The sequence below is a fragment of the Microlunatus sp. GCM10028923 genome (genome assembly GCF_042666975.1).
GTDB lineage: Bacteria > Actinomycetota > Actinomycetes > Propionibacteriales > Propionibacteriaceae > Microlunatus.
Window position 1 is genome coordinate 1 of the sequence record NZ_JBHTFF010000024.1, and the last position, 55,403, is coordinate 55,403.

Below are 55,403 nucleotides of genomic sequence, written 5' to 3' on the forward strand. Positions count from 1 at the left end.
GTCCCCACACGGCGCGTCCCCCACACCGCGCGTCCCCACACCGCTCGTCCCCCACACTGCGCGTCCCACCCCCGCTCGTCCCCACCCCGCTTCGTCCCAACACCGGGGTTTGTCGACAACCGCACGCGTTGCGTCGAGGTCCGTGTCGGAGTGTTCGACAACCGCACGTCCCCTCCGCTCGCCCCCCCACCCCTCGCCCCCACACCCCTCCTCCTAACACCGCTCGTCCTAACACCGCTCGTCCTAACACCGCTCGTCCTAACACCGCTCGTCCTAACACCGCTCGCACCCACACCGCTCGTCCCAACGACCGCTCGTCCCAACACCGCGGGTTTGTCGACAACCGCACGCGTTGCGTCGGGTTCCGTGTCGGAATGTCGACAACCGCACTTCCCTCTGCTCGCCGCCGATTGGCGGATACTTGGCCGCGATGGTCGATCCCGCTGCCGGCGTTCGCCAGTTCATGATCATGATCGATCCGTTGATCGACTCGAGCCGCAACCTGGTCGCCGAAGATCAGCGCCCGCCCAACATCCCCGCGCTCGCGTTCGCGCCGACGTGAACGCCCGACCGTGCCGACCGGCCACCCCTCGCCCGGCACCCCCGCGGTCTCCCTCCAGCCAACCTCTCCCACCTCGCCAGACCGAGCCGGCCCACCAACCCCAGCCCGCCGTATGTCACGCCCGACCGCCCCGGCAACGCCCAACCCGGAGAGGGACGTGCGGTTGTCGACATTCCGACAACGGACCTCGACGCAACGCGTGCGGTTGTCGACAAACCCGCGGTGTTGGGACGAGCGGGGTGGGGACGAGCGGGGGTGGGGACGCGCGGTGTGGGGGACGCGCCGTGTGGGGACGAAGCGGGTGTTAGGAGGAGGGGTGTGGGGGGCGAGCGGAGGGACGTTGCGGTTGTCGACATTCCGACACGGACCGCTCGTCCCAACACCGCGGGCTTGTCGACAACCGCACGCCGTTGCGTCGAGGGTGTTGGGCGAGCGGGGTGGGGACTGGCGGGGGTGGGGACGCGTGGTTTGTGGGGACCGTCGGTGTTGGGACGAAGCGGTGTTGGGCGAGCGGGGGGGTGGGGACGAGCGGTGTTGGGGCGAGCGGGGTGGGAACGCCGCGGTGTTGGGCGAGTGGGCGGAGTCAGGGGGTGGGTGTGGGGACGAGTTGGTCGACCTTGGGGATCACGGCGCCGAGGTCGGCGTGGACGGCCAGGATGCGGCGGACCAGGTCGGCCTGGTCGCCGGTCAGGGCAGCGCCGGTGATCACGTCGATGATCATGGATTCGGGGTCGTGGTGTTCCAGGACCGACTCGTACCGGTCAGCTTGGCCGACGGCGGTGAGGACGGCCAGGATGGTCGCCTCGCGGGCGCCGAGGCGGAAGAAGTCCTCGCCCTGGGCGCGGGCCAGGTCGCGGGCCACGGGGACCTCGGGGCCGGGCTGGACGACGTGCCGGCCGAGGCCGCGGACGACGGCGACCGGTCGGCCGGTCAGCTTCTCCTTGGCCAGGTCGGCCGCCGCCGCGAGCTCGTCGGCGATCGCGGCCGCGCTGACCTTGAGGTCGTTGCCGTACGGATCCGTACGGCCGGCGTAGGAGTCGATCACCCGGACCCCGGCGGCACCGATCGCGAGGTCGGTCTGGCCGATCCGCCAGGCCCGGCCGGAGGTGTCGGAGATGATCACGCCGAGCCGGAGCCCGGTCCGGGCGACCAGGTCGTCGCGCAGCCGCGCGGCGCTGGCGTCCGGGTCGACCGGCAGCAGCAGGACGGTGCCCGGGTCGATGTTGGAGTTGTCGACGCCGGCGGCGGCCATGGTCAGCCCGCCGCGGGTGTGTACGATCCGGGACTCGCCGCGCCGGGCCACAGTGCCGACCGACTCCGCGGTGATCGCGGCCTGCCGGTCGTCGGCCCGCATGGTCCGGCCCTCGGCCTTGCTGATGATCTTGGACGTGACGACGACGATGTCGCCGTCCACCAGCGGACCGGCGTCGTCCGAGGCCATCGCCGCCAAGATCAACTCGGCCAGATCGGCACCTGCGGAGACCTCGCCGATCCCGGCCGGCGCGAAGATCGTGATCATGCGACACCGACCTCGGCCGCGGCCTTCCGGACGAACCGGGCGGTCGCCTCCGGGGTCGCCATGATCAGGTCGGCGCTGATCGCCGGCAGCCCGTCGGCCCGGAGCTGTTCGACCGACGTGGCGTCGGCGTCGTCCATCACCCACAGGTCGAGCACTCCGGCACCGGACCGGGGCCCGTAGTGCCGACCGACCGCGGCCGCGCTCACCTCGACCCCGATCATCGGTAGCAGCCGGTGCGCCATGCCGAGCACCGGCGCCCCGTCGAGGATCCCGGAGAAGCCGATCACCGGCGCCGAAGTGCTGCGCAGCCCGGCCGCGAGGCCCGGCACGGCGAGGATCGGGCCGATCGAGACCACCGGGTTGCTCGGGGCGATCAAGATCAGATCCGCCGACTCCAGCGCGGTCAGCACCCCGGCGGCGGGAGCGGCGTCGTCCATCCCGACCCGCACCATGTCGAGGGCTTCGGGTTCGGCGTGCTGGCGTACCCAGTATTCCTGGAAGTGCACCGCCCGGCGCCCGGACGGCGAGTCTGGATCGGCGATCACGATATGGGTTTCGACGCGGTCGTCGGTCATCGGCAGCAGCCGCAGCTTCGGGTCGTCGGCGAGCCAGCGGCTGCACAGGGCCGCGGTGACCTCGGACAGCGGGTAGCCCGCGTCGAGCAACTGGGTCCGGACCAGATGGGTGGCCAGGTCGAGATCGCCCAGGCCGAACCAGGACGGCTCGACGCCGTAGCGGGCCAGCTCCTCCTTGACCCGCCAGCTCTCGCCCTGCCGCCCCCAACCGCGCTGCGCGTCGTTGCCGCCGCCCAGCGTGTACATCATCGTGTCCAGGTCCGGACACACCCGCAGCCCGTGCAGGGTGATGTCGTCGGCGGTGTTCACGATCACGGAGAGTTCGGCGTCGGGATAGGCGTGTCGGACGCCGGCGGTGAACCTCGAACCACCGACCCCGCCGGCCAGGACTGCGATCTGCACGGCTTCAGTCTGTAACACCGGCCAACTGGGGGCCAGTCGAGGTCCCTCGGCGTGTGTGATGGCGGTACGGGAAGTGGCCGCCGGGGAAGGGCTAAGGTGACCTGAGCAAAGCTCGGGGCCACAGGTTCGCCGACCCGCGACTCGGCGGTCCGGTACGAGGTAGGGAGACCATGCTCGAGGAGCTGAAGAAGTACCGAGAACTCGTAGTCCTCATCCTGCTCGCGGCAGCGGGACTACGCCTGCTCGCCCAGCTGATCGGGGCGTTCTTCTACCCGGGCGTGGACGGACCTGGCTTCCTCTGGGGCGCCGGGGCGATCGGGCCCGACACCCTTGACGTTCTGGTGGCCGCGGCCCTGGTCGCGATGGTCGCCTGGTGCGCCCACGACAAGACGCAGAACGCCCGGCTGCTCGCCCTGATCGCCCTGATCGTGGTCGGTGTGGCGACGCTGGTCGGCTTCCTCTACAGCGTGCTCGGGCTCGCCGCCGGGAGGAGCAACCCGGTCTTCGGGTTCCTGACCCACCTGACCGAGCTGGTGATCCCGGTGCTGCTCGTCATCGCACTGTGGCGGATCTTCCAGTCGCTGCCCGCGCCGCAGCCGGCGCCCCGGCCGCAACCGGCCGCGCTCCCGCCCGGCTATCCGCAGGGTTACCAGCAGGGACCCCAATCCGGCCCTGGAATGCAGCAGCCCGGCCCTGGAATGCAGGCCGGACCCGGGATGCAGGCAGGACCCGGGATGCAGGCAGGACCTGGCATGCCGCCGGGACCCGGGATGCCGGGCAGTCCCCAGCACGGCCCGGGACCGCAGCAGGGACCCGGTCCGCAGCAAGGCCCCGGGGACCAGGGCTGGGGCGGTGCCTGGCAGGGCCAGCAGCCGTCCTCGCAGGCTTCGGCGCCGCCGGCCCAGCAACCGGCACCGCCGGCCGGCCCGGGGACGTGGCAGCCGCAGCATTCGCCGAACCAGCCCTATTCGCCGACCCAGCCGGCGCACCCCGGCCAGCATGATCAACATGGCGCCCCGGGCGGCTGGACGGCCCAGTCCGACGTGCAGACCGCGCGCTCCGCGGCCAGCGGGTACGAGTCCACCGGCCCGATCGGCCAGCCCGGCGCACCGGGCCAGCCCCAGCCGCACCAGAACGAACCCCAGCCCAACGGGTCAGCACAGCAGCAGCCACAGCAGCCGGACCCGCAGGCCCAGCCGAGCCCGCAATACCAGGCACCGCAGGGCCAGCCCGGACAGCCTGGACAGCCGGAGCAGCCGTCGCCGGTCGCTGGGCCGAACCCTGGCCAGCCCGGCTCCGCTCCGAGCGCGTACGAGCCCACGGGCCCGATCGGCCAGCCGCCGGCGTCGGCCGGGTCCGCCGTGAACCCGGGCCAGGGCTACCAGCAGGCCCAGCAGCCGGGCCAGCCCCAGCAGCCCGGCGACCAGCCGAGCGGATCCGACTCCCGGCAGGCCCAGCCGAACTGGTGGGATCGGCCGAACTGAGGCTTGATCAGGGGGAGTGCGTTCGGGTTGGCGTGTCGACCCGGCGCCCGCTACGCTCGCCCGGCGCACCCTGCGGAGGCGTCTGCCCACGGTGCCGGACGAGTGCGCATTATCAGGTCTGCACTTGACTTCTCGGTATTGACAGGCATGTAATTTCACATATGTTGTTCGGCGATGGGATCACGTTCCCCAAGCCCATCACCAAGCAACACCTGATCGCCTCCAACGGCCACCGCGAGCCGGAGGGATGCGGGCATCGGGCGACAACAGGTATCGGGTCGAGGAGGTGCAGCTAGATGCACGAGGAGCCGGAGTTCGACGACGACGAGTTCGGTGCACTGAGCTGGCAGGAACGGGCGCTCTGTGCGCAGACCGATCCCGAGGCGTTCTTCCCGGAGAAGGGTGGTTCGACCCGGGAGGCGAAGAAGGTCTGTCTTTCCTGCGAGGTGCGGACGGAGTGTCTGGAATATGCGCTGTCCAATGATGAGCGGTTCGGCATCTGGGGCGGCCTGAGCGAGCGAGAGCGGCGGAAGCTCAAGAAGCGCGCCGTCTGAGCCCTTCGATGGGCTCCCGGGCCGATCGGACCGGGGCCCTTCGACAGGCTCAGGACGCGACGATCAGGGTCTCCGGACCCGATCTCGGTGGGCTCGCGTGATCGTTCGGATGGAGTGTCGGGGGGAAGACGGCATAGAGTATGGGGCGCCCAACCAGGGCGCCCTTGATGTTTGTTCGGGCGACGTCGGCCGGGGGCCGGCCCTCGTCCCGATCCGCATCGGGGGACCGCCGTACCCAGTACCCTTCGCTCGACCCGCGTAGGCCGACGAGGAACCGGCCCAGTCGGTTGCTCGTTGGAACTGCTGGTCCGCGGGAGTTCCACGACTTGCAAAGGTTCCAACAATCCACATGGCCAGAGATATCGTTCCCGACGATGCTCTCGAGCCTCGACGCAGTCTCGGCCACCACCCGGCAGCGTCGTACGAACTCGACCTCGACCCGCTGATCGACACCGCCCAGCTTTCCGCGATCACCGTCGGCGACGACGGTGAGGTGGACCCCTGGGCCTGGGCCCGGGAGGAGGACGACTACAGCCGACCGGTCGACGTCTCGCGTTGCGAGGTCACCGCGGTGCTGGTCGCCTTCGACGCCGAGCGCTGGCTCTCCGCCACCCTCACCGGGCTGTCTCACCTCTCGGTCCGGCCGACCCGGCTGATCGCGATCGACAACGGCTCCACGGACGGCACCCTGGACCTGCTGCACGACGCGATGACGCGCGGCATCCTGGACGCCGTCTACCAGGGCAAGCGCGGCACCGGCTTCGGGGAGGCGGTCACCCGGGCCCTCGCCGCCGACTCCGCCGCGATCAACGAATCCGCCGACACCCGGCTCTTCTTCACCCGCGAGGAAGATCAGCGGGAGCCCTGGTACTGGCTGCTGCACGACGACGCCGTGCCGGCGCCGGACGCGCTGTACCAGCTGCTGGCCCACGTGGTCACCGATCCCGACATCGACATCACCGGCCCGAAGCTGCTGCTGCCCAAGCGGCGCCAGGCCACCCGGCGGCTCAGCGAGGTCGGCGTCTCGATCTCCGGTACGGGCAGCCGCGAACTCAGCCTCGACCCGGGCGAGATCGACCAGGGTCAGCACGACGAGCCGCGGCCGCGACTGGGCGTCTCCAGCTGCGGGATGCTGGTCCGGGCCAGCGCCTGGTCCGAACTGGGCGGCCTGGATCCGGCGGTGCCGGTGTTCCGGGACGGCGTCGAGTTCGGCTGGCGGGCCAACCTGCAGGGCTACCACGTCGTCACCTCGCCGGCTGCGGAGATGGTGCACCGCCAGGTCGGCCGGGCCGGCCTGCGCCGGCGCGGTATCGGCGGCCGCCGGCCGGGCAAGACGGACCGGCTGCTGGGCATGCTCGTCGTGGTCGGCCACGCCCCGGGCGCCCAGGTCATCTGGACCTGGCTCCGGCTGGTCTGGAGCTGCATCCTGCGCGCCATCGGCTACCTGGTTGGCAAGGCGCCCGGACGCTCCCTGGACGAACTGCTCGCGCTCGGTTCGTTCGTCGTCCACCCGAGCCGGATCAGCCGGATGCGGCGCCGGCTCGCCGCGATCGATCCGATCTCCGGCGCCGGTGACCGGGTCCGCGAACTGCGGCCGCCCTGGTGGGGCGGCTTCCGGCGGGCCGGCGAGGCGCTGACCGGAGCCGTCGCGGACCGCTACCAGTCGGTCGCCGGGGCCAGCGAGGTCGCGCTGCTGGACGACCTCACCGCCGACGACTACCTGACCGTCGGCCGGGACGAGCCGACGCGCAGCCCATGGCTGGCCCCGATCGTGATCGCCCTGGTGGTCGCGATCGCCGGCAGCGTGCTCGCCGCCCGGGACCTGCTCCGGCTCGGCTCGCTCTCCGGCCCGGCCCTGCTGCCGGCGCAGGAGTCCCTGGCCGCGGCCTGGAACGCCGCCCTGGCCCCGATCATCGGCGCGGCCAGCCAGTCCAGCCCGCCGTGGCTGGCCCTGGTCGCGCTCGGTTCGACGATCACCTTCGGGCAGCCGGAGTGGTTCGTCACGCTGCTGCTCTGCGGGGTCGTCCCGCTGTCCCTGCTGACCGGCTTCCTCGCGGTACGGCATCTCATCGTCGACCGCCGGCTCCGGATCTGGGTCGCCGGTACGTACGCGCTGCTGCCGGTGCTGCTCGGCGCCACCAACCAGGGCCGGCTCGGCCTGGCCGTGATCGCGGTCGCGCTGCCGTTCCTGTTCATCGCCGTGCGCGCCCTGGTGCTGCGCCGGCCGCGCAACCCGGAGGCCTGGCGCGGCGGCTGGGGCGCCGGCCTGGTCCTGGTCGTGCTGATCGCCTTCGAGCCGTCCCTGCTGCTGTTCGCGATCGTGCTCGGCATCGCCGGCGCGATCGTGCTCCGGCGGGTGCCGCGCAAGGCGGGCCGGATCCTGATCGCGCTCGGTGTCCCGCTGATCGCGCTGGCGCCGTGGTGGCCGAGCCTGATCACCAGTTGGGGCCGGGTGCTGGTCGGGCCCGACGCCGCGCTGACCGGGGTCGGCGACGCCACCCGGGTCTGGGAGCTGATGCTCGGCCGGCCCGGTGGCGAAGGGCTGCCGCCGGTCTGGATCAGCGCGATCGTGTTCGGCCTGATCTGGCTGCTCGCCGCCGTCGGCATCGCCCGGCGGCCGAAGTCGTACACGGTGGTCTCGGCGTGGGTCGCCGGCGGGCTCGCGCTCGCCATGGCGATCGTGGTGTCCCGGCTGGTGGTGAACCTGCCGCCGATCGGCGACCAGGCCCGGCCGTCGGCGGGCACCTACCTGCTGATCGCGTTCGCGGCGCTGCTGGTCGCCGCCGCCACCGGCCTGGACGGCTGGGCCACCGACCTCGGCGACCGCAGCTTCTCCTGGATCCAGCCCGCCTCGGTGCTCGCCGGCGTCCTGATCGGCGCCGTCACCCTCGGCGCCGGCGTCTGGTGGGCGATCGGCGGCGCGGCCGGCCCGATCACCCGGCAACCCCTCGACGCCCTGCCGCCGTACGTCGTCAACGCGATGGCCTCGGAGAACAAGGTCCGGGTGCTGGCGATCGACGCCGGCGGCGACGGACTGCGCTACTCGGTGGTCGACGAGAACCTGTCCCGGCTCGGCGACGCCGACCGTGGCTACGCGCTCGGCGGCTCGATGGAGGCCCGCAACCAGGCCACCGACCTGGTGCGGCGGCTGGTCGCCGGCACCGGCGACTCCGAGATCGCCCCGCAGCTGAGCCGGCTCGGCATCGGCTACGTCTGGGTGACCGGCGCCGACGAGGCCGAGCAGGCCCTGGTCGGCAACACGCCTGGCCTCGGTACGGCCAGCGGCAACTTCCGCGGCATGGTCTGGCAGGTGCAGCCGCCGCCCAGCCGCGCCGTCCTGGTGGACGGGAAGAAGCGGATCCCGATGCCGGCCGGCGGGACGACGATCGAGCCGGGCGGCGAGAACCGGCGGCTCGAGCTGGGTGAGCCGGCCGACTGGCGCTGGCAGGCCACGCTGGACGGCATTCCGCTGGCGGCGGCCGACGACGGCTGGCAGCAGGCGTTCCTGCTGCCGCCGCAGGGCGGCCGGCTGGAGTACCGGCTGCCGACCGCGAACTGGCTGCTCGTGTTGCAGGGGCTGGCTCTCGGCGTCGCCGCGATCCTGGCCGCCCCGGCGATCCGCCGCCCCGAGGTCCGGGACCCGGCGAAGTCTGCCCGGCGGGCCGCGGCCGGCGGGGCAGGGGAGGTCTGATGTCGGAACACCAGTACCCGGAGCAGCAGAACCCGGGCCGCGCCTACCAGGACGACGATCCCGAGGTCGTGGACTGGCAGCCGGTGTCGGAGCCGGGCGCCCAGCAGCGCGGCGCCGGCCTGCTGGCGGTCGTCGCCGGCATCGCGATCCTGCTCGGCGGCGGTTCGCTGCTGCAGCCGGCGCTCGCCGATCCGCCGCCGGCCCAGCAACCGGTGATCGGCCGGACCAACGTGGTCTGCCCGGCGGCGCCGACCGGCGACGACGTGCGCTCGGTGGTCCAGGCGGTTGCCAACAAGCAGAAGAACGACCAGCCGGGCACGCTGTCCGGCACCCCGGTCGGCGCGGACAAGCCGGCGTTCCAGGTGACCGACCCCGGCAAGGGCGTCACCAAGGCGGCGCCGAAGGACACCTTGATCGTCACCGGCGAGCGCGGCCTGGCCACGGCGAGTAGCGCCGGGACTCTGACCAACGGCAGCGCCGGGGTGAACTCGGGGCTGCTCGGCGCGTCCTGCAGCAAGCCGGCGGCCAGCCACTTCTTCGCCGGGATCGGCGCCGAGAAGGACTTCCGGACGGAGTTGGTGATCACCAACCCGGACGAGACCCCGGCCCAGGTGGACGTCACGTTCCTCGGCTCCAAGGGCTCGGTCCCGGTGCCCGGCGGCCCCGGCATCGAGATCCCCGGACTGCAGTCCCGGGTGATCGCGCTGGACACGATGGTGACCGTGAAGGGCGCGCTGTCGGCGCAACTGGTCGCCTCCCGCGGCCGGGTCGCGGTGATGGCCCGGGACTACCGGTCCAAGGGCGACGAGCCGCGCGGCGCCGACTGGCACGCCTCCTCGGCGGCGCCGGCCAACCAGGTGATCATTCCGGGCGTACCGGACGGGTCCGGCGGCCGGAAGCTCGTGGTGGCGAACCCCGGCACCGTGCCGGCCCACGTCGAGATCGCCGGGCTCGGCCTGCAGGGCGAGTTCGTGCCCGCCGGCGGCGACCAGATCGACGTGCCGGCGCAGAGCACGGCCCTGCTCGAACTCGGCCCGGGCCTGGTGGAGCAGGCCGGCGCGGTCAAGCTGACCAGCGACCAGCCGGTCACCGGGGCGATCCGGTCCGATGCGCCGAGCGCGGGCGAGACCGGCGACAAGCTGGTGCCCGACTTCGCGGTGCAGCCCGCGGCCCTGCCGCTGCGCGAGGTCGGCGTGCTGCCCTTCGTCGGCGAGTCCGGCATCGAGAGCCAGCTGGTCCTCAGCCATCTCGGCGAGGGCAAGGTGGACGTGATCATCGAGGTGGTCAGCATGGCCGGGGTGACGGTGAAGCTGGAGAAGGTCCAGGTCGCCGCCGCCAGCACACTGGTACGGCAGCTGAGCTCGCCGTTGCCGGCCTACGTCGTGATCCGTACCCCGGAGAACTCGGGCGTCTACGCCGGCCTGGTGCAACGCCGGACCAGCAACACTGACGTCTTCGGGATCACCACCCTCGCGGTGTCCTCACCGGACGTGGCCGACCGGGTCCAACCGGCCAGCTACGACCCGTGGACGGCGCGCTGACCGTGTCCAGTCGCCGCGACCGGCACCAGCGTGGCCTGCGCGGCCCGCTGGCGCTGCCGAACCAGCTGAGCCGGCACCCGGCCCGGCCGTTCCGGTCGCCGACGAAGGCCGACTTTTTCGCCGACGCGGTCGACGAGGCCGTCGAACGGATCGGCCACCACTGCCCGGACGCGCTGGTCGGGATCACCTTCGGCATCGAGGATGTCCCTTATCTGGAACGGGCCTGGACCGGAGCCGAGGTTCCGTTGGCCGCCGCGATCTCCGGCGACGCGGACCGACTCAGCCAGGTCGTCGTCTACCGGCGGCCGCTGGAACACCGCGCCGCGACCCGGTCCGGCCTGCGGATCCTGGTCTACCGGACCGTCGTCGAGCAGCTGTCCGCCCTGACCGGCCGAAGCGTCGCGGAGCTCGATCCGGACGGCGACGACGACGAGCTCTGACCACCGTTCGGGCACGAACTTGATCATGGCGGCGAGCCTCCCGGCGAAGCGTCCCGGCCGGAGGTAGCGTCGGTTCTTGTGACCTCCAGGCGCTGCTCCCGATCGGGATGCTCCGGCACGGCGGTGGCCACGCTCACGTACGTCTATCTCGACTCGACGGCCGTGCTCGGGCCGCTGGCAACGCGCGCCGATCCGCACGGGTACGACCTCTGTTCCCGGCATGCCGAGGCGCTCTCCGCCCCCCGCGGCTGGGAGGTGATCCGGCTGGCCATCCCGGACGAGCCGGAGCCGAACACCGACGACCTGCTGGCGCTGGCCGACGCCGTCCGCGAGGTGGGCCTCGGGTACGACGAGCAGGCCCAGCCCGAGGACGGTTCCAAGGAGCGTTCCTCCGGCGTCGTGGAGCTGGGCCGGCGCGGTCACCTGACCGTGCTCGCCGATCCCGACAACTGATCCGCCCGGTGGGGCGTCCCACTAATCTGGTCCGGTGATCACTCCCGGAATCTTCAAGGCCAACGACATCCGCGGTCGCGCCGTCGCGCCGGACCCCGACTGGGACGCCGACGGAGCCCGTGCGATCGGCGCTGCCTGGGTCGAGGTCACCGGCCTGCAGCCGGGCGTGGACCGGCTGGTGGTCGGCCGGGACATGCGGCTGACCAGCCCCGAGTTCGCGGCCGCGTTCGCCGACGGGGTGGCGAGCCAGGGCGTCGACGTGATCGACATCGGCCTGGCCAGCACCGACCAGCTCTGGTACGCCTCCGGTGCGCTCGGCCTGCCCGGCGCGATGTTCACGGCGAGCCACAATCCGGCGCCGGACAACGGGATCAAGTTCTGCCGGGCCGGCGCGCTGCCGGTCGCCTCGGCCGATCTTGTCGCGCTGGCCGACCGGGTCCGGACCGGGCCGTCGGTCGAGCCCGCGGCCCGGCGCGGAACGATCACCGAGCAGGACCTGCTGGCGGACTACGCGGCCTACCTGCACGGGCTGGTCGACCTGTCCGGGCTGCGCCGGCTCCGGGTCGTCGCGGACGCCGGCAACGGGATGGCCGGGCACACCCTGCCGGCCGTGCTCGGCTCGCTCGGCCTCGATCTGATCGGCCTCTACACCGACCCCGACGGTACGTTCCCGAACCACCCGCCGAATCCGCTGGAGCCGGAGAACCTGGTCGACGCCCAGGCTGCCGTACGGGAGCACGGCGCGGACCTCGGGCTGGTCTTCGACGGCGACGCGGACCGGTGCTTCCTGATCGACGAGACCGGCGCCGTGGTCAGCCCGTCGGTGATCACCGCGATGATCGCCGGCCAGGAGCTGGACCGGGAACCGGGCGCGACCATCGTCTGCAACACGATCACCTCCCGGGCGGTGCCGGAGCTGGTCCAGCGACGCGGCGGCAAGGTCGTGATCACCCGCGTCGGGCACACGTTCGTCAAGGCCGCGATGGCCGAGCACGGCGCGATCTTCGGCGGAGAGCACTCCGCCCACTACTACTTCCGCGACTTCTGGGGCGCCGACACCGGCATGCTGGCGGCGCTGCACGTGCTCGCCCTGGTCGGCCGCACCGATGCGCCACTTTCCAAGCTGGTCGAGGAATTCTGCTCCTACGTCGAGTCCGGGGAGATCAACTCCACCGTCGCCGACCAGAAGTCGATCATGGACCGGCTGGCCGCGGCGTTCGATGATCGGGGCGAGCTGAGCACCCTGGACGGGCTCACCGTCTCGGGCCCCGGCTGGTGGTTCAACGTCCGGCCGTCGAACACCGAGCCGCTGCTCCGGCTCAACGTCGAGGCCGCCGACCAGGCCACCATGACCGCGCTCCGCGACGAGGCGTTGTCGCACATCCGCCGTCCCTGACCCGGAGCACCGGTCGGAGTCGGTACGGTTAGCGATGCGAGACCTGAGGAGGGTGCAATGGTTGTCGAACTGGCGCCGGAACTGCTGGAGATCCTGTCCTGCCCCAGCTGCCACGGTGCGCTGGCGGTTGATCATGATCGGGACGAGTTGACCTGCGTCGCCCCGGACTGCGGACTGGCCTATCCGGTGCGGGATCAGATCCCGATCCTGTTGATCGACGAGGCCCGTCGCCCGGACGGGTTGTAGGCCCGTCGATGACGATCTTCGATGACGCCTGGCTGGACGACCAGCAGGCCCTGCGCGGGGCGGACCCGGTGCTGCGGCGGCTCGCCGAGGCCGGGGCGCGGCTGCGCCGGGAGACCGAGGCGGCCGAGCAGCCGCGGCAGAAGCTGGCCGAGGGCCCGCGGCCGCGCGCCGTGATCGCGGTCGGTTCCGAGGCACGGTTCATCCGGGCCATGCTGGAACCGGTCTGCCCGGTGCCGTTCGTGGCCTGGCCGCACCACGGCCTGCCCGGCTGGGTCGGCGCGCTCGACCTGGTGGTGGCGATGGCCAGCGACGGCGCCGAGCCGGGCCTGATCATGAGCGTCGCCGAGGCGACCCGGCGGGGCAGCATGTCGCTGGTCGCCTGCCCGGAGTCGTCCCCGGTGGCCGACCACACCAGCTCCCGGTCCACCACGCTGCTGCCGACCACGACGGCCGACACGCTGGCCGCGGCGATCGTGGTCCTGGACGCGCTGCACCTGGCCCAGCTCGGCCCGATGGTCCGGCCGGACCTGGTCGCCGACGCGATGGACCTGGTGGCGGAGGACTGCTCGGCGTACCGGGATCTGTCGGAGAACCCGGCCAAGGACCTGGCCCTGGGGCTGGCCGACGCGCACCCGCTGGTCTGGGGCGGTTCGGTGCTCGCGGCGCGGGCCTCCCGGCGGGTGGCCGAGGCGGTGCGGGCCGGGACCGGCCGCGCGGCACTGGCCGCCGACGCCCGGGAGCTGATGCCGATCCTGGACGGCGCGGCGCCGCGGGATCCGTTCGCGGACCCGTTCACCGACGTGCTGCCGGTGGACCGGCGGCCCGGCTTGTTGATCTTGGACGACGGTGACACCGACGAGATGGTCCGGACGGCGCACACCGGCCTGCTGTCGGTGGCGGAGCGGAACGACGTCCGGGTCAACACGATCGGTCACCGCGGCGGCTCCGATGTCGAGCGGTACGTGACGCTGCTGCAGACCGGGATGTTCGCGGCCGTGTTCCTCGCCGTCGGGCTCGGCCGCTACCACGACGTCTGAGGTGGCCGCCGTCTGGCAAGATAAGCCGGCGTGAGCGCTGAAGGTGGGACGAGGGCCGTTGTCGCGGCCCTGGCGGCGAATTCGTTCATCGCCCTGTGCAAGTTCACGGGCTGGGCCATGACCGGAGGCGCGGCGTCGTCGTTGCTCGCGGAGGCGATCCACTCGGTCGCCGACGCCGGCAACCAGGCCCTGCTGCTGGTCGGCGGGCGCCGGTCCCAGCGGGCGGCCACCCCAGAGCATCCGTTCGGCTTCGGCCGGGAGCGGTACGTCTTCGCGTTCATCGTCGCCATCGTGCTGTTCAGCGTGGGCGGTCTGTTCGCGCTCTACGAGGCGTACGAGAAGTTCAAGGAGATCCAGGAGGGGCACGCCAACGAGCTGCTGGAGAGCCAGTGGTGGTGGCTGCCGATCGCGATCCTGGTCGCCGCGATCATCGCCGAGTCACTGTCGTTCCGGACCGCGATCAGGGAGTCCAGCAAGTCCAAGGGCCGGCAGACCTGGGGCCGGTTCATCCGGTCGGCCAAGTCGCCGGAGCTGCCGGTCATCCTGCTGGAGGACCTGGCCGCGCTGGTCGGCCTGGTCTTCGCGTTGGCCGGTGTCGGGCTGACCCTGATCACCGGGAACGGCTACTTCGACGTCGTCGGAACGGCCATGATCGGCCTGCTCCTGGTGGCGGTCGCGGTCACCCTGGCGATCGAGACCAAGAGCCTGCTGGTCGGTGAGTCGGCGACGCCGCAGTCGATCAAGGCGATCGAGGCCGCGCTGGAGGGCACCGAGGGCGTGGACCGGATCATCCACATGAAGACGTTGCACCTGGGCCCGGAGGAGGTGCTGGTGGCGGCCAAGATCGCGGTCACCGGCACGGACACGGCGACCGACGTCGCCGAGACGATCGACCGGGCCGAGACCGCGATCCGAGCCGCCGACCCGATGGTCAGCGCGCTCTACCTGGAGCCGGACCTCTACCACGAGGACTACCAGCCGCAGGCACGTCCGGAACGCCCGGCCGCGCCGTCCCACTGACCGTGCGGAGCCGACGATGACCAAGATCCTGATCTTGAACGGACCGAACCTCGGCCGGCTCGGCAAGCGCCAGCCCGAGGTGTACGGCTCCACCACCCATGATCAACTCGCGGACCGGCTGGTCGCGTTCGGGAAGGAACTCGGCGTCGAGGTCGAGGTGCGGCAGACCGATCACGAGGGCGAACTGGTCGGCTGGCTGCACGAGGCCGCCGACCATTCGTTCCCGGTCGTCCTGAACCCGGCGGCCTGGACCCACTACTCGATCGCGGTCGCCGACGCGGTGGCCCAGCGGACGGCGGACCTGATCGAGGTGCACCTGTCCAACGTGCACGCCCGGGAGGAGTTCCGCCGCCACTCGGTGATCACGCCGTACGCGACCGGAGTGATCGCCGGCCTCGGCATCACCGGCTACGAACTCGCCCTGCGCCGCCTCGCCGAGTCCCCTTCCGCCCCCTGAGCCTGTCGATAGGCCAGGTCGGTTCGCCGGCTCATGCCGCGGCCGAGCGGGAGAGTTGATCAAGCCGGCTCAGTTCGTCGGCGGACAGGTCCAGCGACATCGCCTCGGCCGCCTGGGTCGCCTGGCTCGGCTTCGAGGCACCCGGGATCGCCACCACCGTCTCGCCGTAGAACGTGATCAACCAGGCCAGCGCGACCTGGCTCGGGCTGGCACCGTGGGCGCGGCCGATCGTGATCAACTCCTCGATCAGCGGCGCGGTGCGGCGCAGGGTCCGCTCGTCGAAGCCGCCGGCCAACCGCCGGAACGGGAGCAGGCCCGACCGGGCTTGTTGATCATGGAAGCGTCCGGTGAGCAGGCCGGACCGCAGCGGCGAGTACGCGATCAGCGTGATCCCGAGCCGCCGGGCGAGGTCGAGCACCCCGTTCCGCTCGACATCGCGGTGCAGCAGGCTGATCTGCACCTGGTTCGACGCCAGCACCAGGTCGTGCCGGGCCAGCACCGCGTGCGCCAGTTCCAGCTGCCGGGCGGAGAAGTTGCTCACCCCGATCGCGGTGATCTTGTGCTCGTGGGCCAGCCGGGCCATCGCCGTGAGCTGCGCGGTCAGTGAGGAGAAGCTGCCGTACGGCAGGTGGATCTGGTGCAGGGCGATCGGGTGACCCTGCAGCGCGGCCAGCCGGTCGTCGATCGTGCGGACGATGCTGCCCGCGGTCCGCAGCCCTGGCGTCCACTTGGTGGCGATCGGGACCTGGCCCGGCGCGACGCCGAGGTCGCGCAGCGCGGTGGTCAGGGCTCGTTCGGAGCGGCCGCGGCCGTACATCTCGGCGGTGTCGAACCAGCCGGTGCCGGCCCGGAGCGCCGCGTCGACGATCTCGGTGACGGCCGGCTGTTCCAGCGGCGGGTAGAACAGGCGGGCGACCAGCCCGGCGCCGGCGAACTGCATGCAGCCCAGGCCGATCGGCGTGATCTTGAGGTCGGTGCGGCCGAGGCTGCGGGTGGCGGTGACCATGCGGTCCTCCCTGGATCGTGAGACATGCGTGTCTCATCATCGTACACAGATGAATCCAGGTCGGACCAGCCTGTAATCTCCTGAGGCATGGCACGACAGCCCGCGCTGCAGGACCGGATCGCGACCGGGATCCTTGATGCGGCCGCCGCGGTGCTGGCCGAGCGCGGGCTCACGGCGAGCATGGGCGAGATCGCCGCGGCCGCCGGGGTGGGCCGGGCCACCCTCTACCGCTATTTCCCCAATCGGGACGCGCTGCTGGAAGGTCTGATCCAGGCCGCGACGGCCGAGCTCACCGCTCGGGTGGCGGCGGCCGACCTCGACGCGGTCTCGGTCGAGGTCGCGTTGGGCCGGCTGGCCCGGGCCTTCCTGACCGCGGGCGCCAAGTACGCCGTGCTGGCCAGCGTGGACAAGAAGGGTCTGGGAAGTTCGGGTGAACTCGAGGCGGAGGTACGGCGACCGGTCCGGGACCTGATCGACCGCGGGCTGGCCGACGGAACCTTCCGGGCGGAGGTCGGCGCCGACGTCCTGCTGGGCTCGCTGGCCGCCCTGCTGGAGCACGGCCTGGCCCGGGTGATGGCCGGCGATGCCGGGATCGAGTCGGTCGGGGACTCGTTGGTCGATCTCTACCTGAACGGTGCTTCGGCGCGCTGACCGGTACCGCGCGTCGGGTCAGGGGAGCAGGCCGCGGGACAGGGCGGCGACGACCGCGGCGGTACGGTCGGCGACCCCGAGCTTGCCGAAGATCCGTACCAGATAGGTCTTGACCGTCGCCTCGCCGATGAAGAGCCGGGCCCCGATCTCGGCATTGGTCAGCCCCTCGCCGACCAGGCCGAGCACCTCCCGTTCCCGGTCGGAGAGGGCCGGTGGCTCGGCCCGCCGGGTGAGCCGGGCCGTCACCTCGGGAGACCAGGCCTGGCGACCGGCGGCGACGGCCCGGATCGCCGCCGTGAGCTCGTTGATCGACACGTCCTTGAGCAGGTAGCCGACCGCGCCGGCCTCGATGGCGGGCCGGATGTCGGCGTCGTCCGAGTACGTCGTCAGGACGATGACCCGATGCCCGTCGAGCCGCCGGATCGCGCTGACGCCGTCGCCGCCCGGCATCCGCAGATCCATCAGGATCACGTCGGGCGCGAGGCGGTGGGCCAGGGTCACGGCCTCGTCGCCGGAGGCGGCCTCGGCGACGATCTCGATGTCGTCGACGGCGGCCAGCATGCCGCGGATTCCCTGCCGGACCAGCGCGTGGTCGTCGGCGACCAGCACCCTCACCACGGGAGCCTGACCGTGATCGTGGTGCCGCCGCCCGGCCGGCTGTCGAGGGTCAGCCGGCCGCCGGCCTGCTCGACCCGGCCGCGGATCCCGCACAGGCCGTAGCCCCGGCTCGGCTCGGCCGGATCGAAGCCGACGCCGTCGTCGGCGATGACCAGCGTCCGGCCACCCTCGTCCGAGGTCAGCACGATCCGGGCCGACCCGGCGTGGGCGTGCCGGCCGATGTTGCTGACCGATTCCTGCGCGATCCGGAACAGGGCTTCGTCCTGCGCCGGGTCGCGGCGTCCGCCGGAACCCTGGTCGTCGGGGAGGTCGAGGTCGGCCGGCGGTACGCAACGCCGGGCCAGCTCGGCGAGCGCGGCGTCCAGCGAACCGTTGGCGAGGACCGGTGGGGTGAGCGCGGCGACCAGGCTCCGTACCTCGGCCAGATTCTCCCGGGCGGCGGTCCGGGCGGAGGTGAGGTGGTCGTTGGCGCCGGTCTCGGCCTCGGCCGCCTGCAGCAGCATCGAGATGGCGCCCAGTCCCTGGGCCACCGTGTCGTGGATGTCGCGGGCCAGCCGCTCCCGTTCGGCCAGCACGCCGGCCTGCCGGTTCGCCGCCGCGAGCTCGCTCCGGGTGCGATCCAGCTGCTCGATCAGCCGGGCCCGTTCGGTGTTCTGGACGCCGAGCCGATCGATCACCACGCCGAGCACGGCGGCGGAACTGAGCAGGATCAGCAGGATCAAGATCGCCTGCCAGGGATTGGCGCCGGCCAGGGTGATCCAGCGAAACGCGGCGCCGGAACACAGGACGGCCATGACCGCGACGGCCACCGGGATCCGCAGCGCCATGAAGGCCTGCGGGACCAGGGCGCCGAGCCCGAACGCCGCGGCGGGGATCAGCACGGTGGCCGGCAGGAACAGGATGATCATGGCGGCCACGTACCACCAGGTGCCCGGAGTCGGCCGGACCTGGGTGCGGATCGCCCGGCGACCGGCCAGGACGTAGGCGCCGGCCAGCAGCAGGAGCAGGGCCACGACGATCCCCGTGGTCAGCGGTGGGCCCTCCTGCAGGACCACGATGGCGATGGTGCCGACCAGGGCGATCCCGAAGTAGGCGTCCCAGAACGGATAGCTTCGCTGCCAGGCGTCCTGGGCTCGAGCCACCCGCTCCGTACTCGAGGAATCCATGGCCTCCCCGCCCCGAGGTTGTCCATCGTCCGGCGGACACCGCCCGTGCCGGATGCATCAGATCATGTCAAACATGGAGCGAAAATTTGCAGTCAAGATCCTCATTGTCGCCTCGGTGGTCTTCGGCGGGGCCATCGCGATCATGGCCGTCGCCGGGTCGCCGGTGATGGGCACCGTCTCGATCGTCGGTGCCACCACCCTCGGTCTGCTGTGGGTTCTGACGGCCCTGTTCGGCAAGCCGTCGAGCACCGACGAACGATCGTCCTGAGGCCGATCCGGCCCGGTCGCCGCCGAGTTGTACGGACGAGTGCAACGGGGGCGAGGAACTTCATCGGGGTGGTCTAGTCTGACCGGCATGGACTTTCGCGTAGCAGACCTCGGCCTCGCCGAATTCGGCCGCAAGGAGATCAGGCTCGCCGAGCACGAGATGCCCGGCCTGATGGCGATGCGGGAACAGTACGGAGACAGTAAGCCGCTGAGCGGGGCGAAGATCGCCGGCTCGCTGCACATGACCATCCAGACCGCGGTGCTGATCGAGACCCTGGTCGCGCTCGGCGCCGAGGTGCGCTGGGCCAGCTGCAACATCTTCTCGACCCAGGACCACGCCGCCGCGGCGATCGTCGTCGGTGACGGCACCCCGGAGGACCCGAAGGGTGTCCCGGTGTTCGCCTGGAAGGGCGAGACGCTGGAGGAGTACTGGTGGTGCACCGAGCAGATTCTCAGCTGGCCGAACGGCGAACTGGCCAACATGATCTTGGACGACGGCGGTGACGCGACGCTCCTCGTACACAAGGGTGTCGAGTACAGCAAGGCCGGCGAGGTGCCCGAGCCGGGCGCCGACGATCCGGAGGAACTGCAGGTCATCCTGTCCGTGCTGAAGGCGTCGATCGCCGCCGGCCGGAACTGGACCGAAGTGGCGAACGCGATCAAGGGCGTCACCGAGGAGACCACCACCGGCGTGCACCGGCTGTACGAGATGGCCAAGGCCGAGTCGCTGCTGTTCCCGGCGATCAACGTCAACGACTCCGTGACCAAGTCGAAGTTCGACAACAAGTACGGCTGCCGGCACTCCATGATCGACGGCCTGAACCGGGCCACCGACGTGCTGATCGGCGGCAAGGTCGCGGTCGTCTGCGGGTACGGCGACGTCGGCAAGGGCTGCGCGGAATCCCTGCGTGGACAGGGCGCTCGCGTGATCATCACCGAGGTCGACCCGATCTGCGCGCTGCAGGCGGCGATGGACGGGTATCAGGTGACCACGCTGGAGGAGGCCCTCCCGGTCGCCGACATCTACGTCACCGCCACCGGCTGCTTCAACGTGATCACCGCCGACCAGATGAGCCGGATGAAGCACCAGGCGATCGTGTCCAACATCGGCCACTTCGACAACGAGATCGACATGGCCGGGCTGACCAAGATCCCCGGCGTCGAGCGGACCAACATCAAGCCGCAGGTCGACGAGTGGACGTTCGAGGCCGGCACCGACAAGGCGCACTCGATCATCGTGCTCAGCGAGGGCCGGCTGATGAACCTCGGCAACGCCACCGGCCACCCGAGCTTCGTGATGAGCAACTCCTTCACCAACCAGGTGCTGGCCCAGATCGAGCTGTTCGCCAAGACCGAGCAGTACCCGGTCGGGGTGTACGTGCTGCCGAAGCACCTGGACGAGGCTGTCGCCCGGCTGCACCTGGACGCCCTTGGTGTGAAGCTGTCCACGCTCACCGACAAGCAGGCCGAGTATCTCGGGCTGCCGGTCGAGGGCCCGTACAAGCCGGACCACTACCGCTACTGAGGTTCTGACCTCCGAGCCGATGGCCGGTCGAGCCGCACTCCAGGTGCGGTTCGGCCGGCCATCAGCCGTTGCGGCGCAGGGCCGGGACCACCTGGCAGAGCAGCAGCGGCGCGAGATCCTCCGGCAACGGGTCGGTACCGAGGTCGAGCCAGCGCAGCTCCTCGATCTCCGCGGCCGGGGCGGCCACCGGGACCGGCGGATGATCGAAGACCGTCGACTCGACCTCCCGGTCGGGCTGACCCGCCGCGACGTCGCGAAACGTGCCCAGCTCCCGGAGCTCGTCGGCGTTCAAGATCACCGAGAGTTCCTCGTGGCACTCGCGGACCGCCGTCTGGCGTGCCGTCTCGCCCGGTTCGGGCTTCCCGCCCGGCAGCATGAACCAGTCCGTGCCGCGCTTGCGTACCGTCAGGATCCGGTCGGCCCCGTCCCGCAGGACGACCGTGCAGACCCGGATCAACCCCGTCTCCGTCACGCCGCCAACCTAGTTGGACGCCGCTGAACCGCCGGGCAGTAGGGTCTGGGGATGGTGATCATGGACGATTACGCCCGGTTGTTCCGGCTGGACGGGCGGCGGGCGCTGGTGGTCGGGGCGGGGAACGGGATCGGGCGCGAGTCGGCGCTGGCCCTGGCGGCGCACGGTGCGGAGGTGATCGCCGCCGATCTCGATGCTGACGCGGCCGCGGACACGGCGAAGCTCGCCGGGGCGCAGGCCTATCCGCTGGACGTGCTGGACGGCGCCGCGATCACGGCCGCCGCGGCCGAGTTCTCCGACCTCGACGTGCTCGTCTTCACCGCCGCGACGAACGTACGCAAGCGGCTGGTCGACTACACCGACGACGAGTTCGACCGCGTGATCGGGCTCAATCTCGCGGCCTCGTTCCGGCTGATCCGGGCGTTCGGCGGGCCGATGGCCGAGCGCGGCCGGGGCAGCATCATCGGGTTCAGCTCGATCCGGGCGACGACGGTCGAGCCCGGCCAGGGGGTGTACGCGGCGACGAAGTCCGGGCTGATCCAGCTGCTGCGCACCGCGGCCGCGGAGTTCGGTCCGCGCGGGGTCCGCTGCAACGCGGTCGCGCCCGGCATCGTCGCCACCCCACTGACCGCGCAGATCCGGGCGGACGAGGCGTGGTCGGCGGCGTACGCCAGCAAGAGCGCCCTGGGCCGGTGGGCGGAGCCGTCCGAGATCGCCGGCGCGGTGGTCTTCCTGGCCAGCGACGCGGCCAGCTACGTGACCGGCAGCTGCCTCATGGTCGACGGCGGCTGGACCGCGGTCGACGGACGCTACACCCCGCCTGCCTGAAGGTGATCCTGGCGCAGCCTGGCCATGAACGCCCGCTGCGCCTTCGAGCCGCCCCGGTCCAGCGTCTCCGCGGTGCGGCTCAGCTCGTCGTCCGCGCCGAGCTGCCGATGCCCCCAGACGCCGAACTGCACCAGCGCCGGTAGCAGGGCGATCGAGCGCTCGGTGAGGCTGTAGATCCCCTTCTGCCGGTGGGTCGGATCGGGCCGCCGGGTCAGCATCCCGGCCGCCGTCAGGGCCTGCAGCCGGTCCGCGAGCAGCTTCGTCGAGATGCCCTCGTCCGATCCCAGCAGCAGCTCCCGGTAGTGCCGCCGGCCCGCGAACATCACGTCGCGCAGGATCAGCAGCGACCACCGGTCGCCGAGCAGTTCGACCGCGAGATTCAGCGGGCATTCCGAGCGCGAGGTCGCCATGATGATGTGCTTTCCAAAGTAGTTGCAATCTGTGTGCAGTCTAGCCTAGAGTCAGAACTGCTTTAGAAAGGTAACCAGAGGAACGAGGGAGTCATGACGGAGCAGCAGACGCCGACGGCGCAGCCGATCAGGATGGGCGGCCGGGGTGCGGGGGTCACCGAGGGGTCGACGGATCCGCAGTGGGACGACGTCGTGCAGCGGTTGCGCACCGGCGGCTGGCGCTGGCTGACCACCCTGCGCGAAGGGCAGCCGCATACCCGGCCGGTGTTCGCGGCCTGGTCGGACGGGACGTTCTTCATCGCGTCGAAGAGCAGCACCCAGAAGACCCGGAACCTGGATGTGGACGGCCGCTGCTCGGTCGCCGCCGACGTCGACAGCTACCACCTGGTGGTCGAGGGCGTCGCCCGCCGGGTGCTCGACGAGCCGACCCTGGGCCGCGCTTCCACCGCGTTCCAGGAGGTGTACGGGTGGGCGACGACGATCGCCGGCGACGAACTCGACGCGGAGTACGGCGCGCCCACCTCAGGTGGCCCGCCCTACCGGGTCTACCAGGTCACGCCGACCACGGTGCACGCCTTCCCGGCCAGCGCCGACTTCATCCCGACGCGGTGGAGTTTCTAGGTCCGGGTCAGGAAGCGCCGGGCCGCCTCGGCGTAGACCCTGGTCTTGCGGACGATGTCGTCCAGTTCCACGTACTCGTCGGCCTGGTGCGCGATCCACTTGCCGCCGGGCCCGTACACGACGGTGGGAATGCCTGCCTTCGCGGTGAGGATGGTGCCGTCGGTGGTGCCGGGGACGCCGCCGTAGACCGGGTCGCTGCCGGTGATCATGGTGTGGGCCGCCGCCAGCGCGGTGACCACGGGATCGTCCAGCGGCGTGTCCACCGGCGGCCGGTTGACGCCGATCGTCACGGTCGCGACGGTCTCCGCCTTCGCCGCCAGCGCCTCGGCCAGCCCAGTCAACCGCTCGACGAGCCGATCATGATCAACTCCCGGTACGGTACGGACGTCGACCGCCACCGTCGCCCGGGCCGGAATGACGTTGATCTGATCAAGGTCGCCGCCGGTGATCACCGTCGGAGTCAGATAGCTGGCGCCGAGCAGCGGGTGCGGGCCCGGGTCGGCCTGCAGCCCGTCCTGGACATCGGCCAGCGCACGGACGAACTCCGCCGCCGGCTGCAACGGGTTCCGGCCCTGGTCCGGCATGGCACCGTGCGCCATCCGGCCGTCGAACTCGACCAGGACCCGGATCGCTCCCTTCGAACTGGGACAGAGTTCCTCGGCCTCCGGCTCGCAGACGATCGCGCCGTCGACGTCGTCGACCTGGCCGGAGTCGACCAGGTGGTGGACGCCGATCATCAGACCCTCCTCGTCGGCGAGCGCGCAGACCTTGATCGTTCCGGGAAACGGCCCGGCCAGCTGCAGCGCCCGGACGCCGAAGATCATCGCGGCGACGCCGGACTTCATGTCCGCGCTGCCGCGCCCGTACAGCCGGCCGTCGACGACCTCCGCGCCGAACGGATCCCGGGTCCACTCGGCCAGGGTGCCCTCGGTGACCACGTCCGTGTGCCCCTCGAACATCAGCACCGGGCCCGGACCGCCGCCGCCCTCGATCACCGCGACGACGTTGGGCCGGCCGGGCGCCGGTTCGGTGATCACCGGCTGCCAGCCGAAGCCGCGCATCGTCTCGGCCACCAGCGCGGCGGCCGGCGCCTCGGACCGGCCGTGCGCCGGGTCGTTCACGCTCGGGATCCGGACCAGGGCCCGGGTGAAGTCGATCACGCCGTCGGCGTCGATCTCGATCATCGTTGCTCCTCGCTTGCCGCAGTGATCAAGGTGGGAATGGCGGCCAGAAGCCTTTGGGTGTACGGGTGCCGCGGGTCCTCGTACACCTCCGCGGTGGCGCCCTGCTCGACGATCGCGCCGTCGTGCAGCACGGCCACCCGATCGCAGAGCTGACGTACCACGGAAAGATCATGAGAGACGAAGATCAACGTCAGCCGGAAGTCCCGGACCAGGTCGGTGAGCAGGTCGAGGATCTGGGCCCGGACCGAGACGTCGAGCGCGCTGACCGGTTCGTCGGCGACCAGCACCCGCGGCTGCGGCGACAGGGCCCGGGCGATCGAGATTCGTTGCCGCTGGCCGCCGGAGAACTGGTGCGGATAGCGGTGCGCCGCGTTCTGCGGCAGGCCGACCGCGTCGAGCAGTTCCGCCACCCGCGCGTCGATTCCGGGGATGCCGAGCGAGACCATCGGCTCGGCGATGATGTCCCGGACCCGCATCCGCGGATCGAGCGAGGCCTGCGGGTCCTGGAACACGATCTGCAGGTCCCGGCGCAGGAAGCGGAGCGCCGACTCGGGCCGGCCGGCGATCTCGGTCCCGTCGAACGTGATCGAGCCTGTGGTCGGCCGGTCCAGCGCGGCCAGCAGCCGGAGCAGCGTCGACTTGCCCGAACCGGACTCGCCGACGATCCCGAGCCGGTCGCCTGCGCGGACGGTCAGGTCCACGTCGCGCAGGGCGGGCACCGGTTCGCCGGGCTGGAACAGCGACCGCCGCGGCCGCCGGTAGGTCCGGCTCAACCCGGTCGCCTCGATGATCACGGCCCCCTCGTCCCCTGAGCCTCCTTCTTCGTGCCCTGAGTCTGTCGAAGGGCCTAGCCCGGCCTGCCCTTCGACAAGCTCGGGGAACGTTGGTGTGGATGCGGCCAACAACCGTTGCGTATAAGGGTGTTCGGGGTTCGCGAAGACGTCGGCGGTCCGCCCGGCCTCGACGATCTCGCCGTCGTGCAGCACCAGCACCCGTTCGCAGAGTTGGGAGACGACGGCCAGGTCGTGGGTGATGAACAGCAGTGCGTTGCCCCGCTCGGCCTGCAGCGAGGTGATCAACTCCAGCATCGCGGCCTGCACGGTGACGTCGAGCGCGGAGGTCGGCTCGTCGCAGATCAACAGCCTGGGCCGGTTGGCCAGGGCCATGGCCAGGACCACCCGCTGCCGCATCCCGCCGGACAGCTGGTGCGGGTAGGACCGGGCGATCCGCTCCGGCTCGGCCAGCCGGACCTGGGCCAGCAGCTCGACGGTCGCGGCCTTGGCGGCTGCCCGCGACGGCGCCGTCCGGTGCAAGATCATCACCTCGGCGACCTGATCACCGATCCGCATCAGCGGGTTCAGGGCCGTCATCGGCTCCTGGAAGACGATCGACGTCTCCTGCCCGCGGATCGCGGCGGCCTGCCGCTCCGGCAGCCCGATCAGGTCCGGACCGACGCCAGCCAGCCGGACCGAACCGTGGGCCCGCAGCCCCTCCGGCAGCAGGTTCATGATCGACATCGCGGTCAGCGACTTGCCGGAGCCGGACTCGCCGATCAGCCCGACCCGCTCGCCCGCCGCAACGGTGAAGGTCACGTCGCGGAGCAGCTCGGTGCTGCCGGCGGTCACGGTCAGGCCGGCGACCTCGAGGGTGGGCTCGGTCATCGCACTTCCTCCAGCCGTGGATCGAGCCAGTCCCGCAGGCCGTCGCCGAGCAGGTTGAAGCCGAGCACGGCCACCGCGATGGCCAGGCCCGGGACCAGGGTCAGCCGCGGCTCGCCGAACAGCAGTTCCTGGCCCTCGGACAGCATCCGGCCCCAGGACGGCGTGGGCGGCGGGGTGCCGAAGCCGAGGAAGGACAGTGCGGCCTCGGCCAGGATCGCGATCGCGAACGAGACCGAGGCCTGGACGATGATCATGCTCGCGATGTTCGGCAGCACGTGCCGGACGGCGATCGCCGGGCCGCGCCGGCCGGCCGCCCGGGCCGCGAGGACGTACTCGGTGCGCATCACCTGCAGGGTCTGGCCACGGGCCACCCGGGCGAACGCGGGCAGGGTCGCGATGCCGATTGCGATCATGGCGGTCAGCGTGCTCGGGCCGAACACCGCGCCGAACATGATCGCCAGCAGCAGCGCCGGGAACGCGAAGATCACGTCGTTCACCCGCATCAGCAGTTCGCCCGGCCAGCGGTCGGTCATCCCGGCGGCGATCCCGACCGGGGTGCCGAGCAGGGCCGCGACGCCGACCGCCACGATCCCGACGAACAAGGTGGTCCGGGCGCCGACCAGCAGCTGGCTGAACACGTCCCGGCCGAACTTGTCCGTGCCCAGGGGATAGACCGGGTCGAACAGCGGCCGCAGCCGGGCCCCGCCGTCGACGAAGGTGGGGTCGTGCGGCGTCCAGACGAACGAGAGCAGGGCGATGATCACGACCAACCCGACCAGGACGGCACCGGCGATCAGGTTCGGGCCCGGTCGGCGGCCGGCGGCCCGGGCCGGGGGAGCGGTCGCGGTCACCGGGCCCCCCGCAGCCGTGGATCCAGCACCAGGTAGCCGACGTCGACGACGAAGTTGATCACCAGGACGGCGGCCACCAGGACCATCACGGTGCCCTGGACCAGCAGCAGGTCCCGGTTGGCGACCCCGTCCAGCAGCAGGCTGCCGAGCCCCGGAATCGTGAACACCCGCTCGATCACCACGGCCCCGATCAGCAGCGTCGCCACCTGCAGCCCTAGCACGGTGATCACCGGGATCGCCGCGTTCCGGCTGCCGTGCCGCCAGAGCGCCCGGTACGGTCCCAGGCCCTTGGCCCGGGCCGTCCGCAGGTAGTCCTCGCGGAGGACGTCGAGCACGGCGGAGCGGACGTAGCGGCTGAGGACGGCGCCCTGCACCAGGCCGAGCGAGAGGGACGGCAGGAACAGGTGCCGGAGGAAGCCGACCGGGTCCTGAGCCGGCACGACGAAGCCGCCCGACGGCAGGATCCGCAGGCTCACCGCGAAGACGAACAACAGGCCGATCCCGGCCACGAAGGCGGGCACCGCGATGCCGGCCTGGCTGATCCCGGACAGGATCAGGCCGGACAGCTTCCGGTGCCGGACGGCCGCCGCGGTGCCGAGCGGGATCGCGATGATCAACGCGAGGATCAGGCCGAACAGCACCAGCCAGCAGGTGACCGCGAACCGGTCCATGATCAACGGCCCGATCGGGGTCTCGCTCACGTACGAGGTGCCGAAGTCGCCGACCACCAGCCCGCCGGCCCAGTCCAGGTACTGCACGAACAGCGGGCGGTCGGTGCCGAACCGGGCCCGCAGCGCGGCGATCGCCTCGGGGGTCGCGTTGACGCCGAGCGCGATCACCGCCGGATCGCCCGGCAGTACCGCCATGAAGGCGAACACGATCAACGTCGCCGCGACCAGGCTGATCAGCAGCACCGCGATCCGCTTGATCAGGTAGAGGCTCACGTCTTGGACAGGCCGGTCAGGTCGAACGACTCCGAGACCACGTTCTGCGGCAGGCCCTTGACGGCCGTGGTGGCGACCATCAGGTTCGGGAACAGGAACAGGAAGTCGGCCGCCGCATCCTCCGAGATGATCTTGGCCGCCTGCTTCATGGTGGCGACCTGCTCGTCCTCGGTGCCGGCGTCGGCCTCCGCGAACAGCTTGCGTACCTCGGCGTTGTCGTAGCGCGGGTAGTACTTCGGGTTGCCGAACACGGCGGTGATGTCGCGGGGCTCGACGTGGTTGACGATCGACAGGTCGTAGTCGGCCTTGGTGAACACCTGGTCCAGCCAGCGGGCCGGGAACTCCAGCGGCTCGATGTTCGCCGTGATCCCGACCTGCTGCAGTTGGGACTTGACCACCTGGGCGGCCGCGGTGGCGTACGGGAGGTTGGCGATCCGGAACTTCACCGTGAGCTTCTCGGCCCCTGCCTCGGCCAGCAGCGCCTTGGCCTTCGCGGGATCGTACGGATAGAGGCCGGTGAGGTCCTCGTACCAGGGATCGCTGGGCGGCACCATGCCGCCGATCAATTGGCCGCGGCCCGCCCAGGCCGTGTCCAGCAGCTCCTGGTGGTTGATCGCGTGCCGGACCGCGCGGCGCACCCGGACGTCGTCGAAGGGCGGCCTGCCGTTGTTCAGGCTCAGTACGACCTCGCCGGTGGAGGTGCCCTCGATCACCTGGAACCGCGCGGTGTCGCCGAACTGGCCCAGCGACTCCGGCGCGACGACGGCGGAGATCACGTCGATCCCGCCGGAGAGCAGCGCGTTGTTCAGCGCCGTCGCGTCCTTGAAGTAGCGCAGCACGACCCGGTCGACACCGGGCTTGGCGCCCCAGTAGTCCGGGTTGGCCTCGAGCGTGATCGAATCCCCGCGCTTCCACTCCACGAACCGGAACGGCCCGGTGCCGTAAGGCTGATTGGCAAGATCATCGACGCCGGTGGTGGAGAACATCGCGCCGACCCGGGTCGCCATCGAATAGAGCCAGGAGTTGCTCGGCTGCTTCAACGTCACCTGGACCGAGTGTTCGCCGATCTTGGTCGTCTCGGCGACGACATCCATCTTGGCCTTGAGTGAGGTCGTCCACTCCTTCGTCACCCGATCGATGCTGAAGATCACGTCGTCGGCGGTGAACGGCCGGCCGTTGGTGAAGCGCGCATTGTCGACCAGCTCGAAGGTGTAGTTCAGGCGGTCGTCGCTGACCTTCCACGACTTGGCCAGCAGGGGCACGATCGCGCCGTTCTGATCGAGCTTGACCAGGCCCTCGTAGACGTTGACCAGCAGCGCCTGCGGGATGGCGGCGCCGTCGGTGCGGGTGAAGTCGAGGTTGGCCGGCTCGGCGACGAAGCCGACGGTCAGGGTCCGGGTGGCCGGGCCACCGGGGGTGCTGGTCGAGCCGGCGGTGCAGCCCGCGACGGCGGCTCCAAGGCCGAGTCCCGCGCCGATCCCTAGGACCGAGCGGCGGGGCAGGAACGAGACGTTCGGACGTCGACTCACGGCGAGAACCTCCTTGGTGGACACAGCATAGGGTCCACCGATCCTCGGCGCCTCTGGTCTTGTCCGGGCGCGCTGCGTACAATCGAACGGGTGTGCGAATCACCTCGAGATGAGCGGGGCTTCTGGCGGCGGGAGGCGAGCTGGCTGCGGGTCAGCATCGCCCGGCTGCGGGTCTGGCTCGCCCGGGTGATCGGGAGGCGATTGCGATGATCATGATCGGGCGCTGTCGAAGCGTCGGACCACCTCGGCCAGCGAGTCGTCGGTGCCGACGTTGCCGGCGAAGACCACGTACGGCAGCCCGGCCGCGGGACCCTCCGCCGGCTGCCAGAGCGACACGATGCCGGGCAGCAGGGTGCCGCGGATGGTCGCCCGCCGGATGCCGAGGGCCTCGGTCGCCACGTCGGAGGAGGTGATCCCGCCCTTGGCGATCACGAAGGCCGGGCGGCGCCGTTCCATGATCAGCTTCGTCAGGTCGACGACGGCGGCGCTGACCGCGCGCGAGATGGCCAGGCTCTGCGCACCGTCGAGGCCGCGCCGCAGCGTGCGGCTGGTCGTGATCACCGCGTGCCGGTGATCGAATTCGGCGGCGGCGCGCTCGGCCAGCTCGGCGACGTGGGTCGGGTCGGTGGAGTCGATGATCTTGTCGACGTCCAGTTCGAGCCGGGTCGCGTCGGTCGTCTCGGTGAGTCGGTCCAGCTGCCGGGAACTCAACGGGACATGGGATCCGACGATGATCAGCCCGCCTGGTGCCGTGGCCGTGCCGGGATCGGGGCGGAGTTCGGCATCGTCGACCGGCGGGGCCGGGAACTGGCCGGACCGGGACCGGACGAACGACGGGCCGACCCGGTAGGCGAACCGGCGCCCGGCCCGTTCGGCCGCGATCAGGCCGAGCGTGAGCACGCGAAGATCATCATCGGCGACCGCGTCGGTGACCACCCAGGACAGTCCGAACCCGTGCCCGGAGCCTGCCGAAGGGTCAGCCCCGGCGACGCGCCCTGAGCCTGTCGAAGGGCCAGCCCCGGTGACGTGCCCTGAGCTTGTCGAAGGGCCAGGCCCGATCCGGCTCGGCACGTCGACAGGATCGTTGCGCGGATGGTTCGTCAGTCCGAGCAGGGTCGCGGTGACCCCGTCCGGCCCGTCCCGGCGCAGATCCTGCACGGTGATCGTGACGACCTGGTCCCGCGGGATCCGGCCGGCCGTCTTCTCCTCGACCCAGGCGGCCAGCTCCGAGCTGCGGTAGCCGAAGGTCGCGTCGCTCGCGTACTCGGTCTCGCCGGCGGGAACCATCCCGTCCGGAGTCCGTACCCAATGGGTGCCGTCGACGGTGAGTCGGCCCGCGTCGAGGTAGGACGGGTTGATGATCACCGCGTCGACCGGCTGCCCGGCGGTCGCGGACTCCTCGGCGAGTGTCTCCGGCTCCAGCGGGAAGTGCCCGCGCAGGGTGGAGTCGCTGCGGCTGGCAAAGGTCAGCTCGACGCCTTCTTCGGCGGCGACGGCCAGGCAGGCGCGGGCGGCCTCCCGGGTGCGCTCCTCGGCCGCGACCGGGTCCAGGCTGCGCGTGTTGGTCAGCACGAAGAACGCCGCGGTCTGCTGCCGCAGCGCCCAGCGCAGGTCGTCCGGACTCCAGCGGGTGATCACCGGCAGGTCCTTGATCGTCTGGTTCCCGGTCGGGTCGTCGTCCAGCACGGCGACCCGGCGGCCGGTCGCGCACGCCTCGGTCAACTGGTCGGAGGTGACTCCGTACTCGGCGGCGAGCGGGGCGAGCAGGGACGATTCCGGCACCGGACTGGTCATGTCACCAGGGTTTCACTCCCGTTCCGGGGGCCGGGACCGGGATCGGGGAGTACGGTCGCGGTCGCTACCATCAACGGGTGTCCAGGAAGATCATCATCACCGGTGGGGCGGGCTTTCTCGGCCGGCGGCTGACCGAGCAGCTGCGCCGGCCCGACGCGCCCGAACCGGTCGGGACGATCGTCTGGTACGACCAGCCGGCCGCGATCGAGGCCGCCCGCGCGACGGCACCGGAAGGCGTCGAACTGGTCGGCGGCGACATCGCCGACCCCGACGGGCTGGCGGCGCTGCTGGACGAGCCCGAGATCGGGATCTTCCACCTGGCTTCGGTGGTCAGCGGGCAGGGCGAGCAGGACTTCGACCTGGCCCTGCGGGTCAACCTGGACGGCACCCGGGCGCTGCTCGAGGCGGCCCGGCGGCATGGCGGGGTTCGGCTGGTGGCGACCAGTTCCGTGGCGATCTTCGGCCCGGGCAGCGGCCCGGTCGGCAGTGACGCCGCGCCGCCACGGCCCGGCACCACGTACGGGATGACCAAGGCCGTGCTGGAGCTGATGATCAACGACTACACCCGGAAGGGCTTCCTGGACGGCCGGGTGGCCCGGATCCCGACGGTGATCATCCGGCCCGGCCGGCCCAACGCGGCGGCCTCGTCCGCGGCCAGCGCCGTGTTCCGGGAACCGCTCGCGGGCCGGCCGTACGCGGTGCCGGTGGCTCCGGAGACCCGGATGGCGGTCGGTGGGGCCGCGGGAGTCGTGGCCGGGCTGGCCGACCTGTACCGGGTGCCGGGGGAGTCGCTCGGCGAGTTCCGTACCGTCACCTTTCCGAGCGTTTCGGCCACCTTCGCCGAGATGCTCGAGGTGCTGCGCCGGACGGTGCCGGCCGAGGCCTTGGCACCGGTGACGTTCGAGCCCGACCCGGAGATCCAGGCGATCGTCGACACCTGGGTGCCGCGGACGGAGGGCGACCGGGCCCGCGACCTCGGCATCGGCGTCGTTGATGATCTTGAGGCGATCCTGCACGACTACCTGGATCGCGAGCACCCCGACCTTGTCCCCCAACGGAAGCAGAGCCAGCCGTGAAGGTGTTGTTGCCGACCAGTGTCCCGCTCGATCCCGCGCTGCCGGAGGGGGTCGAGGGTGTCGCGTACGACCCCGAGGCCGAACTGCCCGCCGAGCACGAGGACGCCGACGTGGTGGTGCTCTGGCTGAACCCGGCCGCCCGGATGGCCGAACTGGCCGCGCGGCTGACCAAGGTGCGGCTGGTGCAGGGCCTGATGGCGGGCACCGATTCGGTGGTGGCGGCGGGCTTCCGCCCGGACGCCGTGATCGCCTCCGGCCGTGGCCTGCACGACCTGACCGTCGCCGAGCACACCCTGGCCCTGGCACTCGCCGCCGCCCGTCGACTGGACAAGGCGCTCGACGCGCAGTCCCGCGGCACCTGGGACACCGCCCTCGGCTACCGGCAGCCGCTGGACAACGCGCAGGGCTTGACCACGCTGCGGGACGCCCGGGTGACGATCTGGGGTTTCGGCAGCATCGCCAAGACCCTGGCGCCGTACCTGACCGTGCTCGGCGCCAAGATCACCGGCGTCGCCTCCACCGCCGGCGAGCGGGCCGGCTACCCGGTGATCGCCGCCGCCGACGTGCACACGGTGCTGCCGGAGACCGACATCTTGATCAACATCCTGCCCGCCGTACCGGAGACCACCAAGATCATCGGCGCCGACGTGTTCAAGGCGCTGCCGGAGACGGCCTGGCTGATCAACGTCGGCCGCGGCGCCACCGTCGACGAGGCCGCCCTGCTGGCCGCACTGACCGACGGCGAGATCGCCGGCGCCGCCCTGGACGTCACCGCCACCGAGCCCCTGCCCGACGGCGACCCGCTCTGGCAGGCACCCAACCTGATCATCACCCCGCACACCGCCGGCGGCCGCCCCCTCGGCGCCGACGCCCTGATCCAACAGAACGTCACCGCCCTCCTAACCGACCAACCCCTCACGAACCTCGTCTAACCCCACCCCACCCCACCCCGCTGACCGGGCACAAAAGCAGGCGTTCTGGCGGCGTGTCGCTGCACTTGTGCCCAGTCGGCGGAGAGAGGGAGAGCCGGGGTCAGTAGGGCGAGTTGCTCGGGCTCGGTTGATGAGGATGCGACCTCAAGAGGTAGAGGTGCGGTGGCCGCCGTCGGCAGCGGCGATGATCAAGCTAGGCAACCGCGCGGCCCCAAGTCTCCGACGAACCTCGCCCACCCCACCCCCGCTGACTGGGCAGAAAAGCAGGCGTTCTGGCGGCATGTCGCTGCGCTTGTGCCCAGTCGGCGGAGCTGGGGAGGGTCGGGGTCAGTCGGGGCGTAGCGCGGTTGGGCGGACGGATAGGTGCCGGACTTCGAGCGGGACTCAGCCGGCCGGCTGGATCAGGACTTGATGTCGGTCGTCGTCGGCCAGGCTGCGCAAGGCCGCGCGGAGGGAGGCGTCGTAGTCGGGATCGTCACCGCCGAGCTCGCCGATCAGGCGGGTTCTGATCAACGAGATGAAGTCGGCACCCGGCCGGCCCGGTCCGTCGGCGCGGCGGTAGGCCTCGAGGAACCTCGCGGCCTGATCGAGCAGCAGCGCGTCGCCGTCGGGTGACTTGGCCAACTCCCAGGTCGCCCAGGCGAGTTCGGCGTCGAGCCGCTCGAGTCTGGCATCGTCCCAGTCGATCAAGCCTTCGATCCGGCCGTCACGTACCAGCAGATTCCGGGAGTAGAAGTCCCCGTGCACCAGGCCCAGGCCCGGTCTGTCCTCCGGCACCTCGCCCGTCGTCCGCAGCCAGTCGCTCCCGGCCCGATGCAGCCGGGCCAGGAGTTCCGCCGCCGCCTGCAGTTGATCATGATCACTACGGTCGAGGAAGGTTCCCTCGATGTACGGCCAGACACTGATCGGCCGGCCTTCGCACCGGGCGGTCACGGACCCGTCGATGGCGCGGACCGGGGCGGTCACCTCGGTGACGGTCTCGGCCAGCACCGCGGCCAGCATGTACGCAGCGGTCAACTGGCCCAGGTCTCGCGAGGCCGGAGACGAGCGAACGATCAACCTCCGACCCGATCCCAGGACCCGCCAGACCGAGGCCTCGTCTCCCTGCCCCAGCACGGCCTCGGCCGCCGAGATCCGCAGGCCGTACCTCTCGGCGAGGAAGCCCGCCAGGCGCTCTGGCTTCGTCACCCGAGGCACGATGCCACACGCTTGCCCGGCCAACTGTCGCGAAAGCTCCTCAACTCGAACGGTTCAACGTTGGAATCGGCTGGAGCGCTCGACCTGTGGAGGAATGGCGACAGGAGAGTCAGGGGACAGCGGGGTTGAGGAGCTCCCAATGGCCCTCCGAGTGGACGTCGACCTTCCCGTTGACGACCGAGATCGCGGTCTGGTCGTCGATGGCGTAGGCAGGGCCGGGAATCGTCTCGGCCCAACGTCGAGCGCTGTCCAGCGAGTTGTCCGGCCAGCCCGGGTAGTCCAGGTGCGGGAAGATCGAGAAGCCGACCAGCCCGATCGCCTCCTCCCCACCGCCCGGCGAGGTCCAGTTGAAGAACTCGGCGCCGATCCGCGGGGTCAGCGCCATGCTTCCGGCGCTCATGCCGACCCAGACCAGGTCGGGCAGCGAGGAGATCTGGTCGGCGAAGCCGGACTCCTTCAGCCAGTACCCCAGGTAGGTCGCGTCCCCGCCGTCGACCAGCAGCACGTCGGCCTCCCGGACCCAGGGCAGCCAGCGTTCCGCGCCGATGGTGGGCAGCGCGGTGAGTTCGAGGACGCCGATCGACTTCCAACCCGCCTCGCACATCACGTTCGGCGGCTGGTACTCCCCGGCGATGAACCCCCGGACCGACTCCGGGCTGCAGCCGGGATGGCCGTACTTGGCGGTCGGGACGGCGAGGGCGCGACACTCGGCGATCGGCTTGCCCAGCAGGGCCACCAGCGCGTCCTGGATGGTCCGGTTACTGATGCCGCCGGACGTGAGTAGCAGCTTCATGACGTCCCTCCCCGGGAACAACTGATTGCAGAACAGAACCGGTCGTTTCCGGTGAAGTTAGCACAGCCGCCTTCTCGCCGACCAGGCCAAACCTAATATCGTCGGACCATGGCACCGGGGTGGGTGGCGCGCCGTCCGGTCCGGCGGGTGGAACGCTCGCCGGACCTGGACGTGACTCCCGAGACCTGGCCGGCGACGCTGGCTCCGGTCGCCCAGCTGCTCCGGGACGGACTTGATCTTGGTCCGGCGACGATCCTGGTCGGCGAGAACGGGACCGGGAAGTCGACGCTGATCGAGGCGGTCGCGGTCGCGTACGGGCTCTCGCCGGAGGGCGGTTCGACGGGGGCTCGGCACAGCACCCGGGTCAGCGAGTCGGGCCTCTCCGAATGGCTGCGCGTGGTGCGCGGCGCGGGTGCGTCTCGGTGGGGCTACTTCCTTCGGGCCGAGACGATGCACGGCCTGTTCACGTACCTGGAGGACAATCCGGCCTGGCCGCCGGAGCAACCCTTCCACGAGCTGAGCCATGGCGAGTCGTTCCTGTCCATGATCATGACCACCCGGTTCAGCCGGGGCGGGTTCTTCGTGCTGGACGAACCGGAGGCGGGGCTCTCCTTCACGGCGCAGCTGACCCTGCTCGGCGTACTCGCGGACATGATCGACAACGGCGACGCCCAGCTGCTGCTGGCGACCCACTCTCCGGTGATCGCCGCGCTGCCGGGCGCGATGATCATGGAACTCGACGGGTCCGGGTTCCACCGGCGATCATGGTCGGACCTGGACGTCGTTGATCACTACCGCCGGTTCATCGAGCGACCGGAGGCCTACCTGCGCCGGGTGATCGACTCCTGATCAAGAAGCTCAGCAGTCGGCCCAGATCCCGTTGCTCGGGAAGTAGCCCGGGTGGCCCTCGACCGTGTGCACGGTCCCCGCGACGCCGATCTGGTACGCCAGCAGCTCGGTCGTGTAGAGACCGCGGCAGGTGACCGGCTGCCAATCGCCGGCGCTGGCGATCGTGCCGTCGTCGCCGGACGTCACCTCGGCCCAGCTCTCGACCACGGTGGACTGGTCCCGGACCAGCCGCTGACCGAAGTTGGCCGAGCACGGGTGCGGCTGCCAGGCGCCGTTGTAGCCCCTGACCTGACAACGGATCTCGATCGAGCTCCGGTAATGCGTCGGCCGGCCCTCCGTGGACCGGACGTCCACCCCGACCGTGGCCTCGACCTTGCGGCGCTCGCTCTTCCAGAGCGAGACCTTCCGGACCCCGTCCGAAATGTGGTCGGGCTGGCCGTAGTCCGGCGGAGCCGCGGCACCGCGGAACTCAGACGAACCGGCGAGCAGTCCCCCGAAAGTCGCGAGAACGGCGACGACGAGCAGACCGAAGAACAACTTGCGCATGCTTCCCCCAGGCGAATCCCCCGGATCGCATAGCTGCGACCCACCACCCCCCGGTGGAGACAGATTAAGGCCTGATCAGGATTTCGGCTAGATTCGCTCAGCCTTTGAGCCAATCAGGCTTGCGATCAGCTCCGGACCGACCCGGCAGCAACCCCCGACGATCCGGGCGCCGGCGGCGATCCAGCCCTGCGCCGCGGCCGCGGTGAACCCGGTCGGCCCGGTCCAGCGACCCTGCCACTGCTCGCCGCTGTTCGGGTAGACGATCACCGGCCGGTCGGTGACCGAATTGGCGATCGCGATGGCCTCCGGTGCGTCGGCAGGGTCGCAGCAGTTCACGCCGACGGCTACGATCCCGGGCTCCGCGGCGAGCGCGAAGGCCTCGGCCAGTGGCTGGCCGGCGCGGGTCCGCACCCCCTCGATCGTGTACGACAGCCAGGCCCGGACCCCCGTCTCGCCGACCAGCCGGACCAGCGCCTCCGCCTCGACCAGGTCCGGCACGGTCTCCAGCGCGATCACGTCGGCCCCGGCCCCGGCCAGCACCTCCAGCCGCGGGCGGTGCCAGTCCGCCAGTCGTTCGGCGGAGAGTCCGTAGCGGCCGCGATATTCGGACCCGTCGGCCAGCGCAGCGCCGTACGGGCCGACCGAGGCGGCGACCCAGCGGCCGCTCGGGTCCGGCAGCGAGGCGCGAGCCTCGACGGCCAGCCGGACGCTGCGCCGGAGCAGTTCCACGGCCTCGGCCCGATCCCGCCCGTGGCCGGCGAAGCCGTCGATCGAGGCCTGATAGCTCGCGGTGGTGGCGATCCGGGCGCCGGCCGCGAAGTAGGCCGCGTGGACGGAACGGATCGCGGCGGGGTCGTCGGCCAGCAGCCGGGCCGACCAGAGCCCGCCGCCGAGGTCGTACCCACGGCTCTCGAGTTCGGTGGCCAGCCCGCCGTCACTGATCACGATCTCGTCCGGCGGAAACTCCACGTCCCAGAATCTAGTCCGTCAACCAGGGTTGACCCCTCAGAATCGTCAACCTAGGATGACGGCATGAGCAGCACTGCTGACCTCAACACGGCCATCGAGAGCGCCGACCCCGGTGAGGGTCTGCGTGCCGTGCGCAGCCTCCGGCTGCTGGCCGACCAGTTGGAGCGCCTGCACGTCGAGCGAGCCCGCGGCCTTGGCTGGTCCTGGCAGGACATCGCCACCGTGCTCGGGGTGTCCAAGCAGGCGGTCCACAAGAAGCACGGCCGGCGCTGACCAGGAAGGGATGATCATGTTCGAACGCTTCTCGCTCTCGGCCCGGGAGAGCGTCCTGCACGCGCAGACGGTGGCCCGCGAGCTGCGGCACCCGATGATCGGCAGCGAGCACGTCCTGCTCGGCGTGCTCTGGCACGACTCCGGCCCGGCACGCGCTGCGCTGGTCGAGGCCGGTGTCGACTATCCGGCGGCCCGGGAACGGCTGACCACGCTGGCCGGTGATCAACTCGACGCGCAGGCACTGGCCTCGCTCGGCATCGACCTCGATCAGGTACGGCAGCGGGTCGAGCGCAGCTTCGGCGAAGGGGCCCTGGACGACCGGGAGCGGCGGAAGGCGGCCCGGGGCCACCTCCCGTTCGGCAAGGGCGCCAAGAAGTCGCTCGAACTGGCCCTGCGCGAGGCGATCAACCTCGGCCACAACCGGATCGAAGCCGAGCACGTGCTGCTCGGCATCCTCGGTGACGTGGGCAGTCTGTCCCAACGGTTGCTGGAATCCTTCGCCGTCGACCCGATCCGGCTGCGCAACGATCTCCGCAGCCGGCTCCGCGCCTCGGCCTGAGCTGCGCCGGCAGTTGTGAACCCGACCCGGGCCGCCCTGCGCCGCGGCTGGGCGCCGCGACCGGTCAGTCCAGCCCGGACTGCTGACGCGCCTGCCAGAGCTGCCGCAGCACCTCGTCGGACGGCGTCAGGTCCTCCGGGGCCGACGGGCTCGACGGCGCGACGTCGGCCCGGTGGATCTCCTCGTGCAGCCGCTGCATCGTGCCGTCCAGCCGGTGCGCGGTCTCGGCGGCCTGCTGCAGGTCGCGGAGCAGCTCGGTCGGCACCTGCTTCCGGTACTTGTAATAGATCTTGTGCTCGAGGCTGGCCCAGAAGTCCATCGCGATCGTCCGCAGCTGCACCTCGACGATCACCGGCACGACGCCGTCGGACAGGAAGACCGGAACCTCGACGATGCCGTGCAGGCTGCGGTAACCGTTCGGTTTCGGCTCGGCGATGTAGTCGCGGACGTCGAGCACCTTGACATCCGACTGACCGGCCAGCAGGTCGAACACCCGGTAGACGTCGGAGACGAAGCTGCAGGTGACCCGTACGCCGGCGATGTCGGTGATGGTCTCCCGGATCGACGAGAAGGTCGGCTCGCTGCCCTTCCGGATGATCTTGTCCAGAATGCTGTCCGGGGCCTTCAGCCGGGACGACACGTGCTCGATCGGGTTGTAGTCGTGCAGCTGACTGAACTCGTCCTGCAGGATCTTGATCTTGGTCGACATCTCGTCGATGCCGAACTTGTACTCCATCATGAACCGGGTGAATTCCTCCCGCAGCTGGCGGAGGTCTCCGAGGCTCTGGGGCAGCAAGGGTTCGGGGCCGGAGGACGTCTCGATCACGCCGCCAAGGGTATGCCCGTTACCTGACCCGTCCCTGTGCATTTCTCAGGCAATCCGAACCGGGTCCGGCCCGGTCAACGCCCCGGCCAGCAGGCGCAGCGTCTGCTCCCGGGCGGGAGCCCGGTCGGCCGCGGTGCCCGCGAACGAGCCCGCAATCGGGTTGATCATCACCTCGTCCACGCCGTAGGTGTGGGCAAGATCACGAAGGGCCGCGGCGGCGGTGGGCGGGTCGCCGACCACCCAGCGGGCGCTCATCGCCTCGGCCAGTTCCCGGTGCGCGGCGGGCAGTTCCACCTGCTCTGCCTCTTCGACGGTCGGAGCCGGTTTCAGCTCGCCACCGGTTCGCAGGGCGACCATCGCCAACTGCTGCGGTACGGTCAGCCGCCGCGCTTCTGCCTCGGTCGGAGCGACGGCCGCGTTCACGGTCAGGAACGTCCGCGGCTCGGCGAGCAGGTCGGACGGCCGGAAGTTCGACCGGTAGACCCGCAGCGCCTCCTGGGTCCCCTCGCCGGAGAAGTGATGCGCGAAGACGTACGGCAGCCCGCGCGCGGCCGCCAGCTCGGCCGAGTACAAGGACGAGCCGAGCAGCCAGACCACCGGCGTCGCCGTCGCCTGGGGCGTGGCCCGCAGCGGGTACCGGCGGCCCTGCAGGTCCAGTTCGACGCCCTCGGTGTCCATCAGCGCGATCACGTCGGACACGTAGTCCGGGAACCGCTCCACGTCGGCGTCGCCGCGCCCGGCCGCGGTCCGCAGCACGTAATTCGTGACCGGGTCGCTGCCCGGCGCGCGGCCGATGCCGAGATCGATCCGGCCCGGGTACGCGGCCTCCAGCAGCGCGAACTGCTCCGCGACCACCAGCGGCGCGTGGTTGGGCAGCATCACCCCGCCGGAACCGACCCGGATCCGCTGCGTGGCCGCCGCGATGATGCCGATCAGCACCGGCGGATTGGTCGCCGCCACGGCCGGCATGTTGTGGTGCTCGGCCACCCAGTAGCGATGGAACCCGAGTTCGTCGGCGGTCTCGGCGAGCCGCAGCGACGCCCGGATCGCGTCGGTCGTGGTCTGGTCGGTGCGCACCGGCACCAGGTCGAGTACGGAGAGCGCGAGGTCGGTCACCCTTGCGACAACTCAGGTCCGGGCCGTCGGTATTCCCGCCACCCTCCTGGTTCACCGGTAGGCGCGGGTCTGCAGCCGGTAGAGCTCGCTGTAGCGGCCGCCCTGGTCGATCAGGGTGGCGTGATCACCGGACTCGACGATCCGGCCCCGGTCCATCACCAGGATCAGGTCGGCGTCCTGGGTGGTGGAGAGCCGGTGCGAGATGATCAAGGCGATGCTGCCGTGCTCGGCGGCGGCCCGGCGGGCGCTGCTGAAGAACGCGTCGAACAGCCGGTGCTCCACCTCGGGGTCGAGCGCGGAGGTCGGCTCGTCGAGGATCAGCAGCAGCGGCTCCGGCCGGGTCAGCCCGCGGGCCAGGGCCAGCCGCTGCCACTGGCCGTGGGACAGGTCCCGGGTGCCGAACGCGAGCCCGAGCGAGGTGTCCAGGCCGCGGGGCAGTCCGTCCACGATGCTCCGGGCGTGCGCCTCGTCGACGGCCCGGTCGAGGTCGGCCCGGGACAGCGGCCGGAGCGCCCCGGCACCGACCGCCTCGCGGACCGGGCCCTGCAGCTTGCCGAAGTCCTGCAGCAGTCCGCTGCACCGGCGTGCCCAGACGGCCGGGTCGACCCGGGCCAGGTCGACGCCGTCCAGCCGGATGCCGCCGGCGTCGGGTGCGTACTGGCCGAGCAGCAGCTTCGCCAGCGTCGTCTTGCCCGCGCCGTTCTCGCCGAGCAGCGCCACCACCTGCCCGGCCTCGAGCTCGACACTGACCCCGTCGACCGCCGGATGATCTTGACCCGGATACCGGAAGCTCAGCCCGTCGACGGAGATCCCGCGATCGAGGCGGGGCGGCGGCGGGACCGGCTCCTCGTCGGCCCGCCGGGCCTGGCGGTACTGCCGGCGCAGCCAGTCGTAGTGGCCGGCCGCGTGGCCGCCGTCGGCGACCTCGGAGATCCCGTACACGACGCTGATCACCTGCCAGCGCAGCTGCTGCCCGAGCGAGATCACCAGGACCAGGTCGCCGAGGCTGGCCTGCCGCTGGGTGACCAGCAAGATCGTCAACGCGACCGCGCCCAGGTAGCCGACGGCGAAGATCAGCCAGCCCGCGTACCCGTGCAGGGCCGACTTCAGGTGCGCGGCCCGGATCGTGCGCCGGGTCCGGTCCCACAGCGTCGCGCAGTGATCATCGATGATCGGCTGGCTCCGGTTGACCCGGACCTCCTTCGCCTGCTCCGGCTGGCTGGCATAGCCGTGCAGCGTGGCCTCCTGACGCTCCCACGCTGCCGTACGGTCTCGGGCCTGCCGGAGGTACCGTCCGCTCCGGCCGTTCAGCAGGAACGGCGGTACGGCGAGCACGGCCATGATCATCAGCCACGGGTTGATCCGGGCCAGCAGCACCAGGCTGGCCGCCAGGCCGAGCACCACACAGACCGTGTTGACCAGGTTCCAGGAGATCCCGGCCAGCTTCGACGTGCTGGTCCGGACCAGGTGCAGCCGGTCCAGGAAGTCCGGCCGGTCGTACTGGTCGATCCGCGGCGTCTGAGTCGCCCAGCGCAGGACGTTCCCGCTGAGGTCGATGTCGAGCTTCTCGGCGATCACGCCGCGCAGGTTGCCCTGGATCCGGTTGCCGGCCGCACCGGCGGCGAAGGCGACGGCGAGCCCGACGCCGACCGCCACCACGGCGGTCAGCATCGCCGGCCGGCCGACCTGGTCGACCAGGTGCCGCTGGATCGCCGCGGTCAGGGCGGCCGAGGCGGACTGGGCGATGATCACCACGGTGATCACGGCCGACGACAGCGGCGCCACCACCCAACTCCGGCGGAGCAGCTCCAGCAACAGCCGGATCTTGATCATGATCGGTCCTCCTCGGCCCGGAACCGGGAGGCCTGGAGCCGGAACAGCCGGGCGTACTCCCCACCATGATCGACCAGCTCCCGATGGCTGCCCTGCTCGGCGATCCGGCCGTCGGCCAGCAGCACGATCCGGTCGGCGTTGCGTACCGTCGAGAGGCGGTGCGAGATCAGCACCACGGTCGCCTCCGGCAGCGTCTCGACCACCGTTGCGTAGAAGGCGGTCTCGGCCCGGACATCGAGGTTCGCGGTCGGTTCGTCCAAGATCACCAGACGCCGGCCGGCGTGCACGGCGTAGACGGCGCGGGCGATCGCGACCCGCTGCCACTGCCCGCCGGACAGGTCGGTGCCGCCGGCAAGATCACGATGCAGCACGGTGTCCAGGCCGGCCGGCAGCCGGTCCGGAAGATCGTCGGCTCCGGCGGCAGCCAGTGCCGCGAGGACGGCCTCGTCGCCGCCGTCGGCCTCCGGCGCGGCCAGCGCGACGTTGTCCCGCAGCGACAGGGGATAGTGCAGCAGGTCCTGGAAGACCGCGGTCACGCCGACGGACCCGTCGTCGCCGACCCGGATCTCGCCGCCGGTCGGGTCCAGCAACCCGGCGATCATCTTGACCAGCGTCGTCTTGCCGGCGCCGTTGACCCCGACGACGCCGAGCACCTCGCCGGTCCGGATGGTCAGGTCGCAGCCGTCCAGCACCGGCGTCTGCTGCTCCGGGTACGCGAACCGAACCCCGTGCAGTTCGACCAGGGCCCCGTCCCGGGCCGGCGGCCGTGGCCGGCTCGTCGTCGCGGCGCCCGCCAGCAGCCGGTCCAGGGCCCGGACCGTGCTCCGCCCGTACTCGATGTCGAACGCCTCGTGACCCATCGCGGACAGTACGCCGAGCACCCCGAGCACCGCGGTCAGATAGGTGACCAGTTCGGCCGCGGTGATCGAGCCTTCGGCGGCGGCGAACGCGAGCGGCAGGATGCCGACCGAGGCGGCCAGCACGGTGAGCCCGATGATCAAGGTCTGCTGCCGCATCACGGTCATCCGGTTGCGCAGCACCGGTCCGCGTTCGGCGACCAGCGCGCGGCGGTGCCGCAGCGTGATCCACGGGCCCAGCCCGAACAGCCGGATCTCGCCCGCCAGCCGCGGGTCCTGGCCGAGTCCGGCCCAGTAGTCGGTCCGGCGCCGGATCGGCGCCTGGCCGTCGTCGACGTTCGCGAGATGCATCCACTGGCGCCGCAGCACGGCCCGGTTCAGCAGCGCCAGGATCGGTACGACGATCGCCAGCAGCACCGAGAACTGGGCCAGCACGGCCGCCGCCAGCACGCCGCCGATCAGCCGCGCCGTGAACATCGCCTGGCCGACCGCCGCCCCGCCCGGCGACCGGACCCGGCCGCCCCGCCGGCCGAGATCGGCGGTCCGGGTCGCGTCCTCCTGGAACTGCGGGTCGCCCAGCTCGACCAGGGTCGGTTGCGCGGCGGCCGCGGTGCGGGCTTGCTGCCGTACCCAGCCGTCGACGCGCAGCCGTACGTCGGTGGCCAGCCCGTCCGTCGTGTTCTGGACCGCCTGCAGCAGCAGGAAGACGGCGCCGAGCGCGACCAGCCCGGGAACCGCCGGGGCCAGGTCACCGCTGCCGATCGCCGCCTCGGCACCGTGGGTGGCGAGGCCCGCTGCGAGTGCGATGGCGGCCGGCCCGAGATTGGCGAGCAGCTGGGTGGCGGCCATCGCGACCGTCGCGGAGCCGCCCTGCCGGAGCAGGGCCAGCAGCCGGAACCGTTCGGTGAGGAGATCGCGGAGGTTCGCGTCCCGGCGTCCGACGAGGGACCCCCAGGACCACGACACAAGGGTTCACTCTAGTGGCGCAACGTCGGCGCCGCAGGGCTTTAAGGGAGGGTCACCATGGAGGGCTCGAGCTCCTCGATCGAGCGTGCGCCGAGCAGCTTCATGGTGCGGGCGATCTGGCTGGTCAGGATCTCGATCATCCGGTCGACGCCGGCCTCGCCGCCCGCCATCAGCCCGTACAGGTAGGCGCGGCCGACCAGGGTGAACTTCGCCCCGAGCGCCATCGCGGTGACGATGTCGGTGCCGGACATGATGCCGGTGTCGACCATCACGTCGAGGTCGTTGCCGACCTCCCGTACCACCTCGGGGAGCAGCCGCAGCGGGATCGGCGCCCGGTCCAGCTGGCGGCCGCCGTGGTTGGACAGGATGATCCCGTCGACGCCGAGCGAGGCCACCTTCTTGGCGTCCTCGACGTTCTGGATCCCCTTCACCACCAGGGATCCCGGCCACTGGTCCTTGATCCAGGCCAGGTCGTCGAAGTCGACCGTCGGGTCGAACATCACGTCCAGCAGTTCCGCAACGGTGCCCGACCAGCGGTCCAGGGTGGCGAACGACAGCGGCTCGGTGGTGAGGAAGTCGAACCACCACCAGGGCCGCGGGATCGCGTCCACGATCGTCTTCGGAGTGAGCGTCGGCGGGATCGTCAGGCCGTTCCTGGTGTCCCGCAGCCGGGCCCCGGCGACCGGGACGTCGACCGTCACCAGCAGCGTGTCGAAGCCGTTGTCGGCGGCCCGCTGGACCAGGTTCATCGACCGGTCGCGGTCCTTCCACATATACAGCTGGAACCACTTCCGGGTGTCGGGCCCGGCTGCTCGTACGTCCTCGATCGAGGTGGTGCCCATGGTGGAGAGCGAGAACGGGATCCCGGCGCGGCCCGCCGCCCGAACCCCGGCCACCTCGCCCTCGGTGTGCATCATCCGGGTGAACCCGGTCGGCGCGATGCCGAACGGCCAGGCGGACTTCTTGCCCAGCACCTGGACCGAGGTGTCGATCGACGACACGTCGCGCAGGATCCGCGGATGCAGGGTCACGTCACGGAACGCCTGCCGTGCCCGGGACAGCGAGGACTCCTCCTCCGCCGCCCCGTCGGTGTAGTCGAACGCGGCCCGCGGCGTGCGGCGCTTGGCGATCCGGCGCAGGTCCTCGACGGTCAGCGCGTTCGTCAGCCGCCGCTTCTTGGGATTCAGCTCCGGTCGCTTGAGCCGCATCAGCGGAGCGAGATCCTTCGGGCTGGGCAGGCGGCGTTCGACCATGGCTTCCTCGACGTTCGATCCGGTTGGGGCGGCTGTCATTGTCCCGTACCTGAACCGTGCGGGCGCGACAGGGCAGCTCGGTATGATCTCCTCATACCGAGGAAGGGTGCAGAGATGGCAGTACGAAAGGTCGCGATCACGCTCCCGGAGGAGCTCTACGACATGGTCGAGCGGGCCAGGAAGATTGAGCATCGCACTCGGTCGGAGATGATCCAGGAAGCTCTGCGGAGCCATTTCGGAGAGCCGGTCTACGTTCCCACCGAACAAGAACGGCAGCTCCTGGCTGAGGCGCTGGCCGACGCGAGGCAGTTCCCGGATGCCGGATCGCCTTGGGAAACGGTTCGGCGGGACGTCTGGCCTGACGCGTGACGGTACTTCTCCGCCCTGCGGCGGTGATGGATCTCCGCGACGCTCGGAGTTACTACGAGGGGGCCCGGCGGGCGCTGGGAGACGAACTGGTCGAAGACCTCGATCGGCTGTTCGCTCGACTTGAGGTGTTTTCCATGAGTGCGCCGATCGTGGCCGGATTCGATCCGGTCCGCCGCGCCACCCTCCGACGGTTCCCGTTCGCCGTCTTCTACCAGCCGCAGGGCGATGACCTCGAGATTCTTCGGGTCCTGCACACCGCGCGCGATCCGGAGGCCCGGCGCGGCTGAATTCAGTCTCCGGGTTGGAGGGTGGCCCGAGCTGCGGCGGTCAGCTCCTCGGGCGTCACCGGCCGGTGCAGGATCAGCCGGCGGTAATAGAGCGGCGCGACCAGCCGCTCGATCAGCGCCGTCGGGTCCGTGGTGGGCGGCAGGTCGCCGCGTTCGATCGCGTCGGTGATCACGATCGCCGCGCGCCGGTTCTGGTCGTCCAGGAAGGCGGTCAGGGCCGTGGCCGCGGTCTCGGAGGCGAGGGCGGCGGCGATGCAGGCCCGCGAGATCGGCCCGACCACCGGGTCGTCCAGGCCGTCCAGCACCGCACGGCCGACGCCGACCAGGTCCTTGATCAACTCGCCGGAGCGGTCCGGCGTCCACGCGTTGCGCGGGTGCTCGGCCAGGGCCGCGGCCAGCAGCAGGTCGGTCGTCGGCCAGCGCCGGTAGAGGGTCGACTTGTGGACGCCGGCCCGGGCCGCGACCGCCTCCATGGTCAGGCCGCCGTGCCCGCGCTCGACCAGCTCCGCGAACAGCGCATCGAAGATCGCCCGGGTGTTGCGCGCGGTCCGTCCACCCGGCCGCGCGGTCACGCCACGGGCCGATCGTCGAGCCGGAGCCGATCATGGTCCCGGGACAAGTGCCAGCGCCGGGTGATCCCGACCGCCTGGAACAGGTCGTGATCATGCCCGGCGACGACCAGGGCGCCGCGATAGCCGGACAAGGCGGTGACCAGCTGGGCGACGCTGGTCAGGTCGAGGTTGTTGGTCGGTTCGTCCATGATCAGCAATTGTGGCGGAGGGTCGCGGAGCAGCAGCAGGGCCAGGGTGGCCCGGAAGCGTTCGCCGCCGGACAGGGCGCCGGCCGGCCGGTCGACGGTGTCGCCGCGGAAGCCGAACCGGGCCAGCCGGGCCCGGATCGCGTTGTCGTCGGCCGGTCCGGAATCGGCCAGATTCTCCAGCAGGGTACGGCGATCGTCGAGCAGGTCGAGCCGCTGCGGCAACCGGCCGACCCGGACCGCCGGGGTCGCCGCGGCCAGCGCGTGCAGCAGCGTGGTCTTGCCGACCCCGTTGGCGCCGGTGACGGCGATCCGCTCCGGGCCGCGGATGATCATGGTCCGGTCCGGCAGGGCGAGCTCGGTGATCACCTTGCGCTCCGGCACCTCGGTCCCGGGCAGGTCGATCCGGATCGCCGGGTCGGTCCGCACCTGGTCCTCGGCCCGGCGGAGTTCGGCCGCGGCCTCGTCCAGCTTGCCCTCGTGCAGCAGCCGGTACTTGCCGGCCGACACCTCGGCCTCCCCGGCCCGCAGCTTCATGATCACCTTCGGTCGTCGCTTGTTGAGGTAGTCGGTGTGCGCGTACCGCTGCCGGCGGGCCAGGGCGACGTGTGCCTCGGTCAGCTGGCGGCGTTCCCTGCGCAGGGTCGACCGGGCGTCCCGGACCTCGCGCTCGGCGGCCTGCTGCTCGGCGTCGAGGGTCGCTCGATAGCTGCTGTACGGGCCGCCGAACAGGCGCAGGCCGCCGCTGTACAGTTCGGCGATCGCGTCGACCAGCTCGAGCAGTTCCCGATCATGGCTGACGATGATCAACAGGCCGGGCCAGCCGTCGGCGACCAGCCGGTAGAGCCGTTCCCGCGCGGCCCGGTCCAGGTTGTTCGTCGGCTCGTCCCAGACCGTGACCGGGGCCCGGCGGAGCAGGGTCGCCGCGATCCCGATCATGGTCGCCTCGCCGCCGGACAGGGACGCGACGGAGCGGTCGAGCCAGTCCGGCCCGGCCGCGATCCCGACCCGGGCCAGGCCGGCCAGGGCGCGCTCCTCGACCTGCCAGTCGTCGGCGGACAGGGTCAGGTCGCCGGGCCGGGCGTCGCCGGCCAGCACCCGGGCGATCGCCGTCCTGGTCGCCGTGATGGCCAGCAGGTCGGAGACGGTACGCCGGTCCCGGGTGGCGATGGTCTGCGGCAGCACCGCCACCGGGCCGGACGCCCGCACCGTGCCCGCGGTGGGCACCAGCTCGCCGGTGATCAGGCGCAACAGGGTGGACTTGCCGCTGCCGTTGTCGCCGACCAGGCCGATCCGCTGATCCGTCCAGGTCGCGTCGATGCCGGCGAACAACTGGTCGCCGTCCGGCCAGCCGAAGCCGACCCCGGACAGGCGCAGATTCCCGGACATGCGGTCCAGGTTAGCAGGCTAATGCGATGAGTGTTGCGTTTACTCCGAGAGGGGCAGGCAGGCCAGCCGCCCACCGGCCATGCCGGCGTGGTCGGTCGGGTGCTCGTGGACGACCACCGAGCCGATGCCGTCGCCGGCCGTCGGCAACGCGAACGGCACCAGCGTCGATGCCTGACCGCGGCCGTGCCGATCCACCGTGATGTCGAGCCAGATCTCGGTACCGGCCGAGACACGCGCCGGCTCGCGGCCGGTGGCCTTGTCGTGGTTGTAGTGCGGCCCGGCCGCCTCGCCGTCACCGGCGACGCACGGGCCGGTGTGCACGTGGACGCCGTAGCTGCGGCCGGCCGCAGCCGGGTCCAGGCCGGAGACCTCGAGCGTCGCGACGCTGGCCACGACCCCGCGGACGACCAGCAGCCGGGCCGTCGCGCCGTCGGTCGGGTCGGCCTCCGGGCGCAGGTCCGACAGCGGTCCGGCGTCGAGCGTGACGGTGCCGTCCAGCAGGCCGGCGGTGGGGTCACCGTCGGCGGCGTACGCGGGGGAGAGGGTGAGGCAGGGCAGCAACGTACCGAGCGCCGCGGCGGCGATGATCATGGAACGTCGGACGGGGCTGGAACGCATGGACTTCTCCTGGCAGACGTACGGATCCCCGAGCAGGGACCAGTCTTGCGCATCGGCGCCGTTGACGCGGAACCGGGACGACACCCATGATCATCCGATGACCGCAGACCTGTTCGACCTGACCGGCCGGATCGCCTTGATCACGGGTTCGAGCCGCGGCATCGGCCGCGCCATCGCGGCCGGACTGGCCCGGGCCGGGGCGACCGTCGTGCTGAACGGTCTCGACCGGGATCGGCTGGAGCGGGCCAGGGCGGAGCTGGCGTCCGAGGGTGCTGCCGTGTCCGCGTACGACTTCGACGTGACCGAACCGGAGGCCGTCGAGGGCGCGGTCGAGCGGATCGAGGCGGAGCTGGGCCCGATCATGATCTTGGTCAACAACGCCGGGGTGCAGCACCGGGAACCGATGCTCGACGTCGCGCTGGAGGACTGGCAGCGGGTGCTGACGACGAACCTGACCAGTGCCTTCCTGGTCGGCCGGGCGGCGGCCCGCCGGATGATCCCGCGCGGGGCGGGGAAGATCATCAACGTCTGCTCGGTGCAGACGGAACTGGCCCGGCCGACCATCGCGGCGTACACGGCGGCCAAGGGCGGGCTGCGTAACCTGACCCGGGCGATGACCGCCGAGTGGGCCGGTTCGGGCCTGCAGATCAACGGTCTCGCGCCCGGCTACATCCACACCGAGATGACCCAGCCGCTGGTCGACGACGCCGAGTTCAACGGGTGGATCCTGGGCCGGACGCCGGCGGCGCGCTGGGGTACGGTCGGCGATCTGCTCGGGCCGGCGGTGTTCCTGGCGTCGCCGGCCTCGGACTACGTCAACGGCCAGGTGATCTTCGTCGACGGCGGCATGACCGCGGTCGTCTGAACTCTGCGAAGATCGGACCATGGCCGATTCTCCTTCCGCAGCAGAGCTTCCCGTGTCCGCCGCCGATGTCCGGGCCGCGGCCGAGCGGCTGCGCGGCGTGGCGCACCGGACTCCGGTGCTGCGCTCGCGCACCCTGGACGGGATCGTCGGGGCGCCGGTGCTGTTGAAATGCGAGAACCTGCAGCGGATCGGGGCGTTCAAGTTCCGCGGCGCGTACAACGCCATCGCCCGGCTGACTCCGGAGCAGCGACGCCGCGGGGTGGTGGCCCACTCGTCCGGGAACCACGCCCAGGCGGTCGCGCTGGCGGCCCGCGAACTCGGCGCGTCCGCGGTGATCGTGATGCCGAAGGACACCCCACGGCTGAAGCTGGACGGGACGGCCGGCTACGGCGCGGAGATCGTCCATTACGACCGCTACACCGAGGACCGGGACGCGATCAGCGCGGCCCTGGCCGAGGAGCGCGGGTTGATCATGATCCCGCCGTTCGACCACCCGGACGTGATCGCGGGCCAGGGCACCGCGGCGCTGGAGTTGATCGAGGACGCCGGCCCGCTGGGATCTCTGCTGGTTCCGGTCGGCGGTGGCGGGCTGGCGGCCGGTTGCTCGGTGATCGCGACCGAGCTGTCGCCGGGGGTCCGGGTGATCGGGATCGAGCCCGAGGCGGGCGACGACACGTACCGTTCGCTGGCGGCGGGGGAGCGGATCGCGGTCCCGGTCCCGCACACCCTGGCCGACGGCCAGGCGGTGCCCCAGCCGGGCGAGCTGACGTTCGCGATCAACCGGCGGCTGCTCGAGGGGATCGTCCTGGTCAGCGACGCGGAACTGGTCGAGGCGGTGCGCTGGGCGTACGAACGGCTCAAGATCGTTCTCGAACCGAGCGGCGCCAGCCCGCTGGCCGCCCTGCTGACCGGGAAGATCAACTCGGGCGACGGCCCGGTCGGCGTGATCTTGTCCGGCGGCAACATCGGCGCCGAGCAGTTCGCCCGGTTGATCATGGCGGACTGACCGATGCCCGAGGTCGAGGTGCGTGAACTGCAGGTGTTCCTGGCGCTCGCCGAGGAACTGCACTTCGGCCGGGCTGCCGAACGGCTCGGGCTCACGACGTCGCGGGTGAGCCAGTCGGTCCGCGCGTTGGAACGGAAGCTGGGCGGTGGCCGGCTGTTCGACCGGACCAGCCGCACCGTGGCCCTGACCGACCTGGGCGCGGCGCTGCATCGTGATCTTGTCCCGGCGCTGGCGAACCTGGAGGACGTCGTGCTGCGGGCCCGCGAGCGCGGCGACGGCCCGGGCCCGGTCCGGGTCGGGCTGCTCAACGCGGCGTCGGGCGGCGCCGTCCTGAATGCGGCGGTGCGGCGCTACGAGAGCCGGTATCCCGGCGGCACGGTTCGCCTCGTCGGCACGCCCTTCACCGACCGGCTCGGCCCGCTGCGCCGCGGCGAGGTCGAGTTGACGGTCACCCGGCTGCCGCTGGAGCGGCCGGAGATCGAGCTCGGCCCGCTGCTTTCCGAGGGCGACCCGAGGGTGGTTCTGGTCGCCGCCGATCATCCGCTGGCCGGCCGCTCCGCGGTGTCGGTGGAGGACCTGGCCGACTACGAGGTACGCCGCTCGCCGGACGATCCGCCCGAGGTGGCGGAGGCGAGCTGTCCGAGTCACACGCCGAGCGGTCGCCCGATCATGGCCGCGGAGGTCCAGGTCGGCGACGTCTCGGAGTTGCTGCTGCTGGTGGCCCGTGGCCGACTGGTGCATCCGACGACGCTGCCCTTCGCGGAACAGTTCCGGCACCCGGGCCTGGCCGTCGTCCCGATCACCGATCTGCCGCCGTCGTCGAGTGCCTTGTGCTGGCTGCGCGGGGTCCGGCATCCGGGCCGGGACGCCTTCCTCGAGGCCGTACGCGAGGAGCTTCAGGCGAAGAGGCTCCCGTAGCCGGTGATCGTCCAGGCCGGTCGGATCGCGGCCAGGATCGCCCAGAGCACGACCTGGTTCGCCTGCAGGACGCGGCGACCGGTCGACCGTTCCAGGGCGTCGATCGCCCCGGCCGCCCGGAACCCGTGGCCGGCCAGGAAGACCGGATCATCGCCGTCCTTCAAGCGTGGGCCGAGGTCGTCGATCACGGAGGTGGTACGGACCCGGCTCGGGTCGCCGGGCAGGCCGGCGGCCCTGATCACCGTGGCGTCGAATCCCTGATCATGGAAATAGCCGACCCCGAGCCGATCCAGGTCAAGATCGAACCAGGGCGGATGGACGAGCGTGACGCGTTCGGTACGGAAGCTCCGCAGGGCCAGGACCGCGGCCGCGGCGCCGGCGACGACCGGGACCCCGGACCGCTGGGCGAGCCGATCGATCAACTCCGTCTCGGCCCGGTGCCCGAGGGCGTACCCCGTGCTCGTCGAGGCGTACGCCAGCGCACCGACCGACCCGTCGCCGAATCGCGCGAGGGCGTGCTCCGGACCCGCCGGGCCGACCGGTTCCCGCCGGACCGTGACCCGGCCGCCGGCCATGGCGGGCCACTCGACCTCCGGCCCGGCGGCGACGTGCGGCGTCAGCACCCCGATCGCCAGTCGTTCCATGATCATTCTCCTTCGTCCGCTGACCTTGTTGATCAAGGTTCGCCCCGGTGGCAGTCGATGATCAACAGCCGATCGCGGCACGCAGCGTGAAGCGGGGCTTCATGATCCGGATCCGCGAGACCGGCGTGTCGCCGGGAGATCCGTGACAGAATGCGGGAGGCACCTCCTCTAGGGCCCCTCCTAACCCAGGAAGGGGCTTTATTCATGTCATCAGATCATCCGATCGAGTTCCGGCTCTCGGAGAATCCGTGGGCGCCGACCGCCGTGATCGAGGAGATCAACGCCCGCACCGCAAGCGGCCTGGTGCTGACCGGTCTCGCCGATCAGGTCGGCGGCGTCAGCAGCGCCGCGTTCGTCGCCTGGCCCGACGGCCGCCAGTCGGCACTGACCCGGCCGCGTGCCTCGCTGGCCTCGATGCAACTGACGGCCACCGTGCTGAACGAGGTACGGGAGCAGGGAATCCCGGTGCCCGCCTACCAGCTGGTGCTCGACCTGCACGACGGCTATCTGGCGGTGGTGCAGGAGCGGCTGCCCGGTCGCCACGTCGAGGTCCTCGATCCGACGACGGCGGCATCGTTCATCGCGGCGAACGACCGCTTCGCCGGTCTGCTGCGCGGCCGTCCGGAGGTCCCGCCACCGCCGGCGTTTCCGGCCGACGGCCCCGGGTACGGCGCGTTCGAGGACACGGTCGGCCGGCACGGTCGGCGGGGGCGGCGGCTGCTGACCCGGCTGCTCGAGCTCGACGGCGGCCGGCCGTTCCGGATGCCCGGTGACGACCTCGTCCACACCGACTACTCGCCCGGCAACGTGCTGTTCGACGACACCGGCCAGGTCAGCGGCATCGTGGACTGGAACTTCGGCGTGGCCCGCGGTGACCGCCGGTATGCCCTGGTCGGGCTGCCGTGGGGCAGCATCGGCAGCAGCACGATCGGGCCGGCCGAGCAGCGCCGGATCGATGCCGCGCTGGCCGAGCTGGAACCCGCGACGCTGCGTCGCTACGAGGCACACCACGCCGTGTCGCGGGTGCACCGGTCGATCACCGAGCAGTTCACGCCGGAGCGGATCGAGGCCGACCTGGACTTCGCCGAGGACGTCCTGAGCTGACCCGGCCGAGCGTTCCGGTCAGGCGTCGCGCCACAGGGACCAGAGTGCCCGGGCGGTCGCCGGATCACAGCCCGCGATCACCGCCTCGCCGATCGCCGGGACGCCGGCCTGGCCGGAATGATCAAGGACGGTGCCGCCGGCCTCTTCGATGATCAAGATCGCGGCGCCGTGATCGATCGGGTTGTAGCTGTGGATGATCGCGGCCGCGCCACGTCCGGCGGCGATCCCGGACAGGGTGGCGGTGCCGGAGCCGGGAATCCGTACCGTGCAATGCCGGGCGGCCAGCCGCTCCATCAGCGCGGTCAGGCCGGGCCACGGCCGGGCGCCGGCGAGCTCGGTGACCACCACGGCTCCGGCCAGCGGGTCGCCGGCCGGCCGTGGCGAGGTCCGCAGCCGGTGCCCGTCCTGCCAGGACCCGCGGTCCGCGGCCGCGACGACCGGGGTCAACGTCGCGGGGTCGATCACCGCTCCGACGACCGGTCGGCCCTGGTCGACGAGGGAGAGCGAGAAGCTGGTCCAGGGCACGCCGTTGGCCAGGTTGGCGGTGCCGTCGATCGGGTCCACGTACCAGCACGGCCGGCCGTCGGCCGCCCCGCCGTACTCCTCGCCGACCAGAGCATGATCAGGAAACTGGGCGCCGATCACGGCGCGGACCCGGCGCTCGATGGCTCGGTCGATCTCGGTCACATGATCGGCCGGCCCGGTCTTCGTCTCGACCGGCCCGACGCCGTTCTGCCGCACCCGCCGGGTGATCTCGGCGGCGTGCCCGGCCAGCTCGGCGGCGATCGCGACCTGGCGACCGCGTTCGTCCGTCGCCACGGCGGCGACGGCGTCCCGTACCGCACGGACTCGGTTGGTCGTGAGCGAATCGACGCCGATCGTGGTCAGGTGCGCCGCCTGCGCCGGGTCGTCCACCGTCCAGCAGGAGACCTCGGCACCAAGATCATGAACGGCCTCGACCCAACGCCGCCCGACCAGCAGATGATTGGCGTTGACGACGGCGGGCCGCAGCTCGGCGAGGTCGGCCGCGGTCGGCGGCTCGGTGGAGTACCAGGGCTGCCAGACCTGGGCGTCCGGCAACGCCGCCCGGATCGTCCGCATCGCGTTCGGATGGCCGCACCAGGCCGTGAACCCCTCGGCCCCCGCATCCCGTACGACCTCGGCCGCGGGACCCGCCGGCCCCGGCTCGTCCATGTCGATCAGCAAGATCGTTCCGGTGTCGCGAAGGAGCTCCAGAGCCTCGGCCAGCAAGGGAATCCGGCGATCACCGCCGCCCAGTTCGCGCACCTCGGCCAGCTCCACGTCGCCGATCGATCGCGGATCGCCCCAGAGCCGTTCCAGCGTTGCGTCGTGCAACAGCACGACCGCGTCGTCCCGGGTCACCCGGACGTCGATCTCGATCATCCGCACGCCCTCGGCAAGGGCCGCCCGGAGCGCCGCCGGTGTGTTCTCCCATGTTCCGTCCGGCTCGGAATGCACTCCGCGATGTGCCACAACGCGCGTCTCGTTCGGCCGCCTGGTCATGATCGAAACGTACGGCACTCCAGGATCGGCTTGATCATCGGGACGGCGGCCGGCCGCCGCCGCTCGGCTCGGTGGCCGTGTCCACGCCGATCTTCAGAGCGACCTGGTATCCCTGCGTCACGCTGCCGGTGGCCGTGCCGAGCTGGCTGATCCCGCCGTCGTCGCCGAACACGTTGTCGGAGTCCAGGCTGACCTGCGCCAGGTTGGACACCGACTGCTGATAGCCCGCGGTCGCGTAGACGGCGTCGCAGGCGTCCTGCGGCAGCGCGACCTGCGAGGTCGCGATCGCCTTCGACGCCTCGGTGATGCTGCCCTGGTCGGGATACACCTCGAAGTGGACGTGCGGCCACCGACCGGAGTAGCAGGCCGGGAAGATGCTGGTGAACGTCACCGTCCCGTCCGTGTCGGCCACCTGCACGCCGCGCAAGTAGTTCTCGTTCTCGATCCCCTCGGAATACAGCGAGTAGCGACCTTCCCGATCACAGTGCCAGACGTACACGGCGACGCCCTCGAACGGGAGGTCGCCGCCGGCCAGGTCGATGATCGACAGCGTCAACGTCAGGGGTACGCCCTCCGCGGTGGCGCTCCCGGTGCCGAAGCTGGACCGGAGGTCGCTGCGGACTATGCCGGACTGCTCCAGCACGTCCGGCCCGTTCGAACCGTCGCCCGGATATGGGCCCGCGGTCTCGTCCGGGATCTCGGTCAGGCCGCCGGACCCGGCCGCGTCCGTGGTCTCGGTCGCGGCCCCGGAGACGCCGCAGGCCGTGAGTCCCGCGGCGGCCGTACCGAGTCCCAGCACGGCCAGCATCGAGCGACGGTCGAACAACGTCCCAAGATCAAATCCGAGCCCCTGGTCGACCACCTCCTCGTCCGGTCGGGGCAGGGGCCGGCCCTGGTAGTGACCGTCGCTCTGGTCCATGGATCCTCCGTCGTTGCGTTCGTCCTCGGGGTAGGTCCTCAAGCCTGGCCGGAT

General features: G+C 71.3%; 56 protein-coding genes. 28 read left to right on the forward strand and 28 right to left on the reverse strand.

The genetic code is table 11. From position 1 onward, the window contains the following. Positions 1–430 precede the first annotated feature (430 nt). Positions 431–562: a hypothetical protein gene (locus tag ACFQU4_RS36260; RefSeq protein WP_377501742.1), complete on the forward strand. Its 132-nt coding sequence runs from the start codon at positions 431–433 to the stop codon at positions 560–562. Between the two features lie 583 nt (positions 563–1,145). Here the strand turns inward: ACFQU4_RS36260 and cofE are convergent. Beyond that, positions 1,146–2,081: a coenzyme F420-0:L-glutamate ligase gene (gene cofE / locus ACFQU4_RS36265; protein WP_377501744.1), complete on the reverse strand. Its 936-nt coding sequence runs from the start codon at positions 2,079–2,081 to the stop codon at positions 1,146–1,148. After that, complete coding sequence (gene cofD, locus ACFQU4_RS36270) at positions 2,078–3,058, reverse strand: 2-phospho-L-lactate transferase (protein ID WP_377501746.1); 981 nt, start codon at positions 3,056–3,058, stop codon at positions 2,078–2,080. The genes cofE and cofD overlap by 4 nt, the downstream gene beginning before the upstream one ends. Positions 3,059–3,228: 170 nt before the next feature. Between cofD and ACFQU4_RS36275 the strand changes: the two genes are divergently transcribed. The 11 genes from ACFQU4_RS36275 (at position 3,229) to aroQ (ending at position 15,377) form a co-directional block, all read left to right on the forward strand. Further along, positions 3,229–4,542 carry a hypothetical protein gene (locus ACFQU4_RS36275; RefSeq protein WP_377501748.1) on the forward strand — a complete coding sequence of 438 codons (1,314 nt, stop codon included), beginning with the start codon at positions 3,229–3,231 and terminating at the stop codon, positions 4,540–4,542. Between the two features lie 296 nt (positions 4,543–4,838). After that, positions 4,839–5,096: a WhiB family transcriptional regulator gene (locus ACFQU4_RS36280; protein ID WP_179750449.1), complete on the forward strand. Its 258-nt coding sequence runs from the start codon at positions 4,839–4,841 to the stop codon at positions 5,094–5,096. A 349-nt stretch (positions 5,097–5,445) separates the two neighbouring features. After that, positions 5,446–8,787, forward strand: a complete 3,342-nt coding sequence (locus ACFQU4_RS36285) for a glycosyltransferase (RefSeq protein ID WP_377501751.1) — start codon at positions 5,446–5,448, stop codon at positions 8,785–8,787. Beyond that, positions 8,787–10,328, forward strand: a complete 1,542-nt coding sequence (locus ACFQU4_RS36290; protein ID WP_377501753.1) for a DUF5719 family protein — start codon at positions 8,787–8,789, stop codon at positions 10,326–10,328. The genes ACFQU4_RS36285 and ACFQU4_RS36290 overlap by 1 nt, the downstream gene beginning before the upstream one ends. Continuing rightward, a complete protein-coding gene (locus tag ACFQU4_RS36295) occupies positions 10,313–10,768 on the forward strand; it encodes a metallopeptidase family protein (RefSeq protein WP_377501755.1) in 456 nt (151 codons plus the stop codon). Before ACFQU4_RS36290 ends, ACFQU4_RS36295 begins: the two co-directional genes overlap by 16 nt. Positions 10,769–10,846: 78 nt before the next feature. Beyond that, the gene (locus ACFQU4_RS36300) at positions 10,847–11,221 is read left to right on the forward strand and encodes a DUF3499 domain-containing protein (RefSeq protein ID WP_377501757.1); all 375 of its coding nucleotides are present in this window, start codon (positions 10,847–10,849) and stop codon (positions 11,219–11,221) included. A 34-nt stretch (positions 11,222–11,255) separates the two neighbouring features. Beyond that, a complete protein-coding gene (locus ACFQU4_RS36305) occupies positions 11,256–12,617 on the forward strand; it encodes a phosphomannomutase/phosphoglucomutase (RefSeq protein WP_377501759.1) in 1,362 nt (453 codons plus the stop codon). Positions 12,618–12,674: 57 nt separating this feature from the next. Then, positions 12,675–12,863 (forward strand): Trm112 family protein, encoded by a 189-nt coding sequence (locus ACFQU4_RS36310; RefSeq protein WP_377501761.1) that lies wholly within the window; start codon positions 12,675–12,677, stop codon positions 12,861–12,863. A gap of 8 nt (positions 12,864–12,871) precedes the next feature. Further along, positions 12,872–13,900, forward strand: coding sequence for an SIS domain-containing protein (locus tag ACFQU4_RS36315; RefSeq protein ID WP_377501763.1), 1,029 nt, complete (start codon positions 12,872–12,874; stop codon positions 13,898–13,900). 30 nt (positions 13,901–13,930) lie between these two features. Continuing rightward, a complete protein-coding gene (locus ACFQU4_RS36320) occupies positions 13,931–14,920 on the forward strand; it encodes a cation diffusion facilitator family transporter (protein ID WP_377501765.1) in 990 nt (329 codons plus the stop codon). 16 nt (positions 14,921–14,936) lie between these two features. Next, complete coding sequence (aroQ, locus tag ACFQU4_RS36325; protein WP_377501767.1) at positions 14,937–15,377, forward strand: type II 3-dehydroquinate dehydratase; 441 nt, start codon at positions 14,937–14,939, stop codon at positions 15,375–15,377. A 31-nt stretch (positions 15,378–15,408) separates the two neighbouring features. Here the strand turns inward: aroQ and ACFQU4_RS36330 are convergent, their stop codons facing one another. Continuing rightward, the gene (locus tag ACFQU4_RS36330) at positions 15,409–16,383 is read right to left on the reverse strand and encodes an aldo/keto reductase (protein WP_377501769.1); all 975 of its coding nucleotides are present in this window, start codon (positions 16,381–16,383) and stop codon (positions 15,409–15,411) included. 87 nt (positions 16,384–16,470) lie between these two features. Here ACFQU4_RS36330 and ACFQU4_RS36335 point away from each other — a divergent pair, with 87 nt between their 5' ends. Next, positions 16,471–17,034, forward strand: coding sequence for a TetR/AcrR family transcriptional regulator (locus ACFQU4_RS36335; RefSeq protein WP_377501771.1), 564 nt, complete (start codon positions 16,471–16,473; stop codon positions 17,032–17,034). Between the two features lie 18 nt (positions 17,035–17,052). On the opposite strand, the gene ACFQU4_RS36340 is transcribed toward ACFQU4_RS36335, so the two are convergent. After that, positions 17,053–17,649 (reverse strand): response regulator, encoded by a 597-nt coding sequence (locus ACFQU4_RS36340; RefSeq protein WP_377501773.1) that lies wholly within the window; start codon positions 17,647–17,649, stop codon positions 17,053–17,055. Then, positions 17,646–18,818: a sensor histidine kinase gene (locus tag ACFQU4_RS36345; protein ID WP_377501775.1), complete on the reverse strand. Its 1,173-nt coding sequence runs from the start codon at positions 18,816–18,818 to the stop codon at positions 17,646–17,648. The genes ACFQU4_RS36340 and ACFQU4_RS36345 overlap by 4 nt, the downstream gene beginning before the upstream one ends. Before the next feature lie 64 nt (positions 18,819–18,882). On the opposite strand from ACFQU4_RS36345, the gene ACFQU4_RS36350 reads away from it, so the two are divergent. Together ACFQU4_RS36350 and ahcY are read left to right on the forward strand one after the other, a co-directional pair. Beyond that, the gene (locus tag ACFQU4_RS36350; RefSeq protein ID WP_377501777.1) at positions 18,883–19,086 is read left to right on the forward strand and encodes a hypothetical protein; all 204 of its coding nucleotides are present in this window, start codon (positions 18,883–18,885) and stop codon (positions 19,084–19,086) included. A gap of 87 nt (positions 19,087–19,173) precedes the next feature. Continuing rightward, on the forward strand, positions 19,174–20,610 hold the full coding sequence (gene ahcY, locus ACFQU4_RS36355) for an adenosylhomocysteinase (protein ID WP_377501779.1): 1,437 nt from the start codon (positions 19,174–19,176) through the stop codon (positions 20,608–20,610). Positions 20,611–20,671: 61 nt separating this feature from the next. On the opposite strand, the gene ACFQU4_RS36360 is transcribed toward ahcY, so the two are convergent. Next, the gene (locus tag ACFQU4_RS36360; protein WP_377501781.1) at positions 20,672–21,082 is read right to left on the reverse strand and encodes an NUDIX domain-containing protein; all 411 of its coding nucleotides are present in this window, start codon (positions 21,080–21,082) and stop codon (positions 20,672–20,674) included. 51 nt (positions 21,083–21,133) lie between these two features. On the opposite strand from ACFQU4_RS36360, the gene ACFQU4_RS36365 reads away from it, so the two are divergent. Beyond that, positions 21,134–21,910 (forward strand): SDR family NAD(P)-dependent oxidoreductase, encoded by a 777-nt coding sequence (locus tag ACFQU4_RS36365; protein WP_377501783.1) that lies wholly within the window; start codon positions 21,134–21,136, stop codon positions 21,908–21,910. Here ACFQU4_RS36365 and ACFQU4_RS36370 read toward each other — a convergent pair. After that, positions 21,892–22,320 (reverse strand): winged helix-turn-helix transcriptional regulator, encoded by a 429-nt coding sequence (locus tag ACFQU4_RS36370; protein ID WP_377501785.1) that lies wholly within the window; start codon positions 22,318–22,320, stop codon positions 21,892–21,894. The genes ACFQU4_RS36365 and ACFQU4_RS36370 overlap by 19 nt on opposite strands. A 93-nt stretch (positions 22,321–22,413) precedes the next feature. Between ACFQU4_RS36370 and ACFQU4_RS36375 the strand changes: the two genes are divergently transcribed. Beyond that, the gene (locus ACFQU4_RS36375; RefSeq protein ID WP_377501787.1) at positions 22,414–22,941 is read left to right on the forward strand and encodes a pyridoxamine 5'-phosphate oxidase family protein; all 528 of its coding nucleotides are present in this window, start codon (positions 22,414–22,416) and stop codon (positions 22,939–22,941) included. On the opposite strand, the gene ACFQU4_RS36380 is transcribed toward ACFQU4_RS36375, so the two are convergent. The 6 genes from ACFQU4_RS36380 to ACFQU4_RS36405 form a co-directional block, all read right to left on the reverse strand. Next, positions 22,938–24,125, reverse strand: a complete 1,188-nt coding sequence (locus ACFQU4_RS36380) for a M20 family metallopeptidase (protein WP_377501789.1) — start codon at positions 24,123–24,125, stop codon at positions 22,938–22,940. The two genes, ACFQU4_RS36375 and ACFQU4_RS36380, sit on opposite strands and share 4 nt — an antisense overlap. Then, entirely contained in the window at positions 24,122–25,786 is a 1,665-nt protein-coding gene (locus tag ACFQU4_RS36385) for a dipeptide ABC transporter ATP-binding protein (protein ID WP_377501791.1), read from the reverse strand. Before ACFQU4_RS36385 ends, ACFQU4_RS36380 begins: the two co-directional genes overlap by 4 nt. Beyond that, positions 25,783–26,637: an ABC transporter permease gene (locus ACFQU4_RS36390; RefSeq protein ID WP_377501793.1), complete on the reverse strand. Its 855-nt coding sequence runs from the start codon at positions 26,635–26,637 to the stop codon at positions 25,783–25,785. Before ACFQU4_RS36390 ends, ACFQU4_RS36385 begins: the two co-directional genes overlap by 4 nt. Next, on the reverse strand, positions 26,634–27,581 hold the full coding sequence (locus ACFQU4_RS36395) for an ABC transporter permease (protein ID WP_377501795.1): 948 nt from the start codon (positions 27,579–27,581) through the stop codon (positions 26,634–26,636). Before ACFQU4_RS36395 ends, ACFQU4_RS36390 begins: the two co-directional genes overlap by 4 nt. Then, on the reverse strand, positions 27,578–29,110 hold the full coding sequence (locus ACFQU4_RS36400; protein ID WP_377501797.1) for an ABC transporter substrate-binding protein: 1,533 nt from the start codon (positions 29,108–29,110) through the stop codon (positions 27,578–27,580). The genes ACFQU4_RS36395 and ACFQU4_RS36400 overlap by 4 nt, the downstream gene beginning before the upstream one ends. Positions 29,111–29,320: 210 nt before the next feature. Beyond that, entirely contained in the window at positions 29,321–30,904 is a 1,584-nt protein-coding gene (locus ACFQU4_RS36405; RefSeq protein WP_377501799.1) for a four-carbon acid sugar kinase family protein, read from the reverse strand. Positions 30,905–30,981: 77 nt separating this feature from the next. Here ACFQU4_RS36405 and ACFQU4_RS36410 point away from each other — a divergent pair, with 77 nt between their 5' ends. Both ACFQU4_RS36410 and ACFQU4_RS36415 read left to right on the forward strand, forming a co-directional pair. Continuing rightward, a complete protein-coding gene (locus tag ACFQU4_RS36410; protein WP_377501801.1) occupies positions 30,982–31,980 on the forward strand; it encodes an NAD-dependent epimerase/dehydratase family protein in 999 nt (332 codons plus the stop codon). Beyond that, positions 31,977–32,912: an NAD(P)-dependent oxidoreductase gene (locus tag ACFQU4_RS36415; protein WP_377501803.1), complete on the forward strand. Its 936-nt coding sequence runs from the start codon at positions 31,977–31,979 to the stop codon at positions 32,910–32,912. The genes ACFQU4_RS36410 and ACFQU4_RS36415 overlap by 4 nt, the downstream gene beginning before the upstream one ends. Before the next feature lie 384 nt (positions 32,913–33,296). Here ACFQU4_RS36415 and ACFQU4_RS36420 read toward each other — a convergent pair whose 3' ends face one another. Together ACFQU4_RS36420 and ACFQU4_RS36425 are read right to left on the reverse strand one after the other, a co-directional pair. After that, positions 33,297–34,100 carry a phosphotransferase enzyme family protein gene (locus ACFQU4_RS36420; RefSeq protein ID WP_377501805.1) on the reverse strand — a complete coding sequence of 268 codons (804 nt, stop codon included), beginning with the start codon at positions 34,098–34,100 and terminating at the stop codon, positions 33,297–33,299. 118 nt (positions 34,101–34,218) lie between these two features. After that, a complete protein-coding gene (locus ACFQU4_RS36425) occupies positions 34,219–34,902 on the reverse strand; it encodes a Type 1 glutamine amidotransferase-like domain-containing protein (RefSeq protein WP_377501807.1) in 684 nt (227 codons plus the stop codon). Positions 34,903–35,010: 108 nt separating this feature from the next. Between ACFQU4_RS36425 and ACFQU4_RS36430 the strand changes: the two genes are divergently transcribed. Then, a complete protein-coding gene (locus ACFQU4_RS36430; protein WP_377501809.1) occupies positions 35,011–35,751 on the forward strand; it encodes an AAA family ATPase in 741 nt (246 codons plus the stop codon). Between the two features lie 9 nt (positions 35,752–35,760). Here ACFQU4_RS36430 and ACFQU4_RS36435 read toward each other — a convergent pair whose 3' ends face one another. Beyond that, positions 35,761–36,297: a hypothetical protein gene (locus ACFQU4_RS36435; RefSeq protein WP_377501811.1), complete on the reverse strand. Its 537-nt coding sequence runs from the start codon at positions 36,295–36,297 to the stop codon at positions 35,761–35,763. Positions 36,298–36,384: 87 nt separating this feature from the next. Next, complete coding sequence (mmuM, locus tag ACFQU4_RS36440; RefSeq protein ID WP_377501813.1) at positions 36,385–37,266, reverse strand: homocysteine S-methyltransferase; 882 nt, start codon at positions 37,264–37,266, stop codon at positions 36,385–36,387. 63 nt (positions 37,267–37,329) lie between these two features. On the opposite strand from mmuM, the gene ACFQU4_RS36445 reads away from it, so the two are divergent. Continuing rightward, the gene (locus tag ACFQU4_RS36445; protein WP_179750392.1) at positions 37,330–37,539 is read left to right on the forward strand and encodes an RNA polymerase subunit sigma-70; all 210 of its coding nucleotides are present in this window, start codon (positions 37,330–37,332) and stop codon (positions 37,537–37,539) included. A 10-nt stretch (positions 37,540–37,549) separates the two neighbouring features. Beyond that, positions 37,550–38,098: a Clp protease N-terminal domain-containing protein gene (locus ACFQU4_RS36450; protein ID WP_377501816.1), complete on the forward strand. Its 549-nt coding sequence runs from the start codon at positions 37,550–37,552 to the stop codon at positions 38,096–38,098. A 64-nt stretch (positions 38,099–38,162) separates the two neighbouring features. On the opposite strand, the gene ACFQU4_RS36455 is transcribed toward ACFQU4_RS36450, so the two are convergent. The 5 genes from ACFQU4_RS36455 to ACFQU4_RS36475 are packed head-to-tail and all read right to left on the reverse strand — an operon-like array spanning position 38,163 to position 44,949. After that, entirely contained in the window at positions 38,163–38,924 is a 762-nt protein-coding gene (locus ACFQU4_RS36455) for a GTP pyrophosphokinase family protein (protein WP_377501818.1), read from the reverse strand. 45 nt (positions 38,925–38,969) lie between these two features. Then, the gene (locus ACFQU4_RS36460; RefSeq protein WP_377501820.1) at positions 38,970–40,040 is read right to left on the reverse strand and encodes an LLM class flavin-dependent oxidoreductase; all 1,071 of its coding nucleotides are present in this window, start codon (positions 40,038–40,040) and stop codon (positions 38,970–38,972) included. A gap of 51 nt (positions 40,041–40,091) precedes the next feature. After that, the gene (locus tag ACFQU4_RS36465; RefSeq protein ID WP_377501822.1) at positions 40,092–41,873 is read right to left on the reverse strand and encodes an ABC transporter ATP-binding protein; all 1,782 of its coding nucleotides are present in this window, start codon (positions 41,871–41,873) and stop codon (positions 40,092–40,094) included. Beyond that, entirely contained in the window at positions 41,870–43,696 is a 1,827-nt protein-coding gene (locus ACFQU4_RS36470; RefSeq protein WP_377501824.1) for an ATP-binding cassette domain-containing protein, read from the reverse strand. The genes ACFQU4_RS36465 and ACFQU4_RS36470 overlap by 4 nt, the downstream gene beginning before the upstream one ends. A gap of 41 nt (positions 43,697–43,737) precedes the next feature. Further along, positions 43,738–44,949 carry an alpha-hydroxy-acid oxidizing protein gene (locus ACFQU4_RS36475; protein ID WP_377501826.1) on the reverse strand — a complete coding sequence of 404 codons (1,212 nt, stop codon included), beginning with the start codon at positions 44,947–44,949 and terminating at the stop codon, positions 43,738–43,740. Between the two features lie 114 nt (positions 44,950–45,063). On the opposite strand from ACFQU4_RS36475, the gene ACFQU4_RS36480 reads away from it, so the two are divergent. Further along, positions 45,064–45,318, forward strand: coding sequence for a ribbon-helix-helix protein, CopG family (locus ACFQU4_RS36480; protein WP_377501828.1), 255 nt, complete (start codon positions 45,064–45,066; stop codon positions 45,316–45,318). Further along, positions 45,315–45,605, forward strand: a complete 291-nt coding sequence (locus tag ACFQU4_RS36485) for a type II toxin-antitoxin system RelE/ParE family toxin (RefSeq protein ID WP_377501830.1) — start codon at positions 45,315–45,317, stop codon at positions 45,603–45,605. Before ACFQU4_RS36480 ends, ACFQU4_RS36485 begins: the two co-directional genes overlap by 4 nt. Before the next feature lie 2 nt (positions 45,606–45,607). Here the strand turns inward: ACFQU4_RS36485 and ACFQU4_RS36490 are convergent, their stop codons facing one another. Genes ACFQU4_RS36490 through ACFQU4_RS36500 form a run of 3 tightly spaced genes read right to left on the reverse strand, consistent with a single transcriptional unit; the run spans position 45,608 to position 48,369 of the window. Next, positions 45,608–46,177, reverse strand: coding sequence for a TetR/AcrR family transcriptional regulator (locus tag ACFQU4_RS36490; RefSeq protein ID WP_377501832.1), 570 nt, complete (start codon positions 46,175–46,177; stop codon positions 45,608–45,610). After that, the gene (locus ACFQU4_RS36495; RefSeq protein ID WP_377501834.1) at positions 46,174–47,751 is read right to left on the reverse strand and encodes an ATP-binding cassette domain-containing protein; all 1,578 of its coding nucleotides are present in this window, start codon (positions 47,749–47,751) and stop codon (positions 46,174–46,176) included. Before ACFQU4_RS36495 ends, ACFQU4_RS36490 begins: the two co-directional genes overlap by 4 nt. A 39-nt stretch (positions 47,752–47,790) precedes the next feature. Continuing rightward, the gene (locus tag ACFQU4_RS36500; RefSeq protein WP_377501836.1) at positions 47,791–48,369 is read right to left on the reverse strand and encodes a superoxide dismutase family protein; all 579 of its coding nucleotides are present in this window, start codon (positions 48,367–48,369) and stop codon (positions 47,791–47,793) included. A gap of 97 nt (positions 48,370–48,466) precedes the next feature. On the opposite strand from ACFQU4_RS36500, the gene ACFQU4_RS36505 reads away from it, so the two are divergent. Genes ACFQU4_RS36505 through ACFQU4_RS36515 form a run of 3 tightly spaced genes read left to right on the forward strand, consistent with a single transcriptional unit; the run spans position 48,467 to position 51,158 of the window. Beyond that, positions 48,467–49,234, forward strand: coding sequence for an SDR family oxidoreductase (locus ACFQU4_RS36505; protein ID WP_377501838.1), 768 nt, complete (start codon positions 48,467–48,469; stop codon positions 49,232–49,234). Positions 49,235–49,253: 19 nt separating this feature from the next. Then, positions 49,254–50,240: a pyridoxal-phosphate dependent enzyme gene (locus tag ACFQU4_RS36510; RefSeq protein ID WP_377501840.1), complete on the forward strand. Its 987-nt coding sequence runs from the start codon at positions 49,254–49,256 to the stop codon at positions 50,238–50,240. A 3-nt stretch (positions 50,241–50,243) separates the two neighbouring features. Next, entirely contained in the window at positions 50,244–51,158 is a 915-nt protein-coding gene (locus tag ACFQU4_RS36515) for a LysR family transcriptional regulator (protein WP_377501842.1), read from the forward strand. Here ACFQU4_RS36515 and ACFQU4_RS36520 read toward each other — a convergent pair. Further along, positions 51,137–51,802, reverse strand: coding sequence for a hypothetical protein (locus ACFQU4_RS36520; RefSeq protein ID WP_377501844.1), 666 nt, complete (start codon positions 51,800–51,802; stop codon positions 51,137–51,139). The genes ACFQU4_RS36515 and ACFQU4_RS36520 overlap by 22 nt on opposite strands. A gap of 204 nt (positions 51,803–52,006) precedes the next feature. Between ACFQU4_RS36520 and ACFQU4_RS36525 the strand changes: the two genes are divergently transcribed. Then, positions 52,007–52,906 (forward strand): phosphotransferase, encoded by a 900-nt coding sequence (locus ACFQU4_RS36525; RefSeq protein WP_377501846.1) that lies wholly within the window; start codon positions 52,007–52,009, stop codon positions 52,904–52,906. Between the two features lie 18 nt (positions 52,907–52,924). On the opposite strand, the gene ACFQU4_RS36530 is transcribed toward ACFQU4_RS36525, so the two are convergent. Next, positions 52,925–54,430, reverse strand: a complete 1,506-nt coding sequence (locus tag ACFQU4_RS36530; protein ID WP_377501848.1) for an inositol monophosphatase family protein — start codon at positions 54,428–54,430, stop codon at positions 52,925–52,927. A 34-nt stretch (positions 54,431–54,464) separates the two neighbouring features. After that, positions 54,465–55,349, reverse strand: a complete 885-nt coding sequence (locus tag ACFQU4_RS36535; RefSeq protein ID WP_377501850.1) for an intradiol ring-cleavage dioxygenase — start codon at positions 55,347–55,349, stop codon at positions 54,465–54,467. Positions 55,350–55,403 lie beyond the last annotated feature (54 nt).

Coding starts and splice junctions, on each gene's coding strand:
- ACFQU4_RS36260 (WP_377501742.1), top strand. CDS start 431: ATGGTCGATCCCGCTGCCGGCGTTCGCCAGTTCATGATCATGATCGAT.
- cofE (WP_377501744.1), bottom strand. CDS start 2,081: ATGATCACGATCTTCGCGCCGGCCGGGATCGGCGAGGTCTCCGCAGGT.
- ACFQU4_RS36275 (WP_377501748.1), top strand. CDS start 3,229: ATGCTCGAGGAGCTGAAGAAGTACCGAGAACTCGTAGTCCTCATCCTG.
- ACFQU4_RS36280 (WP_179750449.1), top strand. CDS start 4,839: ATGCACGAGGAGCCGGAGTTCGACGACGACGAGTTCGGTGCACTGAGC.
- ACFQU4_RS36285 (WP_377501751.1), top strand. CDS start 5,446: ATGGCCAGAGATATCGTTCCCGACGATGCTCTCGAGCCTCGACGCAGT.
- ACFQU4_RS36290 (WP_377501753.1), top strand. CDS start 8,787: ATGTCGGAACACCAGTACCCGGAGCAGCAGAACCCGGGCCGCGCCTAC.
- ACFQU4_RS36310 (WP_377501761.1), top strand. CDS start 12,675: ATGGTTGTCGAACTGGCGCCGGAACTGCTGGAGATCCTGTCCTGCCCC.
- ACFQU4_RS36315 (WP_377501763.1), top strand. CDS start 12,872: ATGACGATCTTCGATGACGCCTGGCTGGACGACCAGCAGGCCCTGCGC.
- aroQ (WP_377501767.1), top strand. CDS start 14,937: ATGACCAAGATCCTGATCTTGAACGGACCGAACCTCGGCCGGCTCGGC.
- ACFQU4_RS36330 (WP_377501769.1), bottom strand. CDS start 16,383: ATGGTCACCGCCACCCGCAGCCTCGGCCGCACCGACCTCAAGATCACG.
- ACFQU4_RS36335 (WP_377501771.1), top strand. CDS start 16,471: ATGGCACGACAGCCCGCGCTGCAGGACCGGATCGCGACCGGGATCCTT.
- ACFQU4_RS36345 (WP_377501775.1), bottom strand. CDS start 18,818: ATGGATTCCTCGAGTACGGAGCGGGTGGCTCGAGCCCAGGACGCCTGG.
- ACFQU4_RS36350 (WP_377501777.1), top strand. CDS start 18,883: ATGTCAAACATGGAGCGAAAATTTGCAGTCAAGATCCTCATTGTCGCC.
- ahcY (WP_377501779.1), top strand. CDS start 19,174: ATGGACTTTCGCGTAGCAGACCTCGGCCTCGCCGAATTCGGCCGCAAG.
- ACFQU4_RS36365 (WP_377501783.1), top strand. CDS start 21,134: ATGGTGATCATGGACGATTACGCCCGGTTGTTCCGGCTGGACGGGCGG.
- ACFQU4_RS36370 (WP_377501785.1), bottom strand. CDS start 22,320: ATGGCGACCTCGCGCTCGGAATGCCCGCTGAATCTCGCGGTCGAACTG.
- ACFQU4_RS36375 (WP_377501787.1), top strand. CDS start 22,414: ATGACGGAGCAGCAGACGCCGACGGCGCAGCCGATCAGGATGGGCGGC.
- ACFQU4_RS36380 (WP_377501789.1), bottom strand. CDS start 24,125: ATGATCGAGATCGACGCCGACGGCGTGATCGACTTCACCCGGGCCCTG.
- ACFQU4_RS36385 (WP_377501791.1), bottom strand. CDS start 25,786: ATGACCGAGCCCACCCTCGAGGTCGCCGGCCTGACCGTGACCGCCGGC.
- ACFQU4_RS36405 (WP_377501799.1), bottom strand. CDS start 30,904: ATGACCAGTCCGGTGCCGGAATCGTCCCTGCTCGCCCCGCTCGCCGCC.
- ACFQU4_RS36425 (WP_377501807.1), bottom strand. CDS start 34,902: ATGAAGCTGCTACTCACGTCCGGCGGCATCAGTAACCGGACCATCCAG.
- ACFQU4_RS36430 (WP_377501809.1), top strand. CDS start 35,011: ATGGCACCGGGGTGGGTGGCGCGCCGTCCGGTCCGGCGGGTGGAACGC.
- ACFQU4_RS36435 (WP_377501811.1), bottom strand. CDS start 36,297: ATGCGCAAGTTGTTCTTCGGTCTGCTCGTCGTCGCCGTTCTCGCGACT.
- ACFQU4_RS36445 (WP_179750392.1), top strand. CDS start 37,330: ATGAGCAGCACTGCTGACCTCAACACGGCCATCGAGAGCGCCGACCCC.
- ACFQU4_RS36450 (WP_377501816.1), top strand. CDS start 37,550: ATGATCATGTTCGAACGCTTCTCGCTCTCGGCCCGGGAGAGCGTCCTG.
- ACFQU4_RS36465 (WP_377501822.1), bottom strand. CDS start 41,873: ATGATCAAGATCCGGCTGTTGCTGGAGCTGCTCCGCCGGAGTTGGGTG.
- ACFQU4_RS36475 (WP_377501826.1), bottom strand. CDS start 44,949: ATGGTCGAACGCCGCCTGCCCAGCCCGAAGGATCTCGCTCCGCTGATG.
- ACFQU4_RS36480 (WP_377501828.1), top strand. CDS start 45,064: ATGGCAGTACGAAAGGTCGCGATCACGCTCCCGGAGGAGCTCTACGAC.
- ACFQU4_RS36495 (WP_377501834.1), bottom strand. CDS start 47,751: ATGTCCGGGAATCTGCGCCTGTCCGGGGTCGGCTTCGGCTGGCCGGAC.
- ACFQU4_RS36500 (WP_377501836.1), bottom strand. CDS start 48,369: ATGCGTTCCAGCCCCGTCCGACGTTCCATGATCATCGCCGCCGCGGCG.
- ACFQU4_RS36505 (WP_377501838.1), top strand. CDS start 48,467: ATGACCGCAGACCTGTTCGACCTGACCGGCCGGATCGCCTTGATCACG.
- ACFQU4_RS36510 (WP_377501840.1), top strand. CDS start 49,254: ATGGCCGATTCTCCTTCCGCAGCAGAGCTTCCCGTGTCCGCCGCCGAT.
- ACFQU4_RS36515 (WP_377501842.1), top strand. CDS start 50,244: ATGCCCGAGGTCGAGGTGCGTGAACTGCAGGTGTTCCTGGCGCTCGCC.
- ACFQU4_RS36520 (WP_377501844.1), bottom strand. CDS start 51,802: ATGGAACGACTGGCGATCGGGGTGCTGACGCCGCACGTCGCCGCCGGG.
- ACFQU4_RS36525 (WP_377501846.1), top strand. CDS start 52,007: ATGTCATCAGATCATCCGATCGAGTTCCGGCTCTCGGAGAATCCGTGG.
- ACFQU4_RS36530 (WP_377501848.1), bottom strand. CDS start 54,430: ATGACCAGGCGGCCGAACGAGACGCGCGTTGTGGCACATCGCGGAGTG.
- ACFQU4_RS36535 (WP_377501850.1), bottom strand. CDS start 55,349: ATGGACCAGAGCGACGGTCACTACCAGGGCCGGCCCCTGCCCCGACCG.